Here is a 57,671-nt window from a genome sequence, read left to right as displayed (position 1 = left end):
TCTTATCGGTTATTGTCGCAGCAATTACAGTGTATTTAGTGTATGCATTATTAAATCCAGAGAAGTTTTAATTAGGGGGAATCATTCATTATGATTTGGGTTGCAGTCATTATTACAATGCTCTTGTTTATTTTAGTAGCAAAGCCAACGGGGATTTATTTAGAAAAAGCTTTTCAAGGTAGCAAAACGTTAGATAAAGTATTCGGGCCTTTTGAAAAACTTATTTTTAAAATTACGGGTGTAAAAGCATACAATCAAACGTGGAAACAGTACGCATTATCATTAGTTTTATTAAATGGATTTATGATCGTTGTCGTATACTTCATTTTCAGATTACAAGGTGTGCTGCCACTAAATCCAGCGCATATTGAAGGGATGGAGTCTACGCTCGCTTTTAATACAGCAATTAGTTTTATGGCTGATACAAACTTACAGCATTATAGCGGTGAAAATGGTTTATCTTATTTATCACAATTAATCGGAATTACATTTTTAATGTTTGCGGCACCAGCAACGACATTAGCGCTCGTTATGGCTTTTATAAGAGGACTTGCTGGAAAAGAACTTGGTAACTTTTTCGTTGATTTTACGAGAGCGTTAACGAGAGTGTTTCTTCCTATCGCATTTATTGCGGCACTAGTTTTTGTCGCGCTTGGCGTACCACAAACGTTAGATGGGGCGGTTACAGCACAAACGATTGATGGGGCAAAGCAAAGTATTTTACGTGGACCTGTTGCATCATTCGTTTCCATTAAGGAACTTGGAAATAACGGCGGTGGATTTTTCGGAGCAAACTCTACGCACCCTTTCGAAAATCCAGGACAAATGAGTAATATTTTGCAAATGATGCTTATGATGTTATTACCAACAGCACTTCCATTTACGTACGGAAGAATGGTCGGAAATAAAAAACAAGGCCGCATCCTTTTCGTGTCACTTTTTATGGTATTTTTACTAGGATTTATAACGATTACGACATCTGAACTAAACGGGAATCCGGCATTAAATGGAATGGGTATCGAACATGTACAAGGAAGTACAGAAGGGAAAGAAGTACGATTTGGAACAGTATTTTCTTCACTATACGCAACGGTAACGACAGCTGCTGAAACAGGCGCTGTTAATACGATGCATGATACGTTAACACCAATTGGTGGTCTAGTTCCTCTCGTAAATATGATGTTAAATACAGTGTATGGCGGAGTTGGAGCAGGCTTTGTAAACATCATTATGTATGCAATTATCGCGGTGTTTATATCTGGGTTAATGGTTGGACGGACACCAGAGTTTTTAGGTAAAAAGATTGAAGGTAAGGAAATGAAATTAATCGCAGTCACGATTTTATTTCATCCATTGCTCATTTTAGGATTTTCGGCATTAGCTCTTTCAACAAATTTAGGAACGGATGCTATTTCTCATTCCGGTTTCCACGGTTTAACACAAGTTGTATATGAATATACATCGTCAGCTGCGAATAATGGATCTGGATTTGAAGGATTAGGAGATAATACACCGTTTTGGAATATTACGACTGGTTTAGTTATGTTTTTAGGACGTTACTTCAGTTTAATTACGATGCTAGCTGTGGCAGCTTCGTTGAAAGAAAAAACGGTAGTGCCAGAAACAGTCGGAACGTTCCGCACAGATAATAGTTTATTTGGTGGTATCTTCATCGGAACAATTGTAATTGTCGGTGCATTAACATTCTTCCCGATGTTAGTACTCGGACCAATTGCAGAATTTCTTACATTGAAGTAATGGAGGGTAAATGATGAGACCGGTAGTAGTAAAAGAAAAACAAGTAAATGAGACACAAATACATGCTGTAGAAGATGAAGTTAGACAAGCGAAAACGATGGATCGTGATATCGTAACACATGCGATGAAACAATCCGTTGCGAAATTGAATCCGAAAGTCATGATAAAGAATCCGATTATGTTCGTTGTGGAAATTGGGTTTATCATTACGTTCATTTTATCTTTTCTTCCAAGCAGTTCTAGTAGTATACCAGGATGGTTTAATATAACAGTTTCTCTTATTCTATTATTTACAGTTTTATTTGCGAATTTTGCAGAAGCATTAGCAGAAGGTCGCGGTAAAGCGCAAGCCGATTCTTTAAAACAGTCGAAGAAAGATGTGTTTGCAAATGTTGTAAAAGAAAATGGAGACATTGTCCAAGTTTCAGCAACTGATCTTAGAAAAGGTGATGTTGTTATCGTAAAACAAGGAGAAATGATTCCGAATGATGGTGAAGTAATCAAAGGATTAGCGTCTGTAGATGAATCTGCAATTACAGGAGAATCAGCTCCTGTAATAAAAGAAGCGGGTGGTGATTTTTGTTCCGTAACAGGTGGAACGATGGTGGTAAGTGATGAAATTACAATTGTTATTACGAGTAATCCTGGTGAATCATTTATCGACAAAATGATTTCTTTAGTAGAAGGAGCTGCTCGTCAAAAAACGCCGAATGAGATTGCTTTAAATACAGTATTAACGAGCTTAACTCTTATCTTCTTGATCGTCGTTGTGACGTTGCCGATTTTTACAAATTATTTAGGTTTTCAAATTGATACAGCTGTACTCGTAGCATTGTTAGTATGTTTAATTCCAACGACAATTGGTGGTTTGCTATCAGCGATTGGTATTGCTGGGATGGACCGGGTGACAAAATTTAACGTGCTAGCGATGTCAGGGAAAGCAGTAGAAGCTGCGGGCGATATTAATACAATTATTTTAGATAAAACAGGTACGATTACTTTTGGAAACCGGATGGCTCATACATTATTGCCTGTAGGAAATGAAACGATTGAGCAAGTTGGAAAGTGGGCTGCTATTAGTTCTGTTTTAGATGAAACGCCAGAAGGTCGATCTGTTATCGAGTATGTGCAGGGAAAATCTATATCATATAATAGAGAACTTGCAGAACAAGGGGAGTTTGTTCCGTTTAAAGCAGAAACGAGAATGAGTGGTGTGGATTTACAAGACGGAACGAAAGTGAGAAAAGGTGCTGTCGGTGCCGTTATTGAATGGGTTGGGTCACAAGGTGGAACAATTCCGAAAGATGTAAATCAAAAAGCAGACTTAATTTCAAAAGAGGGCGGAACACCACTTGTAGTTGCAGTAGATAATCGTATTTATGGTTTAATTTATTTAAAGGATACAGTAAAACCGGGTATGCGTGAGCGTTTTGAACAGTTGCGCCAAATGGGGATTAAAACGGTTATGTGTACAGGTGATAATCCGTTAACAGCAGCAACGATTGCAAAAGAAGCAGGAGTAGATGAATTCGTTGCCGAGTGTAAACCAGAAGATAAAATTGCGGTTATTAAAGCAGAGCAAGATAAAGGGAAACTTGTAGCGATGACAGGTGATGGTACAAATGATGCTCCGGCATTAGCACAGGCTGACGTTGGATTAGCGATGAATAGTGGTACGACAGCTGCGAAAGAAGCAGCGAATATGATTGATTTAGACTCGAATCCAACGAAAATTATTGAGGTTGTAGGAATTGGTAAGCAATTGTTAATGACACGTGGTGCGTTAACGACGTTTAGTATTGCAAATGATATAGCGAAATACTTTGCGATTATTCCAGCGATGTTTACACTTGCAATTCCGCAAATGGAAGCATTGAACATTATGAAATTAACATCACCACTGTCAGCGATTTTATCAGCATTAATATTTAACGCTGTTATTATTCCATTACTCATTCCGTTAGCGATGAAAGGTATCGCATATAAACCGATGAGTTCTAATGCATTGCTTAGCCGAAACTTACTTATTTATGGGCTTGGTGGAGTTATCGTTCCGTTCATTGGAATTAAAGTAATTGATATAATTGTCGGCTTGTTCATATAAGGAAGAGGGGAAAAAGATGGAGAAGAAACAAAGTATACTATCACCAATTATCCGTATTACTTTTACATTTCTAGTGTTGTGCGGACTTGTATACCCGCTTATTGTTACTGGTATTGCACAAGCCGTGATGAAGGATAATGCGGATGGAAGTCTAATATATAATGATAAAAATGAAGTGATTGGTTCTAAATTAATCGGGCAAAACTTCACGGATCCACGTTATTTTCAAGGGCGTGTTTCTAGTATTGAATATAAGGCAGAAGCATCTGGTTCAAATAACTATGCACCATCTAATCCAGATTTAGAGAAACGAGTAGAGAAAAGTATTGAAGAGTGGAAGAAACAAAATCCGAGCGTTCCAGTTACAGAAGTACCGATTGATTTAGTGACAAATTCAGGTTCAGGGCTTGATCCTGACATTAGTCCGAAGGCAGCTTCTGTGCAGGTGGATCGCATATCGAAAATAACGAATATTCCGAAAGAAAAACTTAATCAATTGATTAAAGATCAAACAGAAGGTGCTGCGCTTGGTTTATTTGGAGAAGATCGAGTGAACGTCTTAAAGCTAAATTTGGCATTACAGGAATTAATGAAATAGTAACAACGCTACCTCAATCTAACGGATTGAGGTAGCGTTGTTTCGAATGAAAGGTAGTGTTTATTTTGTATGCAGATGATTATGAACCGAAGTTTCAAAGGCGAACGCCAGAGGAATATTTAGAATATATTCGTCAGCAAAATCGCGGAAAGTTAAAGCTATATGTAGGAGCAGCTCCAGGCGTAGGAAAAAGTTATAAAATGCTCTTTGATGCAAGGGAAATGAAAAAAGATGGAATTGATATTGTAATTGGTTTAATTGAAACGCATGGAAGAAAAGAGACGGAAGAAGCAATTGCTGATTTAGAAAAAGTTCCTTTGAAAGAAATACAGTATAAAGGAAAGGTATTTTATGAGCTTGATGTGGAAGGAATAAAAAAACGCGCGCCGCAAGTAGTCGTAGTGGATGAACTTGCGCATAGTAATGTTCCTGGTTCTAAGCATAAAAAACGTTATATGGATGTGCAGGAATTGTTAGAGGCTGGTATATCGGTATTATCAGCTTTTAATATTCAACATTTAGAAAGTGTTCATGATATTGTAGCTCAAATTACGAATGTAAAAGTAAGAGAACGAATTCCAGATTTTATTTTACAAAAAGCAAATGAAATTCAGCTCGTTGATGCAACGCCCGAGGTATTAAGGAAGAGACTAATAGACGGAAAGATATATAAAGAAGAAAAAATTCAGCAAAGTTTACAAAATTTCTTTACGCTTAATAATTTAGGGGCACTTAGGGAATTATCACTTCGCGAGGTTGCCGATGATATGGACGAGAAAATTAGCCAAACAGTAATAGAACCAATTGGCGTAAAAGAAAAAATTCTTGTTTGTGTACAATACAGTTCAACAGCGGAGAAATTAATAAGACGGGGATGGCGCATGGCAGATCGGTTAAACGCTGAATTGTACGTATTAAACGTTGAGAGGGAAAATATAGATTCTATTTCAGCTGGAAAAAAGCAGACGATTGAAGAGTGGAAGTTGCTAACGAATCAATTTGATGCAAGTTTTGTATTAGAAGAAGCAAAGGGAAGAAAGCCAGCAGATGTTATTATTGAAGTGGCAAAAAGATTACAGGTGACGCAAATTTTACTTGGACAATCGGCTAGAACAAGGTGGGAAGAAATACGAAAAGGCTCTATTGTAAATGAAATTATGAGACAAACAAAGTATATTGATATTCATATTGTTGCGGATCAAAGAGGATAAATAGAGCCGACCTTTTTGGGGGCTCTATTTTGCTTTTTGTACAGAATGAAAACTTAGCATTTTCATTGCATATAAGATTACAAGTAAAAACATAATTGCGCCTAGGAAGAAAATCCAAAAGTAATTTTGGTTAAATAAAAGAAATCCACCTATAAGTGGCCCTGTGCCCATACCAAGATAGCGGATGAAGTTGTACATACCGATAGCTGTTGCACGTTCTTGCACGAATTCTTCTGTTAATAAAGTAGTGTGAGTTGGCATAGAAAGTCCCATACTAAAACCGTACAAAGATGTAACGATAATGATGAATGGGATATTGATGTTATATATGAAAGAGAATAAAAAGACACATATAATATTGAAGTAACTCGTAATAAATAAAGTTTGCTTTGTTGTGAGGCGTTTTTGCAAAAACTTGTAGCAAAAACTTCCTAGCATGATAGAAAGAGACATTGGTACAAACATAAGACCAATTTCACTTGCAGCTAGATGAAATGAATTTGCTAAAATGCTCGGTAAAAAAACGAGAAAGCAAAAGTAAATACAAAATTGAATGAAGCCAATAAGAGTAATAGAAAATCCAGTTTTATTTTTTAAGATAAGAGAGTAATTCTTTTGTGCTTTAGACTGCTTAATTACATTTGGCTTTGTTTCTGGAAGTAGTGAAATGTTTATAATTAATAAGATAATGCCAAGTGTAGATAAAAAGAGAAATACAGATAAGTGACCATTTATACTGCCAAGAAATCCACCTATGAGAGGAGCCATTGCAGGTGCGAGGGCAAGTAACATTTGGTATAGGCTCATCGCTTCTCCGCGTTCTTTTCCTTCAAATAAATCGCCGATAATCGTTGCTGAAACTACAGGTATAGCCGCTATTCCTATAGCTTGAACAGCTCTAAAAAAGAGAAATAAATAAATGTTTGCCGAAAAAGCACATCCGATTGAACCAATTGTACTAATGACTAAACTAGGGATAAGGACAGATTTTCTCCCTTTTGTATCAATTAAAGGTCCATATACGAGCTGCATAATTGCAAGAATGAATGTGAAAAGTGAAACTGTTACATTTACAAGATAAAGAGAAGTGTGAAAAGAATTTTGAATCATCGGTAAGATAGGTGTGTAAATATTTTGAGCGAAGGAACCGAGTAAGGCACTAATACAGACAACATATAAAATGAAAGTTAGTTTAGATTTTTTCATCTTGTTAACCTCCTTGTATTTTTGGTTTCCGTGGAAACTAAATTTATTTTAACATGATTTTCTCACTTGTAAAGATGAAAAAATAATTTTAAAATGGTATATAGTTAAATTGTTTCTTCGGAAACTTAGGAGGCGAACGGATTGAAGCATGCAACGAAGCAAATGGAAATACTGTCGGACATTCGTACACTTTTGCATAAAAAAGAAGAACATTTAAAACGACAAAACGAGAAGTTTCTTTATGAGACAGGTGTAAGTAGTATGTCTTTATCTGAGTTACATGTAATCGAATGTATCGGAAAAAATGGTTTGATGAATGTAACGGCAATTACGACAGAAATGGGCATGACGAAGGGAGCAATCTCTAAAATTTGTACGAAGTTGTTTCAAAAGCAATTCGTTGAGAAGATGCAAATGTTAGATAATCAAAAAGAAATCTTCTTCAGCTTAACGGAAAGCGGCAATGAAATATATAAAGCTCATGAAAAATTGCATAAGCAAGCTGAAGAAAAGTGGTTGTTACTTTTAGATGGATATACGAAAGAAGAGCAAGACTTTATTCAAAGGTTTATAAAGGATGTCTCCGATCATTTGGAAATATAATTGGAAGAAAAAACTCCTTGTTCTCAAGTCTTTTAAATATAATTTCTGAAAGAACTCATATATAATAGAAAAAGATACTTAACATGGTGAATAGTTAAAGAGTCAATATATATAGAGGAGAGAGTAACATGCTTGAAAATACGGGGTTAGTATTAGAAGGCGGCGGTATGCGTGGTGTATATACGGGGGGGATATTAGAATACTTTATGGAACAAGATTTATATTTTCCATATGTAATCGGTGTATCAGCTGGTGCTTGTCATGCAGCGTCGTATCTTTCCAGACAAAGAAATAGAAATAAAACGGTCAATATTGATTATGCATCACATCCGAAATATTTGTCGTATAAAAACTTATGGAGAAAACGTCAGCTATTTGATATGGATTTCATTTTTCATGAAATTCCAGAAAAGCATGTTCCGTTTGATTTTGAAACATACTTTAATAGCCCAGAACGTTTCCTTGTAGGAACGACGGATTGTGAAACAGGACAATCTGTTTATTTTGAGAAAGAAGGAACGAATGATGATGCACTAAATTTATTACAAGCGTCTAGTTCATTGCCTTTCATTGCACCAGTAGTAAATTATCGTGGTAAGCAGTTATTAGATGGCGGGATTTCTGATCCAATTCCAGTTCGTAAGGCACAGGAAGATGGATTTAAAAAATCAGTCGTTATTTTAACGAGAAATCATGGTTACGCGAAGAAAAAATCAAAATTCGGATGGATTGCAGGAAAAGCTTATAAAAAATATCCAAATCTTGTTAACACGATGTTGAATCGTTATGAAGTGTATAATGAAACACTTCACTATATTGAAAAAGAAGAGCAAGCTGGTAATTTATTTGTTATTCGCCCAGAAGTGCCGCTTCAAGTAGATCGTATGGAAAAAGATACAGCAAAACTACAAAATTTATACGAGCAAGGCTATGAAGATGCAAAGAGACAATTTGCAGATTTGCAGGCGTTTTTGCAAAAATAAATATTAGGCTGTGGAGATGGAGTTCTCTGCAGTCTTTTTATTATTGGTTTCAATACCGAATGTTGGTTATACACGTTTTTAGATTATGGTATAATATGGATAAAAGTATGTGGAGAGGTGATACATATGGAAAATGTATATAAAGGGCTTAGACATACTGGATTTATCATGATGCTTATTTTTGGGGGTGTATTTTTACTTCGCTGGTTTATTCATGATGAAATGTTATTAGATCAACTTATTGGTTTTAGTGTGGGCATAGTAATGGTTATTTCATCAGTGTTCATTCAAAAGTATAGTAAAGAATTACAGGTAGAAGAGAAGTATTAAAAGGTTATAAGCTCCTTCATATTTTGGAGGTGCCTTTATAGTTTGAATGATTGTTATAAAAGAAAAGTAGAGCATCGGATTTCGATGCTCTACTTTTTTAATGTGGTAAGAATATCAATTGATAAGCAAACAAAATTCCAAATACATATACAAGTGGGTGAACAGCACGGAATTTACCTTTTGCCACTTTCATAAGTGGGTATGAAATAAATCCAAGTGCGATACCTGTTGCGATACTTGATGTAAGCGGCATGCTTAAGATTACTAAGAATGCTGGGAATGCTTCATCAAATGAGTCCCAATCGATGTGGCGAACTGAACCCATCATAAGACTACCAACAATAATTAATGATGGTGCAGTAATAGCTGATACACCAGAAACAGCACTTACTAATGGTCCGAAGAATGCTGCTAGTGCGAACAGAACAGCTACTGTAACAGTTGTTAAACCAGTACGACCACCAGCTGCAACACCAGCAGATGATTCAATGTAAGCTGTTGATGGTGTTGTTCCGAACATAGAACCGATTGTTGCTGAAAATGAGTCAGATAGAAGAGCTCGTCCAGCTTTCGGGAGTTTTCCGTCTTTCATAAATCCACCTTGTTGAGCTACCCCAAGTAATGTACCTGTTGTATCAAATAATGTAACAAGGAAGAATGAAAATACAACGCCGTACAATCCGTAGTTAATTACATCAGATACAGCAGTAATTGGATTTGAAACGATAATTCCTTCTGGTAATCCAGGCATTGATGTAACACCGTTTGAGAATGTTAACTGTCCTGTGAAGAAAGCGATAATACCAGTTAATAGCATACCAATAAATAGTGCGCCATTTACATTTAAAGACATAAGAACAATAGTAATTCCAAGCCCAGCCAATGCTAGTAGAACTGGAGCAGAGTGAAGATCACCAAGTCCAACTAAGTTTGCATCATTTTTTGTAACGATACCTGTTAAACGTAAACCGATAAAGGCGATGAAAAGACCGATACCAGCAGTAATTGCATGTTTTAAGTTTTCAGGAATTGCTTCCATTAATTTTGTACGGAAAGATGTGAATGATAACAAAATTAAAATCATACCTGCTACGAATACAGCAGAGAATGCAATTGCGAAAGTCATGCCTTCATGCGCTTTTACAACAGAGTAAGAGAAGTAAGCATTTAATCCCATACCTGGCGCGATTGCGATTGGTAAGTTTGTAAAGATTGCCATAAATAATGTTCCGACAACAGCAGCGATAATTGTTGCTGTAAATGCTTGTTCAAATGGAACACCTGCATCCCCAAGGATGACTGGGTTTACGACAATGATATATGCCATTGTTAAGAAGGTAATAATACCTGCCATAATTTCAGTTTTAATAGAAGTTTTATGTTTTGAAAGGTTAAACATATAAACATCCTTTCTGTTTACGAATAATTTTCACAACAGTTATATATAATATTCGTTTTTTAACTATTTTGCAATAGTTTTGTATAAAAAGTTTACAACAATTCATATTTTGTGTCTTAAATTCGAATATTAATCGTAACTTGATGTGTGAATTTCAGTTTTTATTATGCACATTATAAGGAAAAGGAGTTGAAAGAAGCTATGCCACAGCAAAAAAACTTTGTAACAATGCCAGCGCAACATCAAAATAAACAGCCTGGTATTGAATCATTAATGAATCCACTTCCGCAGTTTGAAGATTCAAATTATAAAGGTAGCGAAAAGTTAAAAGGAAAGAATGTATTAATTACAGGGGGAGATAGTGGGATTGGACGAGCTGTTTCCATCGCTTTTGCGAAAGAGGGAGCAAATATTGCGATTGCTTATTTAGATGAGGAAGAAGATGCTAATGAGACGAAGCAATATGTTGAGAAAGAAGGTGTAAAGTGTGTATTGTTGCCGGGTGATTTAAGTGATGAACAGCATTGTAAAGAGGTTGTTCAAGAGACCGTCCAGCAGCTAGGTAGTTTACAGGTTTTAGTAAATAATGTCGCGCAGCAATATCCGCAGCAAGGGCTAGAGTATATTACAGCAGAACAGCTAGAAAAAACATTTCGTATTAATATTTTTTCTTATTTTCACGTTACGAAAGCAGCCCTTTCTCATTTGAAGAAAGGGGATGTCATTATAAATACGGCATCTATCGTTGCATATGAAGGAAATGAAACGTTAATTGATTATTCCGCAACGAAAGGAGCAATCGTAGCTTTTACAAGATCACTTTCTCAATCGTTAGTCCAAAAAGGGATTCGGGTAAATGGTGTTGCACCAGGACCGATTTGGACACCGCTTATTCCATCGAGCTTTGATGAGAAGAAAGTCTCTCAGTTTGGGAGCAATGTCCCGATGCAACGGCCTGGTCAACCATATGAGTTAGCGCCGGCATACGTATATTTAGCGTCTGGTGATTCTTCTTATGTTACTGGACAAATGATACATGTAAATGGGGGCGTTATTGTAAATGGATAGTTTTCATTTATAAGAGCAAAGTAAAGCTAATTACAATTATTATGGTGAGCGCTAGGGGGGATATAGGTGAAAAGGGTATGTTTCGTTTTACTATTATTTTTCTTCCTACCGGTTAGTGCTTTTGCTGATACAGATCATTTAATATTAGTGAATCTTACGACAAACCAGTTGTCTTTTTTTGAGAATGGAAATTACACAAAAACATTTCCAGTAACGACTGGAAGAGATCGTACACCTACGCCTGAAGGTAATTTTTGTATTATAACGAAATTTAAAAATAAAGAATACCATCGAAAAAAAATAGCTGGGGGTGCACCGAATAACCCTCTCGGTACGAGGTGGCTTGGACTAGATAAGAATGAATATGCGATTCACGGGACGAACCGGGAATGGACGATTGGAAGTAGGGAATCAAATGGCTGTATTCGTATGCATGACAGGGATATACAATGGTTATATGACCGAGTACAATTACAAACAAAAGTAATCATTTCTCGTTTTCATACGAGCCCCGAATATGAAGCGAATAAGCTTGGTTATCGCGTTGTGAGCTGGAATGGTCGGAAAATAGAAAAAGAACAAATTGGAATACTTACGTTAGTAGACCGCGCGGATATATATTGGCAAGAACCAAATGGACAGTTAACAAAGGTAAAAACTGTATTGCCAAATGAAAGATATCCAGTGTACTCAAAACGAAAAGATGGAATATATTATATAGGAAACAATTCGTATATTATAGATGAAACAGGAGAGAAAATTCGTTACGAGCAAATTCCTTCTTCGATTTTAAGTAATATATATAAACGGAAATACAATGTTCCGTAATGGCTACCGTATTATAGACGGTAGCTTATTTATACTTGGAGTTTAACTGCAACTATTGTATTTTGCTGAATATAATACAGTACAGATAGGGGGCGGTTATATTATGAAAAGTGAATTTGCGTTTAAAGTTTTCTTAGTAACGACCTGTTTATTTATCGTGTATTTATATGCGTTTCTCGTCTTTTCTTTTTATATTCCATATGTTGATTTAATATTGTTCTTCGGATTTATTTGGGCGTTTGTGAAAGCGAGGGAAGGAGAGAAGAGTATATATCGGCGCATTACCTTATGCGGGACGGCCGTTCTCGTTATTTTGTACTTTTTTATTATGCATGATTTTTGGAGAGGAATGTAAAAAAGCATACGATTAATCGTATGCTTTTATATCTGTTAATGATGGAAGAGAGGCAATTGCACCGTAATTTGTACATGTGATAGCGCCTACTTTATTTGCAAAGGAGATAAACGCTGTTAAGTCTTTGAAATGATACGAAAGTGTATGTTCACTTTGGGCAATCTGATATAACATTGCTCCAACGAAAGCATCACCAGCACCAGTTGTATCGACTTGTTGAATGGAAATAGAAGAGACAATGGTTTGACCTTCATTTGTCGCAAGAAGGGTACCGTCTTTTCCAAGTGTAATAGCTACTACTTTTGCGCCATAATTTAATAATTTGAGTGCCGCTTGTTGTAAATCACTCTCTTTAGAGAGCATAGTAGCTTCCTCTTGACTTACTTTTACGAAGTGTGCATGTTTTATAAAGGTTAGACAATCTTGAGAGAATTGTTCTGTATTTGTAATGAGTGCACTTCGATAATTTGGATCAAAAGAAATAAAATGGCCGTTATCTTTCGCATATTGTAACAACTGAAAATACGTTTCTTTTAATGGGCTTGATAGTAAAGCTGTCGCTGAACCGAAATGTATTAAATCATTCGTTTGTATTTTTGATAAATCAATGCTATTGAATTGATATTCACCATCTGCACCACGCATAAAAGTAAAATCACGTTCGCCATCTTGATCGATGGATACGAATGCAAGTGTTGTTTGTTTATCTTTTATGAGCATGGATGTATCGACTTGCGCACGCTGTAAAGTTTGTTCAAGAAACTCACCAAATGGGTCGTTTCCTACTTGCCCCATAAATGTAGCGTGTCCACCTAATTTTGTAATCGCAGCAGCAACGTTAGCGGGTGCTCCACCAGCTTTTTTTTCGAAATCTGAACCGTTTACTAAAGAAACGTTAGTATTTCGGCACACAAAATCAATTAATAGTTCACCTATACAAAAGACATTTCGCATACAATCCCTCTTTTCAGCTTATATTGTGTGATGGTAAAGTTTAGTTTTGCATCTGAAAAGATTGCGATATGATGTTTCATGTCTTTTCGAGGAAAAACTCGGGACGTAAAGACTGTTGAACCATCGTATAAGAAAATTTCCACGATGCTTTTATCTACAAATATTTGTAGTTCTATCGTATCTTGAATATCGATTTTTTTACAGCGTTCAAATCCATATTCTCCGCCAAATTGATGGTAGAAGTTGCCCCTGTCTATAGAAATAGTACCTTGTTCCCGATTAAATGTAATGGGGAAACATTCCTCCTCATTGTGGAAGAGAGAAAGACCAAAACGCTTTGCATCTTCTGTTTTAAGTGTAACAATTAATTCATAGGAGTCTTCATCATCAAGCGTTGATAATACATTTAATCCAGCTGTTATATCTCCTGAAATGTGTTTTTTTGTTGTTCGTAGTTTTGTTAATTCTGAAACTGGTTTTTGTTTTAAAATGTTATCTTCTAATGTTAATTCACGTGGAAGTGTTAGGCAATGAGCCCACATATAATCATCAGAAGGATATGTGATTTCACTTGATCCTGCCCAAGCAAACAATAGGCGACGACTAGTAGAGTCTTCTAAAGTTTGAGGGGCATAAAAATCGAATCCTTTATCAGCTTCGTAATAGGAATCAACATGGAAATATAAATTTTTAATATCGAAATGGCCTATAGCATAAACGACATTGTATACATTGTGAAAGTTTTCTCCGTCTTTTTCAATTCCTTGCGGTGAAAAGAGAAGTACATCTTTCCCTGATAATTGGAAGTAATCGGGGCATTCCCACATAAATCCGAATTCTTTTAAATTTGTTGTAATTTCGCCTTGGAAATGCCAATTGTATAGGTCTTGTGATTTGTATAGTAATAGAGTTCCTGTTTTATTTTCACGTTGGGCACCGAGTAACATATAGTACATATCATTATGTTTCCAGACTTTTGGATCACGTACATGTTTTGTATATCCGTCAGGAATTATATCAATAACAGGATTATTACTATATTTCGTCATCGTATATTGTGAATCCATTGTTGCCATACATTGTTTTGCATCACGGGAATCATCAGGATTTTTTATATTCCCTGTATAAATTAAATGAAGAAGGCCATCTTTTACGATAGCACTACCAGAATATGCACCGTGTGATTCATAGCTTTCAGTAGGGATGATGGCTACAGGCATACGCTCCCAGTTAATAAGGTCTTTTGACTTCACATGCCCCCAATGCTTCATTCCATGAATGGGACCAAATGGATACCACTGATAAAAAACGTGATATTCATCATTGTAGTATGATACACCGTTAGGATCATTCATTAATCCAAATGTTGGGTGAATATGATAAATTGGTTTCCATGAATCTTGGTTTGCAATTTCATATAAAGAATGTAATTCGTCTTTATTAGATTGCAGTATTGTTTTATATTTTGACATAGGTTTTCACCCCGTTATTATTTACTTTCTTTATATAAAATGAATGTGGCAACAAAAGCAGTGATAACTGCAATAGCGAAACCAATTATATAGTGAATCATGTTCATCATGCCAAGAGGTGCAACAATTGTAAGCATCGGAATACCTGTTAAACCGTATGCATTAGCCGCCACTTGCATCCAAACAACGTAAGCGCCTCCAATTGCGCCGCCAATAGCTGCTGCAATAAATGGTTTACCAAGTTTTAAATTGACACCAAAAATAGCTGGTTCTGTAATTCCTAAAAATGCTGAAGCTGCTGCTGGAATTGCAATTTCTTTCGTTTTTTTGTTTTTTGTTTTGAAATAGACAGCTAAAGTAGCACCGCCCTGTGCAACGTTCGCCATTGACCAAATAGGGAGTAAGAAATTGACACCGATATCTTTATTTGCGAGTAAGCCCGCTTCAATAGCGTGGAAGCTATGATGTAAGCCAGTAAGAACGATTGTTGAATACAATCCACCGAATATAAGTCCAGCTACTGGTCCTGCAAATTGATAAATTGTATTTAAAAGGTACGTAATGCCGTCACCGATTTTATATCCAATTGGTCCGATAATAATAAGTGATAAAAAGCCAGTTATAATAATTGTTAAGAATGGTGTAACTAATAAATCTAAAGAGTTCGGAACACGTTTTCGAAGTTCTTTTTCAATTGTACTCATAACATACACACATAATAAAATAGGTAAAACAGTACCTTGATAGCCAATCATATCAATATCCATACCAAGGAAATGTAAAACAGTGGGTTTTGCATTTGAAAGAGTCCAAGGATTTGTTAAGTTTGGGTGAGTTAATATACCACCAACAACTGCACCTAAGAAAATGTTTCCACCAAATTCTTTAGCGGCACTAACTCCAATTAAAATAGGTAAAATGATGAAAGCTGCACTTGAGAACATATCAAGTAATTGGATAAGTGAGTGATCTCCAGGAACTAATTTAAACGCTTTCAACATTCCGAGTAGACCCATAAGTAAACCGCTTGCGACGATAGCTGGAATAATTGGAACAAAAATATTAGATAGTGTCTTTGCTAGGCGGGCGATAGGATTCATTTTTTTCTTAGGTATATCGTTTGATGTTGTAGAATCTAGTTCGGCTATTCCAATTAGTTTTGAGAATTCATCATATACTTTGTTTACTATGCCAGTTCCAAAAATAATTTGATATTGCTCGGTCGTTGCAAAAGCACCTTTTACTCCATTGATGTTTTCGATTTCTGCAGAGTTTATTTTCGTATCATCCTTTAATATAAGACGAAGGCGAGTCGCACAATGTGTGGCACGAACAATGTTTTCCTTTCCACCAATGTTCTGTATTACTTGAGTTGCAATTTGCTTCATATCCATAAAAATTCCCCCTTACTATAAATTTTCTTTTTATGGAACCGGTTCCGTAATAAGTTAAAATAAAAAACAGGGAAATGATGTTGAAAATCCTGTTTTTAAAATGTGGAACCGGTTTTAATTTTATTATAGAGCGCCTTTATATTTTGTCAACGCTTTCTTGGATTTTTAATGTATAACGAGAGTGTAATATTTTTGGTATAGTTTTGTTTTCAACAAGCTGTGAAAGAGAAGTGGCAGCAAGCTTTCCAGCATACTCATAGTCAAACGCAATTGTCGTTAAACTAGGGTGTACCATTTCTGAAATATCATATCCACCGAATCCTGTTACAGAAATATCACCTGGTACAGAAAGGGAGTGGGAGTGAATGACTTTCATTGCGCCAAGAGCGATGTTATCTGTAGCACATACGATAAGAGTTGGGCGATTATTATCTAAAATATGTTGTACTTGTTTCATGGCATCTTCTATGCGGAAAGTTGTTTCGTAATATGAAACGTTGCAAGTCGGTTCTAAATTTTCAATTGCTTTTTGAAAACCATTTTTTCGATTTATTCCAACAGAAATATCAGATTTTTCTATCCCTAAATAGGCAATATGTCGATGGCCTTGCGATAAAACGTATGCCCCTAACTCATAAGCTGCATCATAATCATCGTGAACGAGGCAATATTGATCTTTATATTCTTGCCCGACGAATAAAATAGGGATGTTTGAATTAGCCATAATTTTTTGATGTTCATTCGTTAATGTTTTTGTTAATAAAATAATGCCAGCTACCTTTTGTTTTATAAAGTTTTCAATTGCTTGTATTTCAGTTTCGGTTGTTTGATTTGCATTTGCTACAAGCATTTGATAGTTATTTTCCTGTAATGTTTTATCGATCCCGATAAGTGTTTTCATTGTAGCAAAGGAGTCTAATCGGGGGATGATGACACCAATTAAATTTGTTGTTTTTGCTTTTAAACTTTGAGCAAATGTATTGGGAGAGAAATTTGTTTCCTGAATAATACCTTCGATTTTAAGTTTTGTTTTATCGCTTACATATCCGCCGTTTAAGTAACGAGAGACTGTGCTTTTTGCAACTCCAGCCAATTTGGCGATATCTGCAATTGTTTTAGCCATAGTATTTCACCTTCGTATTCATAAAAATGTTAACTTTATTATAGGGAGAATTAGAGATGACGTAAACAAGAAGAGAGAAAGAAAAAACCACCTCACGTATATGAGGTGGAATAATTGTTAATATCTAGGCTTAAATGTATGACAACAAGTCTCTACACTTGTTGCTACAGAACTTTCTAGCGTCTCGTTTGTTAAAACAGCAGCTGTATATGAATCATTTTCAGTTTGACCAGTTTCATCTGCATCAGGCTGAACGATGATCGCACTTGCTTGACAAAAGTTACCTTGCCCCCAAAAAGAACAGTTGGAAACAGAACATCTTACTTCTGGCATAAAACCCCCTCCTTATACATTAGTGTGGGATTTTACGCCCATTTCATGTGTAGAAGGAGTTTCCTTTTCTCGTTACTTTTTCGTTTGTTCAAGCCATTCTTTTAATTTGTCTTTCGGCTGTTCACCACTAATACGGCTCACTTCTTTGCCATCTTTAAAATGAATGATTGTTGGTGTACCTTGAATTTTATATTCATCCCAAGGAGCATCTAATTTTTCAATATCCATAACTTTCATATCAACGTTCAAGTCTTTAGCCATTGGCACTACGACAGGAGATAATTTTTGGCAATGAACGCAAGATGTTTGATAAAAGTATACTGTTTCTTCTTTTTTCTCTTTTAAATTCTTTTGAAGATCTGAAAGAGAGATTTTATTTGTGTAGTAGTCAGGACCATCTGTTTGACTACCAGTAGCATTATCAATTTTTTGGCTAGTTGAAGCTTTTTTTTCTTCCATTTGTGTTACAGCGAAAATTGCCGCAAACAAGGCGATAATAATACCACCAAATATAAGCATTTTTTTCATTCTTTCATCTCCTTATTTGTTTTTGATGACAATAAAGCTACAAACAGCGATTGTAATAAAGCCGATAAGTGCTAAAAACGGGATTGTCACAAAGCCGAACCAGTTTATGTATTCTCCCGTACATGGTACACGTCCACAAGCTGCCCCAGCAGCTGAAAATGCTGCGACTTTTTGAATTGCATAGTGATATAAAGAAATACAAGCACCAATAGTTGCGATTGGTAAAGAATAATTTGCGATGCGATAGTCTTTCTTTGCCACAGCGATACCGAGCCATAAAACGAATGGATACATAAAAATACGTTGATACCAACAAAGAACACAAGGCTCAAATTTCATGATTTCGGAAAAGTACAGACTTCCTAGTGTAGCGATAAAAGAAGCTCCCCATGCGGTAAGTAAAGCATATTCTTGCTTTTTTTCTCGTCCCATATTTTATACCTCTCTTATAATAGTTACATACTAAATTATAGTATGAAGTGGTATGGAAAAGAAAGAAAAAATATGTTTATCAATAAAAGTTTTATAAGGAGAAACTTTTATTGATATAAACATTTAAAAAAAGCGCCATTCTCCGGAAGAGAATAGCGCTATATTTTACATTTGAATTTGTTCTACTTCTTCTACATGCGACTTTTGGGATGCATGGTCAATATATTGAAATAGGAGCTGCAATTGTTTATCAACTTCTGGTAGTTCCTTGCTGTATTGATAAGCGTGTAAAAAATGCTCAATACGCTTAGAAAATAATTGATCGTTCGTTTGAACCATGAGAACGAGTAATTTATCCCAATTACAGCAATACGTGTAATAGAGAGCTTTATCATAGTCGTTATATGTTTGCACTGTGTACCCTCCTTACCGAGAGTTATATATAGTGTGTGATAAGTAAGGGGAAATACACTTGAAAGAATTTGTTAAGAAAAAAAGTGAATGAAAAGAAAAAACGAGGAGTTTCCTCGTTTTTTAAGCTTTTGGCATTGGCGTAGGTGTTGGTTTGCCATAGCCTTCTTTATATTTATTATCGATATAGTTACGAATTTCTAGCGTTGATTTTCCTTTTTGTTTCATGGAAGCAGATTCAACTGCGATTTCTAGGCAATTGACGCAAGTCGTTGCGTGGGAATCCCAAACAACTTCACCATTCTTTTTAATTTCACGGATAAAGCAGTTTTTATTATTTTTATGTCCTACACTTTCACCGCAACCACAATAGCATGGAATCCAATCTAATAGCTCTGCATTTTGTCCAGCGACGGTGTAGATATCTTTCATTTGTGGATCAAGCTTATCTAGGAAGGTCGGAAGTGTGTCGACTCCTTTTGTTTTCTCTTGAATGTCAGCTTGCTGAGTGTGCGATGCGTGGTCATGTTCTTCTTTTTTTGATTCAGAAGATTTTTGGTCATTTGTACCAGTACTTCCGCATCCAGCAAGAATTAAGCTCAGTACTGCAAGTAAAGAAAATACATACTTTTTCATTCGCTTGTCCCCTTTACAAATGTATTAATCAAATTGTATCAGAGATTACGGTGTATCGGTTGAAGATTTTTTTGACTGATTTTTGAAGCGCCATCTTAGCGAATGGAATAGAAATAAAAGTGGGATATAAGCGTATACAATATACAATCCCGCTTGAGATAGTACAGTATTTAATGCGTTGATACTTTCCCGATTTTTAAAAAATAAAGAAGCTGTAAAAACGATGAAAATAAAAAATGGTAGTGTAAATTTAAATGAAATATGAAAGGAACGCTTCATCGTTTGACATGATGACCAAATAGTTAAACAAAGATTCGGCAAAATTATTAAAAACCAAACAAAAATAATAATATATTCGAACCGCTGAATAAAAGGAACTTTAATTATTTTTAACATCGTTAAAGTAGGCCAAATAGTGTGATTCAATTGTCCTTCACTATAATACATAAATGATACAATAGCTAAAACTACATAAATTAGAGTGCTAAAAACAATCCCTGCGTGAGCCCATCTTTTTAAAGATTTTCCTTTTTCAATAAAGGGATAGAAGATAAGAATTGTTTCAAATCCGAGAAATTCTAATGCAGATTGTTTTGCTGACACAAGTATGTCGAAAGGGGAATGTGTAAAAATAGGTAAAATATTACGAAAATGTGCATACTTCATCGGATAGACTAAAAAGAATACAACGAACATAGGAAGAACAATACCCCAAAAACATATCCCTGTCACAGAACGGAAGCCACCTTTTATAATGTAGTAAGTGACTAACAAAAACATAAGCGTAAGTTTCCATAACTTAATGGTAGGAAAGATCCAAACTTGTATTACTTCCATATATGTACGAAGAACAGTAAGGCAAAATAATAAGCAATAAAGAGTGAAAATTACAGAAAATATAGAGCCAATCCATTTTCCAAAGGTTGTTGTATGAATGCTAATTAAATCTCCGTCTTTTTCAAGCATTTTTAACATACAAAACAGTACAATATGAGTTGCAATACCTGCAATAATAAGAGAAATCCAAGCATCATAACCTGCATTTTTCAAAATTACACGTTGATATCCGAGAATTCCTATTCCGATTTGGAGAGAATGCAATAAAATAAATGCAAAATATGGAGAGACAGTTTTTGTTTTATTCATTGTATTCATTGCTCATTTCACCTCACTATTCCCCGATTCCAGATTGTACAATATTAAGATCTAAATTTATATCCACCGCTACGTTTTGATACATATTTCGAATTTGTTTTATATTCCATTTTCTCGTATGGCTTCTAATTTCATCTCGTATTCCTAAAGGATCAATTTTCTTTTCTTGAAATTGTTTTATTAAATCTTCACAGTCTTTTTCAACATTTCGTTCAATTTGTTTTTTTATATAGTTGATATTTGTTTTTTTTCTTAGATCAATCCAATTTGGAGAGTTTTTAATTAATCCATTTAATTTTAAATGGATTTTTACTTTTGGTATGTCGCCAGTTTGATCTATATCATACTTATTTTCCCCAGCTAAGTTTTGTATAACAACCATACCTTTATGTTTATCCTTTGTTATCGCTGCTTCGTAACGTCCATTTTTCGTAGGGTTAATAAGTAATTTTGCTAAAACAGAATGTCTTTTATCCGTATACATAACGACTTTATCGCCTTTTAAAAAAGCAAGTCCTTTGACAGCGACGGAATGATTATCGTCCATTTTAAGATAAGGGACATAGGCATCACATACAGAAGAGTAGTAATTATATAAAAAAATGTCTAATGCGGTTTGTGGAATATTCTCATTTCGGATATTTTGTTCAAGTAAATCAGCAATGTATAAAGATCCATTTTTTTTTCCGTAATTTAAAAGTTCCTCAGCTGATCCATCTACAATTGCTAGTTGTACATCGCGCCCGATATTTGGGTCACGTTGTAAGTTAGTAATAATCTCTCCCATTCCACGTTCTCCTAGAGCCTTTCCAAATAGGACGACACGCATTTGACCTACAACGACATTGTGAGGTGATTTTGCATTTAATCGTGAAGCGATTGTCTCAAGTGAACGGGCAGATGTTGATTGAGTTTCTGGTTTAGACTTTACACCATGTGTGTACTCTGGGAAGAGAATAGTTCCTTGGAATCTTTTGTTTTTTGTGATGTCAAATCCAGCGACATGAATAATACGCTGCGTATCCACTATATACGTTTGTGTACAGCCAGTTTGTAAAATGAAGAAGATAATGATAATAAGGTGCAATAAAATTTTCTTCATTCATTCTCACCATCACGTTTTTGCTTCGATTTGTTTGGATTATATCGCCATTTTGATTTTGGTCTAAGAAAAGAAGGTCTTTGTGCCGTTTGACTAAATGGTAATCGAAGAAAACCTTCTGCTGTACCTAAACCACGAAATGGATATAAAGGTAACAAATAAGGTGATCCAAGCGATTTTAATTTAATTAAATGAGCTAAAATAAATACAAATCCGACAGCGAGGCCTAATCCTCCGAATGCACCGGCTAAAAGAATAAGCGGAAAGCGTAACAACCGGATAGTAGAAGACATCTTTACTGTTGGTGTTGTGAAAGATGCAAGAGCGGATAAAGCAACTGCAATTAATAAAATTGTACTTGTCAAAGCCGCTTCAACAGATGCTTGGCCAATTACAATCCCCCCAACAATCCCGATTGTTTGTCCGACTTTTGTCGGTAAACGCGCTCCAGCTTCACGGAGCAATTCAATTGTAATTTCTAAAAAGAGTGCTTCTAGAATAGGAGGGAAAGGTACGTTAGCTCTCGAGAAAATAATAGGACCTAGTAAATCGGCAGGGATCATTTGATAATGATATGTTAAAGCCGCTGTATAAATAGCGGAGGAAAAAAGAGAAAATATAGCTCCGAAAAAACGAATAATACGAAAGAACGATCCAATCATCCACGGTAAATAATAATCTTCTGGTGAAATGAAAAAATCCAGTAACGTTGTTGGTCCTGATAAAGCATATGGAGAGCCATCTGTTAAGATTAAAACTTCCCCATTAATTAATGCAAATACAGCTCGATCTAATCGTTCTGTAGGTAATAGAACAGGAAAAGGTGAATTGCTATTATCACTAATAAATTGCTCAATCATAGTTGAATCAAATGGGACATCAAAGTCAATGTCTTCTAGCCGTTGAATTGCGGTGTTGACAAATTGTTCATTTGTAATTCCTTCTATATAAGCAACTGCTACTTTCGTTTTTGATATAAATCCGACGGTAACTTCTTTAAAAATGAGTTGCTCTGTTACGATATTTCGGCGCAATAAGTGGATATTTGTATCAAGATTTTCAACGAAACCGATTTTAGGCCCGATTACACTATACTCATTTTCTGTATCGTTATATAATCGTTTTCCTAAAACAGTACTTTCGGCACGAATTAAAGCATATTGATCAGGATTCGCATTGTTTTTTAATCGTATTAAAATATATCCACCTAATAATTTTTCACGAATATCATCAATAGAAGGGGAGGTAATAATGTCTTCAATAGAGATGATATTACATAAATCAGAGATGTTTTGAATTTGTTCCGATTCCTTTTTTATAGGAGTTAAAATGAATTGTTTAATAATAAGTGCTTCCACGACAGATTTATAATAAAACAAGCACAACGTTTCATCTTTAAGTATGTTATAAGAGACAAAATCGCTTGATTCTTTCATGGTTTGTATAAATTCTGGAATAGAACAAAGTGTTTTTGTATTAGTCTTTTTTGATTTCTTAGATGATAAACCGAACATTTTCTCACCCCTAACATACGTCATTTACTTGTGTTAGTTTTTGGGAAAGACGGAAATTTATACTTCAAAGTTGAAAGTTTATAAAGAAAAGGAAGAGTAGTGAATACCTCTTCCTTTTTAGCGTGTTAATTTGTTTTCTTTTCTTTAATAGACTTCACTAATTTCAACATTTCCGCTCGTATATCTTCTCTTTTTACATTTAATTTTTCGGCAATTTGTTTAATGTCCATTCCATCTTTTTTCATTTTTAATACATCATCAAGAGGGGTATTGCTTTTTTGAGAGATGATTGTTAACACAGTAAGATGACGCAATTTGATGTTATATTCTTTCATTTTTTGTTTTAGCTGATCCGGTGTGGATTTTTGCATAGTTGCTAACTGTTGTAGCAGTGCTTGCTTTGTTTCTTTACTCATATGATGCTTTTTCAGCTTACTTGGATCTACACCGAAATGCTCGGCTGTTTTCTCCCAAGATTTATTTTGCTTATAGTAAGATAAAACACCTTTTATTTCTTGTCTACTGATTCTTGCAATATGAGCAGCTTTCCAAATTTCATGTTTGTTATAGCCGAGTTTTTCTAGCGACTGCATTTCTTCTTCTGAAATTGGTTTATGGTGATGCATTGTTACTTCTTTTGGTGTGGCAGCGGACGTAGGGAAGGTGGATATCCCACATAATAATGCTGCCATAGTCATACTTACCGCGATTTTTTTGTACATGTAAACTCCTCCTAGATGGATAGTGTGGAAAACTGTACACATATCATTTCCATAAAATGTGAAATACTTGTGAACAAGTTAAGTTTTTTTATTCACAGCATGGAATGACGTTTTTAGAAGTTTTCCAACATAAAACATTGATTAATAGTAAAAAACTAAGGTATAATCGAAATTGAAAATCAATATCAATACTGACGATAAACTTATACATATAGATAAAAATAAGGGAGAGATAAATATGACTACATATACTTCCATCGCTAATGTGATTAAAGAAAGGCGCTCTGTTCGTACATTTACAGACAAAGCAGTAGAAAAAGATTTATTAATTGAACTATTAAATGATGCAACATGGGCACCAAATCATAAGCACCGTGAACCATGGAATTGTAAACTATACATCGGAGAAGGCCGCAAGAAATTAGTAGATGCAGTATTAAACTCTTTCACAGAAGAAGAAAGAGCGAAACGCGGTAAAATTTTATCAGATCGTTTTTTAAGCACGCCTGCACAAATCGTTGTATATATAAATGAAGATCCGCGTCAAATTCAACGTGATGAAGATTATGCTGCAACATGTGCATTCATGCAAAACTTCCAACTTCTTGCTTGGGAACGCGGATTAGGTTGCGTTTGGAAATCAGGCGGATTAAACTACAATCCATTATTTATAGAAGGAATCGGTTTAACAAGAGGCCAACGTATCGTTGGAATTCTTCATATCGGCTATTTCGATAAAGCACCAGAAGGAAAAGCTCGTACTCCAATTATGGAGAAGATGGAGATTATTGAAGGTTAATAGATGAGACATTCTCGTTTTTACGAGGGTGTCTTTTTATTATGCAATCAATCCTCATGAAAGCTTGTTCTTCATCATACACTTTCTTAAGGGAAAGTGTAAGGAGGGAAAATAATGAGAGCAAGTGACGATAAAGCACTGCAATATGCGATTGCGGAAATTACGGAAATTGCGACTGGATTTGGGCTTGATTTTTATCCGATGCGTTATGAAATATGTCCAGCGGAAATTATTTATACATTTGGTGCATATGGGATGCCGACAAGGTTTTCACATTGGAGTTTTGGAAAACAATTTTTCAGAATGAAATTACAATACGATTTAGGACTTAGTAAAATATACGAACTCGTTATTAACTCTGATCCATGTTACGCCTTTTTATTAGATACGAACTCTTTAATTCAAAACAAATTAATTGTAGCGCACGTTTTAGCGCACTGTGATTTCTTTAAAAATAATATTCGTTTTTCAAATACGAAGCGAGATATGGTAGAAAGTATGTCAGCGACAGCTGAACGGGTGAAAGCATATGAGCATAAGTACGGAAAAGAAGAAGTAGAAACATTTTTAGATGCCGTACTTGCCATTCAAGAGCACATTGACCCGTCGCTCATGCGTCCCAAACTTGCGTGGAGTATTGATGATTTAGAAGAAGTAGAAAAGAAAAAGGTATCACAATACGATGATCTATGGAATTTAGATGATCGAAACAAAAAGAGAGAACGATCCAATATACGCAAAAAGAAGAAGATCCCACCGCAACCAGAGAAAGACTTGCTCCTCTTTATTGAAGAATATAGCCGTGAACTAGAAGATTGGCAGCGTGATATATTAACGATGATGCGCGAAGAAATGTTATATTTTTGGCCGCAGCTTGAAACGAAAATCATGAACGAAGGCTGGGCGTCCTACTGGCATCAACGCATACTTCGTGAAATGGACTTAACATCTGATGAAGCAATTGAATTTGCGAAATTAAATGCAGGTGTTGTACAGCCATCAAAAACAAGCATCAATCCATATTACCTCGGTATTAAAATGTTTGAAGATATTGAAGAACGGTACAACAATCCGACTGAAGAAATGAAGCGACGAGGCGTAAAACCAGGATCTGGCCGTGATAAAATGTTTGAAGTACGCGAAATTGAATGGGACGTATCGTTCCTAAGAAACTACTTAAATAAAGATCTTGTTATGCGAGAAGATATGTACTTATTCCAGCGCCAAGGAAAAGAATATAAAGTAATAGATAAAGAATGGGAAAATGTGCGTGATCAACTCGTAAATATGCGGACAAATGGTGGGTTCCCGTATTTAGTAGTAGAAGATGGAGACTACTTAAAGAACGGAGAATTATACATTAAACATAGTTACGAAGGAATCGAGCTCGATTTAAAATACTTAGAAAAAGTATTGCCATATCTTCATCAGCTATGGGGAAGAACGGTGCATATGGAGTCCATCGTGGAGAGTAAGGGCGTTGTGTTTTCTTATGATGGGAAGATGGTGCATCGGAAGTATGTGTGAGGGGAAGAACGGACATAGGATACTGTGTCCGTTCTTTTTATTTGGAACCAAGTTAAATATGCTATTCTTGAAAAAAGGGAGTTACATAGAGAAATGGAGCGATTAAAATGAGCAAAGTAGGGGTATGTAAGGTTGATATTACGCCGCCTGTAGGTATTGATTTTGTCGGATATCATAGAGAGACAGGAATAAATAATATTGAAGAGCGTATTTATGGGACAGTTTTTGTATTTGAAAAAGATGAACTGAAAACTGTGTTTATAAGTATTGATAATATTGGGATGTTAGTAGAAGATACGAATATGATTCGTGAGCGAGTAGCAAGTAGGCTTCATGTGCCATTTGAGCGAATAACTGTTGTTTATACACATACACACTCTGGGCTGGAAACAGTCGGTGATCATCCTTTAGTAAAGTCGTATAAAACGATTTTAGTAAATAATGTAGTGCATGGTGCTGTTACTGCTAATAAAAACTTGAAGCGATGTGAAGTTGGCTGGAGTGTTACGACAGGTGATATTGGGGTTAATCGAAGAGAGAGAACATCTGATGGAAAAGCGAAGATGGGAACAAATATAGATGGTGTTGTAGATAAACGAATTGGTATGTTAGCAATAAGAGATGCTGAAACGAAGGAGTTATCTGGGGTTTTAGTATTTTGTACTGCGCATCCGAATGTTTTAAAAGGTGATAGTGATGAATTATCAGCGGATTATCCTGGAATGACGAGAGAGATTCTAGAGCAGATAGTGAACGGCCCTGTTATTATCGTTCAAGGTGCCGCTGGAAATGTGTATGCGAAATATCGCGGTTCAAGGGAAGCGTTAAAACAAATGGCTTACATACTTAGTGGACATGTATTAACGATGTTACCAACAGTTACATATAGTCCAATTGTAAAACTAAGGACAGTTTCGAGTATGATGCAAATGAAGTTGAAGGATATTTCTGAATTTGATGAGATACGAAGCATGGCTCGATTAGCCGAGAAGCAGTGGGGCGTGAATACGGACGAATGGCTTACTATCGTATTAGAGAAATATAGGCAAGGTATTCGGCGGTTAAGTATTGATTTAGAAGTGCAATTGTTTCAAGTTAATGATGGTATGTTTTCAGGTTTACCGATGGAACCTTTTTCGGAAACGGCATTAGAAGTGAAAGAGAATCTTCAAAATGAATTAGCTTTCTTTGGTGGATATACGAATGGATATATTGGTTATTTACCAACGAAGGAAGAATTCTCATATGGTGGGTATGAAGTGGAATTAAGCCCTGTTGTGTATGGACCGGTTACGAATTTATTGATGCCACCGGAGGAGAATACTGCGGAGTTGGTTGTGAAGAGAGTTATGGAATTATATAACGTGTAAAAAATATAGTCAGTAGAATAAAATTTAAAGAAATTCATGATTTTTAATACACCTATAGAAAAACGAATCCATTTTGAAAAATATGAATCAAAGTGGATTCGTTTTTTGTTTACCAGACAGGTCGTATATTTGATGATAATTTCTCTGTATTTTCTTTAGTAACGAATGTTGTTAAATCCTCTTTCAGCATTTGCATTCGTTCTGCACCTATGTTTTCAATCCATCGCTGTTCTATTTCAGCTACTATTTCTTCTTTAGCTTTCATTACTGACAAACCACGTTCGGTTAAAACGATGATTTTACCTCTTTTATCAGTAGGATGTGTTTTGCGTGTAACGTAGCCATTACTCTCAAGAGAATCCACCATTTTACTTACAGCTTGTTTGGAAATCCCTAAATACTCAGCTAGCTCTATACCAGTTGCCCCATTAGGGAGGATGCGTTTGAACATAAAACCATGTGCTGGCCTAATATCTTCAAATCCTAATTCACTTAATTTGTCATGTAGCTCAGTGATTAATGTGCTAAATGATAATGATAAAAGCGATGTAAGATCTAACTCGTTAAATGTTTGATCCATGTATATAACCTCCGCACTTGTAGTCAATCAAATTGACTATATTATGTTGGTAGAACAAATAATGATTTATATAATATAGAATCAATGGAGGTTTCACATGGTTAATATCGTGAAAATTAGAGGGAGTGTATTTGCACCGTATGCATCGCTGGAACCTATTAAGGACCCTGCAACAGGAAGAGTGTTTGAATATGCTGGAGATGCACGTGAGTTTACACCACAAGCTGTGAACACAAAGCGTTCAAGGTTAGAACAAGAAGTAAATATTGATTTTTATAAAAGAGAAATTTTCACATATGCAGATGCTTGTATCGTCACCGTGAAGATTACAAATCCAGATGGCTCAATTGAGTATCAAAAGGGAGAAACAAGTACAGAAAACATTGTATGTACAAATATTGTATGGAGTGAAGATGAAGTTTCATTTGAAATGAGAGCAAGTGCAAGTAATCCTTTAAACGCAGCAGCACCTGCAGCTGATTATTTTTTGACTATACGAGCTAATGAAAGTGGTACTGTGAATATTGAAGGTGTACATGATGGTTTCCCTTGCTATGAATTTTATAAACAAGTAGATTTTGGTTCGTTTGAATTGATATACAAACATGATTTCAGAAAAACGGATGATACCCCAGCAGCACTAGCTGGAGAGATGGAATATAGCTTTAAAACGATAATCTAGCTGTAAATATAGCGCTATTTTTCAGAAGGAAGTAGCAAGCGTAAAAGAGAAAGCTATTTATTATGATAGCGAGATTGTGGGCTGTTTTACTCAAGATTATGCCGTATCTAAAATAAAATTATAGAGGTGTTTCTTATGACTAATATCGTGAAAATTAGAGCCAGTGTATTTATTCCAATGTCTTGGACTGAGGCTAAGAAGGATATGGAAACAGGAAAAGTAATTCAATTCGAAGGTGATTCACGTGAATTCACACCGTATGCGGTAAATGCGATGCGCTCTAGAGTTGAGCAAGAGGTAGTAGTGGATTTTTATAAAGAAGAAGTGTTTTCATATGCGAACACGGGTATTACGACAGAGAAGGTTACGAATCCAGATGGTTCTGTGAATAAAAGAACAGGAAAAGCGAGTACTGAAAATATTGTGTGCAAGAATATCGTATGGAATCCTGGTGGTGTGCAATTTAAAATGAGTGCGAGTGCAAGTAATCCATTAAATATATATGCACCTCCTGTAGATTATTTATTACATGTATGTGTGAAAAAGGATGGTAGTATTGATATTCAAGGAGAGCATGATGGATTCCCTTGTTTTGAATTTTATAAGCAAGTAGATTTCGATTCATTTGAAAAAATATATACACATGATTTTAGAGAAACTGGTGATACAGCTGCAGCACTAGGCGGGAACATGGAGTATAGTTTTACAAAGAGATTATAGGAAGTATGAAAATGGAACGATGGATTGCTTCATTCGTAAAGAACTTGGAGATATCTAAGTTCTTTTTTATTTGTTTCAAATTTGTGAAAGAAAGACATATTGATTGAAATTAAATTTTTTATACTCTATCATATACCCATACAGGTATAGGTTTTTGTGGTACATGAGAAAATTAAATAATATGGAGGTTTAAAATATGTCCAGAAAAATAGTTGTAGTAGGCGGAGTTGCCGGCGGGGCATCAGTAGCTGCAAGGCTTCGTCGTTTAAGTGATGAAGATGAAATTATTATGGTTGAACGCGGTGAATACATTTCATTTGCAAACTGTGGATTGCCATATTATATTGGCGGTGTCATTACAGAAAGACAAAAATTATTAGTACAAACTATTGAAAGGATGTCAAAGCGTTTTAATTTAGATATACGTGTATTGAGTGAAGTGGTAAAGATTAATAAAGAAGAGAAAACAATTACTATAAAGAATGTAACTACAGGTAAAACATATAACGAGGAATATGATGTTTTGATTCTTTCACCAGGGGCGAAACCAATTGTTCCACCTATTCCGGGCATTGAAGAAGCAAAGGCGTTGTTTACGGTACGAAATGTACCTGATACAGATCGTATAAAAGCGTATATTGATGAGAAGAAACCACGTCATGCGACGGTTATTGGTGGTGGATTTATTGGAGTGGAAATGGTTGAGAATTTAAGAGAACGTGGGATTGAAGTTACTCTTGTAGAGATGGCGAATCAAGTGATGCCACCAATCGATTATGAAATGGCAGTATATGTACATGAGCATATGAAGGTGCACAATGTTGAGCTTGTTTTTGAAGATGGTGTAGATGCGTTAGAAGAGAATGGGACTGTTGTACGTTTAAAAAGTGGCTCACTTATAAAAACAGATATGATTATTTTAGCAATTGGTGTACAACCAGAGAGTAGTTTAGCGAAAGATGCAGGACTAGCATTAGGAGTTAGAGGAACGATAAAGGTAAATGAGAAATTTCAAACATCTGACCCATATGTATATGCAATTGGTGATGCGATTGAAGTGAAAGATTTTGTTACAGAAACCGAAACGATGATTCCTTTAGCGTGGCCAGCTAATCGTCAAGGTCGCATGTTAGCAGATATTATTCATGGTCATACGGAGTCTTTATATAAAGGTACGATGGGAACTTCTGTGGCTAAAGTTTTTGATTTAACAGTTGCTTCGACTGGAGTAAATGAGAAAATATTAAAACGATTAAATATACCCTATGAGGTAGTACATGTACAGGCAAATTCTCATGCGGGATACTATCCGAATGCTACGCCAGTGCTAATAAAATTAATCTTTAATAAAGAAAGCGGAAAAATTTACGGAGCACAGGCTTTAGGGCGTGATGGAGTAGAGAAGCGTATCGATGTTATTGCAACGGCAATGAAGGCAAATTTAACTGTAATCGATTTACCAGATTTAGAATTATCATATGCCCCGCCGTATTCTTCTGCAAAAGATCCAGTAAACATGGTGGGGTATGCTGCAAGTAATATAGTAGATGGTTTTGTGGACACAGTGCAATGGCATGAAATAGATCACATTGTTGAAAATGGTGGGTACCTTATTGATGTTCGAGAACCTAATGAACTAAAACAGGGAATGATTAAAGGTTCTATTAATATTCCGTTAGATGAATTACGTGATCGATTGGATGAAGTACCAATGGACAAAGAAATATATATCACTTGCCAACTTGGTATGAGAGGGTATGTTGCAGCGCGTATGTTAATGGAAAAGGGATATAAGGTAAAGAATGTAGATGGTGGTTTTAAGTTGTATGGGACAGTATTGCCAGAACGTGTTGTATATTGATATTTTTCATCTTCTACTTCAAGATTTAGTGGAAGATGAAAATCTATAGATTAAGGTTTTATTTTTTGGTTTGCGAACATATAAGACAAAAATTAAAAATAGGGGTTTACAAAATACCCTACAGGGTATAATATGTTGTCATAGGTTATAAATGGTGACATAATGGTAATGAGGTGATTATAGAATGGAATATAATCAAGATATGAAAAATAGATTGAAACGTATTGAAGGTCAAGTTCGTGGTGTGCTTCGTATGATGGAAGAAGGAAAAGATTGCCGAGAAGTTATTACACAGTTAACAGCATCTCGTTCTGCACTTGATCGTACAATTGGACTCGTTGTTGGAACGAATTTAGAGCAATGTTTGCGTGAACAGTTTGAAAGTGGTAATGGTTCAAATGAAGAGTTAATTAAAGAAGCTGTTCAATTACTTGTAAAAAGCCGATAATCTGTCAAACATAATTGTTGACAGATTTTCAAAAACGTTTTAATATACCCCTGCAGGTATATGTATATGGATTGTGGAGGAATCGATTATGAGTATAAAAGTGGATATGAGTTTAGATTGTAAAGGTTTGGCTTGTCCGATGCCTATTGTGAAAACGAAGAAGGCGATAGAAGGATTGGCACCAGGGCAAGTGATTGAAGTTAAGGCAACAGATAAAGGATCTACGGTAGATATAAAAAGTTGGGCGAGTAAAGTAGGACATCAATATATCGGGACGAAACAAGAGGGGGATGTATTGGTGCATTATGTTAGGAAAGCAAACGAGCATGAAGTGAATGAAGTTGTGAAATATCCTCATACAATTACGAATGCAGAATTACAGTCTATATTGTCTCATGGAGAAGAGAGCATTGTATTAGATGTTCGCGAAGCAGCGGAATTTGCTTTTGGCCATATTCCATCCGCCATTTCGGTACCATTAGGTGAATTAGACAGCGCAGTGTTAGATGAGACGAAGCAAATTTATGTTATTTGCCGAACTGGTAATCGCAGTGATATAGCTTGCCAAATGTTGAATGAGAAAGGTTATTTAAATGTGAAAAATGTCATTCCAGGTATGGTAGAGTGGCAAGGGAATATAGAGAAGTAAATTTTTTTGAACGAAAATATACCTATGGGGGTAATTAAATGAATGTTAAACCGTTACAAGCAAAAGATGTGGCAGAGAAAGTTTTATTCGGAGAGTTATTTATTTTAGATGTTCGCAATGAGACGGATTATGAAGATTGGAAAATTGAAGGGAAACAAGTTTCTTCTATTAATAGACCTTACTTTGATTTGTTAGATGGTGTAGATCATATTGTAAGTGAATTACCTAAAGATAAAGATGTTTTAGTAGTATGTGCAAAAGAAGGGTCTTCTATATTTGTAGCAGAGCAATTAACAGAGGCGGGATTACAAAATATTTATTATTTAGCTGGTGGTATGAAAGCTTGGAGTGAATATGTGAAGCCGTTAAAAGTAGGGGATGTACAGGGCGGAGGAAGTATATATCAATTTAATCGTCTTGGAAAAGGCTGTTTATCTTATATGGTTGTTTCTAACGGTGAAGCAGCAGTTATTGATGCAGTAAGAACGGTTGAAGCATATGAGGAGTTTGCGAAAGAGCATGGCGTTACGATTACGAATGTAATGGATACACATTTACATGCAGACCATATTTCCGGAGGACGTAAGTTAGCTGAAAAGGTAGGTGGTACGTATTGGTTACCGCCAAAAGATGCCGAGGAAGTCGTTTTCTCATATGAACCACTTGTAGAAGGATCTGTTATTACGGTGGGGGGTACAAAAATTGAAATTGACGCGTTATACTCACCAGGGCATACGATTGGAAGTACGTCATTCATTGTAGATGATTCTTATTTATTATCAGGTGATATTTTATTTGTAGATTCAATTGGGCGTCCTGACCTTGCTGGTAAGGCTGAAGATTGGGTGAGTGATTTACGAAATACGTTATATACGCTGTATAAGGAACTGTCTCAAGATTTAATTGTTTTACCAGCTCATTATTCAAAAATAAGTGAAATGGATGAAAGAGGCATTGTGAGTGCGAGCTTACAAGAGCTATTTAAAGAGAATGTAGGGTTAAATATTGTTGATGAAATAGAGTTTCGTAAAACTGTGACAGAGAACTTACCGCCACAACCAAATGCATATGAAGAAATTCGTCAAACGAATATGGGGAAAATTCATCCGAGTGTGGAAGAAGAGCGTGAAATGGAGATTGGCCCAAATCGTTGTGCAGTGCATGAGTCATTATAAAAATAACAAATTGGAGGAATTGATGATGAATATAAAACAAGTATTAGATGCGAAAGGTTTAGCATGTCCAATGCCGATTGTAAGAACAAAGAGAGCAATGGATACTCTACAAACTGGAGAAGTGTTAGAAATACACGTAACGGATAAAGGGTCAGTTAAGGATATTCCAGCGTGGGCAAATAAAAGTGGTCATGACATCGTAAAGCATGTAGAAGAAGCTGATGTGCTGAAGTTTTGGATTAAGAAGGCGTAGGAAAAAAATATTGTTATAAATGCAGAGAGGTTGGTTATATGAACACAATATTAAGTACGCTTTTCATTGTACTTGCTGCATGGTTTGTTATTTCACGATTTTTACCAGTGAAAGGTGTGCAAAATATCAGTGGAAAAGAATTAAAGAATATAGTGGAAAAAAAGGGGAAACAACGTATCGATGTTCGTACAGTAGGTGAATATAGAGGAAATCATATGAAAGGATTTCAGAATATCCCGTTAAATGAGTTAGCTAGTAGAGCAAGTCAGTTAGATAAAAATAAGGAAGTAATCGTTATTTGCCAAAGTGGAATGAGAAGTAAGCAAGCTGCAAAGATGTTGAAAAAACTAGGGTTTCAGCAAGTAATAAACGTTTCGGGTGGTATGAATGCTTTGTGAGGAGGGACTTTAAAATGAAAGAAATGACAGCAAAAGAATTAGAAGAAAAATTGTTACGTAAAGAAGCAGTAAATATCGTAGATGTCCGTGAAGTAGAAGAAGTAGCAGAAGGGAGAATTCCAGAAGCATGTAATATTCCGCTAAGGCTATTAGAGTTTCGAATGCATGAGTTGGATAAAAAGAAAGAGTATATTATCGTTTGTCGCTCTGGCGGAAGAAGTGGAAGAGCAGTTCAGTTTCTAGAGAGCTACGGTTTTCAAGCAATCAATATGGTAGGTGGTATGTTAGCGTGGGAAGGTAAAGTCATATAGTGAAGTAAGTGATTTGGGCCTTTTTATAAATAAATAAATACCCCTATAGGTAATTGGAGGGAGAACAATATGGAACAACAGAAGAAAACAACAATCGTTTTATTTAGCGGGGATTACGATAAAGCAATGGCTGCTTATATTATTGCAAATGGCGCAGCGGCGTATGATCAAGAGGTAACTATTTTTCATACTTTCTGGGGATTAAATGCTTTAAGGAAAGATGAACATGTGAATGTAAAGAAAACATTTATAGAAAAAGTATTTGGAAAAATGATGCCACGCGGTGCTGATAAGATGGGATTATCCAAAATGAATTTTGCTGGCATGGGGCCGAAGATGATTAAAGGCATTATGAAAAAACATAACGCAATGCCTTTGCCAGATTTAATTGATTTGGCGAAAGAACAAGGAATTAAACTTGTAGCTTGTCAAATGACAGTAGATTTATTAGGGTTAAAAGAGGAAGAGATTATGGAAGGGGTAGAGTTTGCAGGTGTAGGGGCATATTTAGCAGATGCTTCGGATGGGAATGTAAACTTATTCATTTAAATCACCTTCTTTTTAGAAGGCGGGGGATGTAAGATGAGCTTAGTCGTATTACTTTTTATAATTGGGTTTATAGGATCGTTTATATCAGGAATGGTTGGGATTGGTGGCGCGATTATTAATTATCCGATGATCTTATACATTCCAGTATTGCTAGGATTTACTGGCTATACGTCACATGAAGTGAGCGGTATTACAGCGGTACAAGTATTCTTTGCAACTTTTGCAGGCGCGTGGGCATACCGGAAAAGTAATGACATGAATAAAACGTTAGTTATGTATATGGGAGCTAGTATATTAATAGGAAGCTTCATAGGGAGTTTCGGTGCTAACATATTAGAGGAACATACAGTCAATGTTGTTTATGCAGCATTAGCTACAATTGCAGCTATTATGATGTTTGTACCGAAACAAAATAATAGTGGAGATGTGAAGTCTAATAAATGGTTAGCAAGCTTGTTAGCGTTCGTTGTAGGGGGAGCTTCAGGCATTATAGGAGCTGGAGGTTCGTTCCTTTTAGTTCCCATTATGCTAGTTATTTTAAAATTACCACTGCGCATGACGATCGCGACATCTATCGCTATTACGTTTATTTCCTCAATAGGGATTACTACAGGAAAAGTGATTACTGGGCAAGTAGTTATCATTCCAGCTCTAATTATTGCGGTTGCCAGTATATTTGCTGCGCCACTTGGAGCACGAGTCGGGAAGAGGTTAAATCAAAAAGTACTGCAATATGTATTGTCCACTTTAATTGTAGGCACTGCTGTTAAAATGTGGATCGATATGATATCAAAATAAAAGGATGGTGCTGCTTACAGCCCATCCTTTTATTTATTGTCCGTAAACCTAACGGATTATAGTTTTACTTTATGCCCAAATAACTTTCATTAAGTTTTTATATTCGTCATTTGCTAATTTATATAGCATTCTCGTATGTTCAAAGACAAGTGCTGGATTAAAGTTTGGTTCTGAGAATGCAAGAGATGCTGAAATATCAATTGCATTTTGCTTGTTTAATGTGAATTTTGCAAAGCGATAAGATGTGTTTAATTCATTAATAACATGTAAAATATCATTTGTTGATGTTGCATCAGGCACGTGAGCAACATTGAAGCAGTATATATCCACCGTAGGATGTTCGTTTTGGAAAGCAGCGATAAGTTGAATTTTTGCGCCAGCTTCTGTCTCTAATCCTACTGAAAAATGAACAGAGCCATCATTTTCATCTATATTTTCTTCCATGTATATATCGTTGGATTTTAAGTAGTCTTTAAAATCTGAGATGTTATGTTTTACTGCAGCTTTCATATGTATGAGCCCCCTGATAATTGGAATAGATTGCTACTATTTATTATAATTTAAAAATATTAAAAAAGATAGTTAGAAAGTTCTGATTTTTGATTCTGAAGAAATAAAAAGAAGCAGTACTCTACCTCCATAGAGTACTGCTTCTTTACTATTCATTGTCGTTAGACGATGTTTCTGTATCTTCACTGCTATTTTTGTTCTTATTTTTCACTTCATTGTTACTTGATTCGCGTTCACTTGAATTTTCAGACTTAGATTCTTTTGTCTTTTTCGAATCAGAGTCTGAGTCAGACTTTGTATATGCAGGTAGCCCAAGATGAGTACGAAGTTCATTTGTAACATTAGCTAATTCTTTTTTATCTGGATTGTAGTAGTAAGTTCGACCACCACCAGCAGATTTGCTACATGTATCGTCACCTTTTGCCATATAGCAATCATCACCTTGGATTTGTAATTTCTCAATTTCCGAATCCGATCCATATTTATAGAATGAAAGCATATCATCAAATGTTAAGTTTGTAACGAATTGTCCGTTAATATCATCAATGATGTTGCCAACTTTTGTTACAGAACCAACACTTGTTAGTTTCTTTAAAATAGCCTCGATAACGAGTTGTTGACGTTGTCCACGCATTGCATCACTATCGATGTGTCTTGTTCTAGCAAGAGCAAGAGCTTCTTCGCCATTTAACTTTTGAACACCTTTTTCTAGGTGAATTGCCTCAGCATTATCATTGCTATCTTGCTCAGTAAATTCAACTGGTACATCAACTTCAACACCGCCCAAGTCATCGACGATTTTTATAAATGATTTAAAGTTGAATTTTACAAAATAATCGACAGGAACATTCATTAATTTTTCAACTGCATCAATGCTTGCTTGTGGTCCACCATTTTTTCCGTTTTTAGCAGAACCGAATGCATGAGCGTGTGTAATTTTATCTTTTTTCTTTTCTATTGGAATATAAGTATATGTGTCACGTGGGATACTTAATAGTTTAACAGTTTTGCTATCTTTATTAAATGTTGCAAGTAAAAGCGCGTCTGTTCTTATAGCTTCACCATATTCTTTTCCACGGACATCGCTTTCATCAACACCCATTATTAAAACAGAGACATTGTTTGTAATAGGTTTTACAGCCTTATCACGTAAATCAGATTTATCACCGCGTGCTAAATCGTGTGCGGCATTTCGAACAGCAGAAGATGCTTTATTTACTAAAAACCAAGTATAACCGCCGCCTATTAATAAAACGAATAGTATAGCGCTTATAATAATTTTTATTTTTTTCTTATTTTTTTTCGGTTTACTGCGTGTATTTTCTTGCAAAGATGGGTTTTGCTCCATTTCTTGTACTCCTTCATTTGGATTGAAATACGACACTCATATCCACTTATTATAATGAAATTTAGCGAAAAAAAACATTACAAATCATTTACATTTCGTAAAAATTCAATTTATTTATAAAAAGTCAGATTTTCTATATATTATTTTGTAGATGTAGAATAAGTATAAGGGCTATTAGTAGAAATGAAAATATATATTATGAGAAAGCGATAGGGAAGTAAGATTTGTTGAAATATAGCCAAGAAGAAATGAGTAAGCTTACTTATTTCTTCTATATAATAAAGAAGAATTTGACGGATAAAGGAGAGAGCATAATGAATCATACATCATTCCGAGCAATTGTTGTGAACGAAACGGAAAATCATCAGTTTGTAAGAAAAGTTGTTGAGAGAGAAGTAAGTAGTTTACCTGAGGGAGACGTACTCATACAAGTTCATTATTCTTCATTAAATTATAAAGATGCCCTTTCAGCTACTGGTAATAAAGGTGTTACGAGAACGTATCCTCATACGCCAGGAATTGATGCCGCAGGAGAAGTTGTGAGTAGTGAAGATAACTGCTTTAAGGTAGGAGATCAAGTTATTGTAACGGGATATGACTTAGGTATGAATACCTCTGGTGGTTTCGGAGAATATATTCGCGTGCCATCATCTTGGGTCGTGCCTTTACCAGAAGGAATGTCATTAAAGGAAAGTATGATGTATGGGACAGCAGGTTTTACTGCGGCTTTGTCGGTATATAAGCTTATTGGATCAGGAATCAAGCCTAGTATGGGAGATATTTTAGTAACGGGTGCTACAGGCGGCGTAGGGAGTGTAGCTGTTAGTATATTAAGTAAGTTAGGGTTTAACGTAGTAGGAGCGACAGGGAAAATGGAAGAGGAAGAAATGCTACTACGTCTAGGAGCGAAAAAAGTGATTCATCGCGCGGAATTGAATGATGAATCAGGAAGACCGATGTTAAAAGGGATATACGCGGGAGTTATCGATACTGTAGGTGGACATATGTTAGAAACAGCTTTAAAAACAGTAAAGTATGGTGGTTGTGTAACGACATGCGGTAATGTGGCAGGCCAGGAACTACAAACCACGGTATATCCGTTTATTTTACGAGGTATAAGCCTTTTAGGGATAGATTCCGTGCAATGCCCAGTAGATGTGAGAAGAGATGTCTGGACGCTTTTAGCGAAAGAATGGGGAAATAAAGAATTACTATCTTATACAGAAGAATGTACATTAGAAGAATTAGAGAAGAAGTTTGCACTTATATTGCAAGGAAAGTTAAAAGGAAGAACAGTTGTTAAAATATAATGAAAAAAGAGACGCTTAAGTTAGCGTCTCTTTCTTATTATAATGATTGTTTTAAATTGATTTTTCCTTGTTCGCCTAAAACACCGTCAGCGATATTTACAGCGTGATCGCCAATGCGCTCTAAGTTACTTACCATATCGACGAAGATGATACTTGCATCACCTGAACAGCTGCGTTCGTTTAGACGTAATACGTGACGTTTACGAAGAACACGTTCCATTTGATCGATTTTGCGTTCTTTTGCAATAACAGTTTGAGCTAGTTCAGTATCGAAGTTTGTTAAAGCTTCAACTGCGTCTTGCAGTGTTGAAATCGTTAATTCTAGCATTTCGTTTAATTCAGCTAATGCTTCATCTGATAGTGAAACACGGTTTGAAATTTGGAAATCTACAAGTTCTACAAGGTTTTCTACATGATCACCGACACGTTCAATATCTCCAACAACACCTGCTAAAACAGAATGTTTTTCAGAATCCGTAGGTGAAAGTGGCTTTTCTGATAGTAAAACTAAATACTCGGTAATTTTTTTATCTAAATTGTTAATAGCTCCTTCTAATTGAGTAGCCATGTTTGCGTGTTTTTTGTCTTGTGTATTTAAAAATTGATTTGCTTCTTTTAATCCATGTAATGAGAACTCCGCCATACGGATAATCTCTTTTTGAGCTTCAGTTAAAGCGATGGCTGGAGATTGTTCAATAAAGATTGGATTTAAATGTTGCGGTTTGAAATTAATAGCAGAATCTTCGCCGCGAATAATTTTTGTTACAATCCATGCTAATACTGCAATGAATGGGAACTGAATGATTGTATTTGTTACGTTAAATGTTCCGTGTGCAAATGCAATGGTCATTTCTGGATTCAAGTTTAATGATGTTTGGAAATATTGAATTAAACTTGTAAATGGTACTAATAAAATTGTAAAGATAATGGTACCGATAATATTAAAGATAACGTGAACTAATGCTGCACGTCTTGCTGCAATTGAAGTACCGATTGCTGCTAATACTGCTGTAATTGTCGTACCGATGTTATCACCGAATAATACAGGAAGAGATGCTTGTAAATCGATTGCACCTTGACCGAATAGTTCTTGTAAAATACCGATTGTTGCACTTGAGCTCTGTACAATTAAAGTGAAGACTGTACCGACAACAATTCCTAAAATTGGATTATCACTCATGCTAATCATTAAATCTTGGAATGACTCTAAAGAACGAAGAGGTTTCATACCTGCGCTCATTAATTCTAAACCGAAGAATAGCATACCAAAACCGAATACAACTTGACCTACAGAATGTACTTTTTTATTTTTAAAGAAGAATAGTAAGATTGCTCCAACTGCCATAACTGGGAGAGCATATTCTCCGATTTTAATTCCGATAATAAATGCAGTAACTGTCGTACCGATGTTTGCACCCATAATAACACCGATTGCTTGTCTTAATGTCATAAATCCGGCACTTACAAGTCCGACTGTTAAAGCGGTTGTTCCTGAACTAGATTGGATTAATACAGTAACTAACATACCAGCTAGTACACCCATTAGTGGGTTTGTTGTAAAACGATCTAGAATATCGCGAAGACGATCTCCAGCTGCTTGTTGCAGTCCATCGCCCATGTATTTAATCCCGAATAAGAAAATACCTAATCCACCAATGAATTGGAAGATCATTTCTTGAACATTATATTCCACGCATTCCACTCCTTAAATTTCATGTACGCTGTAATTATTAACTGAACCTTGAGTCACTGTAAACGGTTTGCTAGTAAAATTTACACTAAATTTACAAAGAGATGAAAAGTTTACAATTCTTTAAAGAAACAGCTGTATTTTATTGGTTTTTGTATTTCGTAAATAGTGTTTTTGTAAATAAATCACACTTTTTAGAATAGTATTATTCAATTGTATATCAAGGGAATTGTCTACAAGTTCATTGTATATTTTTTGAGGAAAGTTAAAAAAATATGTAGGGAAATGCATGTAGTTTTATAACGTCAACATAAGGTTTAATATTTATTAAGTAGTCTTTTTTGCAAGAAAAAAAGCCGCTAAATTATCCAGCAGCTTTTTCTGTATTTTTATCTCCGTGCTTTTGTTTTCTTATACTTGTAATGTAAATGAAGAGAAAAGCAATAAGTAATAGCGAAGAATAACGATATACAGTTGCATAGTTTGTAAAATGAGCAATAAATCCAAATATAATAGCTCCAGCGCCGATTCCAAGGTCAAATGCGGAGAAGAATGTAGCCGTTGCTACGCCACGTCGATGCGGTGCTACGCGGTCAATCATCCATGCTTGTAGTGCGGGTTGGATCGCCCCAAAACCACTTCCGTAACATGCTGCAGCAATAATTAAGCTCGGAATTGTCGTCGTATACGACAATAAAATAATACCTGTAAACGTTATAATAACTCCCGGAATGATGACGAATGTATGACCTTTCGCATCATATAGCTTCCCAGAGAATGGACGAGTTACAGCGATTGCTAGTGCGTTACATAAAAAGAAGAGACTAATATCAGCTATGCCGACTTCTGTAGCAAATAGTGTGATAAAACTTCCGATTCCTCCGTACATTAATGTAATACATAATATTAATAATGAAGGAAGTAAAGCTTTACGCTCAATAAATCCATCGAGAAAAGTACTAGATGATTGTTGTGGAGGCTGTTTCGTTTTTTGGATTTGAAGTAGTTTCGTTAATATTAATGAAACAATTGTGCACGATAATGCACATAAAAAAAGAATTGTGAAGTTATATGTTTGCATAAGCCATAGTCCGATAAGTGGACCGAGGGCCATTGCAATTGTTCCAGAAAGGCCAAAATATCCCATGCCTTCTCCGCGGCGAGCTGAGGGAATTAAATCAGAAACGACAGTTCCATATGTAGTCGTTGTAATACCGAAACCAGCTCCGTGTAAAATACGAACAGCAAGCAAGAGAAAGATTGTTGAGGCGAAAAGGTAACTGCCCATAGCGAGTAAACAAATAGCAGTACCGATCATTAAAATGATTTTTTTATTGAATTTTTGCAAGGCATTCCCAGTTAGCGGTCTAACAAAAAGTGCCGCAACGGTAAACATGCCAACAACCAATCCGATATTGGAACTTGTGCCACCAATTTCTTTCACATAAACAGGTAAGGTTGGAATTAACATTTGAAACCCTAAAAACATACATAAGTTTGCAAAAATTAAAGCAACAAACTCTTTTGTCCATAACGGTTCTCGTTTTACGAGTATTGCTTCTCCCATATATTCATCCCCTATATAAAATTTTCTCTTTTCTTTCGAGTATATGTATTGGCCAATGAAACAGTCAAGGAAGGTGTCTTGAAAACGGATAACAATTTTTAAGATGAAAAACTGACAAATTTGTGTAAAAGCTACACAACTATGAAAAAAAGATGTAAAGTATAGATGTATAGACTTGTAGGTGTTAAGAATGATAGAAATTGTTTTTTCTTTAAAGAAAGCGGATTCAAAAGGGTAGTGAACAAGAAGGGGATATATACTTTTTCACTACATATATTTGAAAAGGTTTACAATATGATGAAGAAAGAGGCGTGTACATATGAGACGATTAGGTATTTCTATTTATCCAGAACATTCAACAGTAGAGAAAGATAAGGAGTATTTAACATTAGCAAGTAAATATGGATTTACACGTGTGTTCACATGTTTATTATCTGTGGATGGAGAAAAAGAGAAAATTATAGAAGAATTTAAAGAAACGATCTCTCATGCGAATGCATTAGGGTTCCAAGTATTAGTTGATATTAGTCCATCTGTTTTTGAACAATTAGGTATTTCGTATAATGATTTATCATTCTTCCATGAATTAGGTGCGTACGGTATTCGTTTAGATGTTGGTTTCTCAGGATTAGAAGAATCAATTATGACTTATAATCCGTATGGTTTGAAAATTGAGATTAATATGAGTAATGGTACGAAGTATGTAGATAACATTATGAGTCATAGACCAAATCGTGAAAATTTAATTGGTTGTCATAATTTTTATCCGCATCGTTATTCAGGGTTATCATACGATCATTTCATTAAATGCTCGAAACAATTTAAAGATTACGGTATGAGAACGGCTGCTTTTATTTCATCATTTGATGCAACATACGGACCTTGGCCAGTAACAGAAGGGTTATGTACATTAGAGCAGCATCGTGAATTACCGATGACAACACAGGCGAAGCATTTATTCGCGACGGAATTAATTGATGATGTTATTATTGCAAACGCATATGCGTCAGAAGAAGAATTACAAGCACTAGGTGCATTAAATAAAGAGAAACAAACATTTGATATAGAACTATATGATACAACGACAGAATTAGAAAGAATTATCGTATTAGACGAACCACATTTTTATCGCGGAGATGTATCTGAATATATGATTCGTTCTACACAAAGTCGTGTGAAATATAAAAAAGAAGAGTTTAAACCTCATAATACGCGTGAAATTAAGCGTGGAGATTTATTAATTGATAATGAACAATATGGCCAGTATAAAGGCGAATTACAAATTGCATTAAAAGATATGGTGAATACAGGAAAAACAAATGTAGTTGGTCGAATTATAGAAGAAGAAATTTTCTTATTAGATTATTTACAAGCATGGGATAAATTCGGGTTCACATTAAAGAAATAGAGAGAATATAAAGGGGAAAAACTACTGATTTCAGCAGCTTTTCCCCCTTTATATATAAAGAGCGAGAGGAAGAGCTATGACAAAGGTGCATCAGCGATTAATTTCTATTTTAGAGGAGTTTTTAGAAGAGAAATCGATGTTAAATCGAGCTTTTTTAGCGGGCCGTTTACATGTATCAACGAAGACGATTCAAAAGGATATAAAATTATTAAATGATATATTGGAAGAAAACGGAGCGAAAATCGAATCGCAAAGAGGGACTGGGTACGAATTAGAAATTATACAAACGAAGAAATTTGAAGAATTTTGTGTGAGTCTATTTCAAAAACAGACGGAAAAGATCCCAACTTCTTATGAAGAAAGAATAGCGTATATTCTGCAGCGTGTTTTAACGACAGAGGGATATGTGAAGCTTTCAGAATTAGCAGAAGAGATTTATGTGAGCAAATCAACGGTCAATTTAATTATGAAAGATGTTACAGATATATGTGGCCGCTATAAATTACAAATTGAGAAGAGACCGTATTATGGTATACGTATTGTTGGAGGGGAATTTAATATTCGTTCTTGTTTATCACAATATGGTTTACCGCGTTATGACCATACTCCGTTTCATGAGCAATTTGAGCAGACGGAGACATATTTATCGCTACCTCATATATCACTCATTCGTTCAATTATATTAAAGTATATTGAAGGCGGAACAATATATTTATCTGATATAGAAATTGATAATTTAGTCATTCATATTGCAATCGCATTAAAGCGTTGTCAAAGTCAACATTATATGAAAGAACTGCATGCGGAGCAATCAGAACTTATAATAAAGAAAGAATATACAATTGCGAAGCAGATTTTAGGAGATTTAGAGAAAGAGTTAAAATTTTTATTTCCAGAAGAAGAAGTATTATATGTGACGATGCATTTATTAAGTACTGCTGTTACAACGAGAGATCGCTATGAAAATGTAGAAGAGCTATTAGGAAAAGATATATATGCATTTATGCAACATATTCTTTTTAAAGTAGCGGAAGAACGGAATCTTATTTTTTATTATGATGAAGAATTATTATTTGGATTTGGTATTCATTTAAAAACGTTATTAAATCGTTTGAAGTATAAGTTAAATACGAGAAATCCTCTTTTGGCAGAAGTGAAAAAGAATTATCCGTATGCTTTTGAAATTGCGGTTCTTGTTGGAGATATCATTGGTGAATATACGGGTGAATCGATCCCTGAAAGTGAAATTGGTTATATAGCAATTCACTTCGGCGGAGCGATGAGCCGTTTGCAGGAGCAGAATCAAAAGAAAAGATGCTTATTAGTTTGTGCGACTGGTCAAGGAAGTGCACAACTATTAAAATATAAAATTTTATCACAGTTCCGAGATAAATTAGAGATTGTAGGTATTACAGGCTATTATCAATTGAAAGTAGAAGATCTTTATAAAGAAAAAATAGATTGTATTATTAGTACGATTCATATACCGAGTGGCTTGCCTGTTCCAGTTATAAAAGTGAATTCAATATTTGATGATAAAGAGATTAAATCGATTGGTCAGCGGTTGTTTACGCATGTGAATAATAGTGTGCAGCAATATATTAAGGAAGATTTAATCTTTTTAAATCATAGTGCTTCTACGAAAGAGGATGTTATTCAGTTTTTATGTGAGAAAGCTGCTGAGAAACGCTATGTACCAGAACACTTTTATGCTTCTGTTATGGAAAGAGAAAATACGTCTCCGACAGCGGTTGGGAATTCAGTTGCAATCCCGCATCCGATGCAATTATTAAGTGAGGAAACTTTCTTGATGTTTTGCACACTTGAAAAGGCTGTTGATTGGGGAGATAAAAAAGTACAAGTAATTATTTTATTTAGTGTAAAGCGCAATAATAATGAAGATTTGCAAAGGCTTTATGATTTTTTATATGATATTATGTCTAGTCAAACTACGATAGAGAAACTTACTCAGACCGAGGTAATTGAAGATTTTCAAGAGATTTTATTATCATTTTGAAAAAGTATATAAAAACTTCCGTTACATAACGGAAGTTTTTTATGTTTAATTGTATGCGTTTTCATAATAAGATAAAAATATAGAAAACATATAGCTTGGGGGAATTTAAAATGGCTGATATGCAAACTCCATTTGCATTAATTTTACATGGTGGCAATGCGAGAAGTGCGGCGCTTGAAGCAATCGCTTTTGCAAGACAAGGAGATTTTGAGAATGCGGGTGAAAAGATGAAACTTGCTAGTGAGGAAATTTCAGCAGCGCATCGTATTCAAACGGATTTAATTCAAGAAGAGGCAAGAGGAAATCATGCAGAAATCAGTTTACTGTTAGTGCACGCACAAGACCATTTAATGAATGCAATTACAGTGAAAGAACTAGCTAAAGAATTTATTACTCTTCATAAACGCGTGGAAGAGAAAGTGACAGTATAAGATGTATATTTTATTATGTTGTGCAGCAGGTATGTCAACGAGTATGGTCGTAAGAAAAATGCAAGAAGAGGCAAAGAAACAGGGGAAGAATTATAAAATTAAGGCGGTTGATTCAGAACTTGTGAAACTTGAAATTAAGGAAGCTGATGTCGTTTTAATTGGTCCACAAGTGAAATATTTATTTCCAGCTGTAGAGTTTCTTGCAAACTCATACAACATACCAGTTGCAATTATAGACCAACGAGATTATGGCATGTGTGATGGTTTGAAAGTGCTTAGGCAAGCAGAACAATTAGTTTTAGCATAATTATATTTTTTTAAATATAAACATTATAATGTTATAAAGTTTATTTCATTCTTTTATAGTAGAGAGAAAGAGGAGGGCTATTGATGAATGGGTTTATGAATTTTATGGAACAAAAGATTATGCCAACAACGCAAAAGATTGCAGGACAACGACATTTATTGGCAATACGAAATGGGGTTATTTCTACATTACCGTTAACGATCGTCGGGTCATTTTTCGTTATCTTTTTAAATTTACCAATTGATGCATATATGGAATGGATTGCACCGTTTCGCCATATTTTAGATATTCCATTCCGATTTACAGTAGGACTAATGGCATTATACGCAGCGTTTGGTGTAGGAGCTTCGCTCGCGAACTTTTATCAGCTCAATCAATTAAGTGCAGGGCTACTATCTGTACTCGCCTTTTTACTAGCATCAGTTGAACCAATTCAAATTACGAAAGCTGTACCAGGTGTTATTGATGCAGGTCGATATATTTCAGTAGGAACATTAAGTGCAACGTCTTTATTCGGCGCAATTGTTACAGCATTAATTGCAGTAGAAATTTATCATTTTATGATTAAGCATAATATCTCAATAAAATTACCAGACAGTGTACCACCAGCAGTTTCAAATTCGTTTGCAGCATTAATTCCAACATTAGTAGTTATTCTTTTATTCTGGGGCATTCGCTACGGTTTGAAATTCGATGTAAATACAACAATTACATACTTAATCGCACCATTAAAATCAGTACTAGTAGGAAATAACTTATTCGGTGGTTTATTAACAGTATTCTTAATCGTGTTCTTCTGGTCATTTGGTATACATGGACCGGCGATTTTAGGACCAATTATTCGTCCGATGTGGGATTCAGCAATTCTTGAAAATATGGAAGTGTTCACGGCTACAGGAAATGCACATCAGTTACCAAACTTATTTACAGAGCAATTCATTCAATGGTTCGTATGGATTGGCGGATCAGGCTCAACGTTAGCTTTAGTAATTATGTTTATGTTCTCTAAATCTAAGTTCCTAAAAGAGTTAGGTAGATTATCATTCGTACCAGGTTTATTCAATATTAACGAGCCAATTATTTTCGGAGCTCCGATTGTAATGAACCCAATCTTAATTATTCCGTTCGTTATTACGCCGCTAGTGACAACGACAGTATCATATTTCGCAGTTGTTTCAGGTATGATTCCACTCATGATGGCGAAACTGCCATTTACGATGTTAGCACCAATTGCAGCGATTATTAGCACGGACTGGACAATTATGGCTGGTGTACTTGTACTTGTTAACTTTGCGATCTCATTCGTTATTTACTATCCATTCTTCAAAATGTATGAGAAACAACAATTAGCAGGAGAGGAGAAAACAGAATGCTCGGAGCAATTATCATCTTAATTACATTCGTGGTCGGACAGTGTATTGCCCATTATTCGAAATGGGTACAAAGTAAATCTTTATTAGTGTTACTACTAGTATCAGTTTTATTTATCGGTTGTTCAATGGGTGCATATGTAATGTTAGGTCTACACTCACCGTACGTAATTATTGTACCGACAATTTTATGTGCAACATGTTTATCTGCAAAATATAGATTTACGAGCATGGCATTAATACAACGTGTGAAGGAGATGCAAAAGCATGGAGCGTAAATTAGGAATTTCACTTTATCCAGAACATTCAACGAAAGAAAAAGATATGGCTTATATTTCCGCAGCGGCACGACACGGTTTTTCAAGAATATTTACTTGTTTGTTATCTGTGAATCGTCCGAAAGAAGAAATTGTAGCTGAATTTAAAGAGATTATTAATCACGCAAAAGATAACAATATGGAAGTTATTCTAGATGTAGCTCCAGCTGTGTTTGATCAGCTTGGTATTAGCTATAGTGATCTATCATTTTTCGCAGAGTTAGGTGCAGATGGTATTCGATTAGATGTAGGATTTGATGGATTAACGGAAGCGAAAATGACGAATAATCCGTACGGTTTAAAAATTGAGTTAAATGTAAGTAACGATATTGCGTACTTAGAAAATATTCTTTCGCATCAAGCGAATAAATCAGCTTTAATTGGTTGTCATAATTTTTATCCGCAAAAATTCACTGGTCTTCCGTACGATTATTTCATTCGCTGTAGTGAACGCTTTAAAAAGCATGGTATTCGCAGTGCAGCATTTATTACATCACATGCCGCAAACATTGGTCCATGGGATATTAACGACGGATTATGTACGTTAGAAGAGCATCGTAATTTACCAATTGAAGTGCAAGCGAAGCATTTATGGGCGACAGGGCTAATTGATGATGTCATTATCGGAAATGCTTATGCGAGTGAGGAAGAGTTAGAGAAACTAGGAAACTTAAATCGATACATGTTACAGTTAAAAGTACAATTTGTAGACGAAGCGACTGAAGTAGAGAAGAGAGCGACACTGCAAGAATTACACGTAAGACGCGGCGACATAACAGAGTATATGGTACGTTCTACAGAAGTACGTAAAAAATATAAAGACTATGATTTCCCGGTGCGCGAAAGCGTACTACAGGAAAGAGGGCAAGTTGTAATTGGTAACAATTCATTTGGTAAGTATAAAGGTGAACTGCAAATCATTCTAAAAGAAATGCCGATAGATGAACGGAAAAATATTGTCGGTATAATTGCGGAAGAGGAGTTATTCTTACTAGATTACGTAGGGGCTTGGACACAGTTTACTTGTGTGGAATAGGGAAGATAGGGGGCGGTCCAAATTTTGGAACGCCTTTTTAATATTAAAGTACTTTTAATGTCAAAATTTGTCGGTAAATCGATATCTCTTGTCGAATCGTTGATATATTGTAGGTTACGATAGATATATTTGAAAAATCGTTGATATATTGTAGGTTACGATAGATATATTTGAAAAATCGTTGATATATTGTAGGTTACGATAGATATATTTGAAAAATCGTTGATATAATTTCATTTACTATGTCATTTTTCAGTAGTTTAATAGAGTAAAAAAAGGAGCCAGCCTCAACGATGAGACTGACTCTTTTTTTTAACTAGTTTAATACTTTAACTGTAACTGTTTTACGTCCCCAGCTACTTGATGTGCCTTTATCTGGCATTAAAACGTCGATTTTATTACCTTTAATAGCTCCACCAGTATCACCAGCGATTGCTACTCCGTAACCTTCAACCCATACTTTTGAACCTAATGGAATGACACTTGGATCAACTGCAATTAGTTTCATGTTTGGATTAGCTGTTAAGTTGTGGCCTAAAGCTGATTTTACTTGGTCGCCTGCTTTATAACCATTTTCAAGTGGATCTGCTGTATAAGCTGTTGCTACAACACGTAACTCACGAGAAGATGATGGTGCACTTGTTTCAGTTTCTTTTGCAACAGGTTGTTGTGTAGCTGGTTTTTGAGCTTTAGCTGCTTCTTTAGCTTTAGCCGCTTCACGAGCTTCAGCTGCTTCTTGAGCCTTAGCCGCTTGAGCTTCAGCATCTGCTTGAGCTTTAGCCGCTTCACGAGCTTTAGCTGCTTCTTGAGCCTTAGCCGCTGCTTGAGCTTCAGCATCTGCTTGAGCTTTAGCTGCTTCACGAGCTTTAGCCGCCTCTTGAGCTTTAGCTTCTGCTTGAGCTTCAGCTTCTGCCTGAGCTTTAGCTGCTTCTTGAGCCTTAGCTGCTTCACGAGCTTTAGCCGCTTCTTGAGCTTTAACTTCTGCTTGAGCTTCAGCTGCTTCGCGAGCTTTAGTTGCTTCCACTGCTTTAGCTTTTGCTTGAGTTTCAGCTACTTCCTGAGCTTTAACAGCTTCACGAACTTTAGCTGTATCTTGAACTGTAGTTGTTTTTTCAGCTTTAACTACTGGTTGAACTTTAACTGGTGCTTTACCTGTTAAGTAAGGAACATGAACATAAGCTGTTTTTCCGTTATATTCAAATTGAATCCAATCATTTTGTACTTGGTGTGTTGTTTCGATTACATCATCTTTTTTCAACTTACCAAGAATCTCTGAATCTGTGTTTGCACTAGCACGTACATTTAATACGTTTGCTGTTACGTAGTAAGTGTCTTTTGTATAGTCAGCGCTTATGAAAGCTTCTTTACCGCTATTCAATTGAACTTTTGACCAACCATTTTCTGTATGTAAAACATTTACTTTATATCCATCTAATAATTTTCCTACAACTTTTGATTCAGTAGTTGGGTTTTCTCGTACGTTTAGTACGTCAGTCGTTACGATCGTTTCTGCTTTAGCAGATGTTGTGAAAATCCCAAGACCAAAAACCGCTGCTGTTGCTATACCCATAAATTTTTTCATAATAGCCTCCATTGCATTTGTTTTCGTTGACCTCATTATAGCAACCATTATTTTCTTATTTGCGAAAAACATAAAATTACAAAGCTTTCGTAACGGGGCATTAATATTCTGTAACAATTCCATAAATATCCTGATAGCGCTTCCTTGTTGTTTTTTGGCGTATTAGGGCATGTAAAACACAAAATGAGTAGCATTTCAATTACCGTAACATTAATAATGTTACGGTAATATTTCTTGTGGATATCTATAGTGTTACAAAAACAGCGTATTTTACTGTCTGAATGAAAAGATAGTTATGGAATGATAACCTTTTTAGATGTAAAAAGATATAAATGAGGTGAAATTTAATGAAATATCGATATAATTGTTACAAAATCAGTCGAAGCATGGAAAAAATTACGCCTTGATTTTCGTCTGTTACATAATATTTTTGCAATAATAGGATTAGATAATAGCCTTAGTACCTATAAATAATGAAGAGTATTAGAGTGATAGTTGTAACGTGAAATATATATAATAGAAGAAACTCGATTTAATAGGTAAATAAAAAACGCAGGAGTGTAAACTCCTACGTTTTTGTTTATTCATATCGTAAACATTCAATTGGATCAAGTTTTGCAGCTTTGTTGGCTGGTAGTAGTCCGAATGCAATACCGATTAGCATTGAAATACCTACGGCAAGAAGTCCAAGTTCTTTTGAGACAACGAGTGGCCATCCAGCAAAGATTGAGACGATCCAAGCGAAGAAAATACCAAGCATGAATCCGATGAAACCACCAAGTCCTGTTAAAATACAAGATTCGATTAAGAATTGTGTTAATACTTTACCACGTGTTGCACCAAGTGCTTTACGAATACCAATCTCGCGTGTACGTTCTGTTACAGATACGAGCATGATGTTCATTACACCGATACCACCAACAAGTAAGGAGATAGCAGCAATACCACCGAATACCATTTTCATCATACCGATTGATTCGTCTAGTTGTTTCGTAAATTCACCTAAATCTTGTGCTTCGAATTTGTGCTCAAATTTAGGAGCTTTCATTTCGTTTAAGACAGAAACAGCTTGTTTTTCTACACTTTTACGTTCTGTCGGAGAGGTCATTGTTAATCTTACAGAGTCATACTCATTTACTCCTGAAATGACAGGCGCGTTTTCAAGTGATGTATAACCTTCAGGCATAGGCATTCCGAAGTCGTTTTTCGTTTCGTATACACCGACTATTTTATAAGGCTTTCCTTTTATATCTGTATATTGGTTTGATTCCCAACCACTAAATAATTTGTTGAAAGCTTCTTCATTTAATATAACAGCAGGGATTGCTTGGTTTAGTTCACTGTCATTTAATTCACGACCGTGAACTAATTTTATTTTCGAATCTTTCATAAAGGCGCCTGTTCCACCTTTTAAATCAAGATTTACATCTTTTGAACCAGCAGATGCTTTTACTTTCATACTTACGTCTGGATATACATCTTTAACGCCTGGTACAGTTTGCAGACGGTTTAGCATATCAGGTGTGATTTTGGCACTATCTGTTCCGTAATCAGGGTTGTTGTAGTAAATCGTTACTTCATTATCTTTTCCTTGGCCTAATTCTTTTTTAAACTTTGCGTTTGTACCATCACCCATTGAGATGATAGTAATAATGGCACTAATACCGATAATAATACCTAACATTGTTAAGATAGAACGCATCTTATGAGCAAAGATAGAGGAAAGGGCCATGCGTATATTTTCACTCGTATTCAAAATTAACCTCTCCAATCTTGGACGATATTTCCGTCACGAATTACAATTTGACGTGCTGCAGCTTCCCCGATTTCACGATCATGGGTAATCATAATAATTGTTGAGCCTTGTTTATTTAATTCGTAAAAGAGGTCCATAATTTGTGTGCTTGTTTTCGTATCAAGTGCTCCCGTCGGTTCATCGGCTAAAATGAATTTTGGGTTATTTACGATTGCACGTGCAACAGCGACACGCTGCTTTTGCCCACCGGACAATTCGTTCGGTAAGTGAGTAGCGCGATCAGCTAAGCCTACTTTTGTTAAAGCAGCTAACGAGCGCTCACGTCTTTCTTTTTTATCGACTCCAGCGTAAATAAGAGGTAGCTCTATATTTTGAAGTGCTGTAAGTCTAGGTAATAACATGAAGTTTTGGAATACGAATCCGATTTCTTTATTACGTACGTGTGCAAGTTCTGTTTCAGACATGTTTGAAATGTTTTGACCAGCTAGTTCGTACGTACCTGTCGTCGGTTTATCTAAGCAACCGATAATGTTCATTAATGTTGATTTACCAGAACCAGAAGGTCCCATAATCGAAGTGAATTCTCCTTGGTTCAGTGTTACATCAATTCCGTGTAATATTTGAACGGACTCTGCACCATTTTGGAAGGATTTCGTGATGCCTTTTAAGTTAATCACTGGGCGACAACCTCCATACCATCTTTTAAGTCTTTTTCAGGCTTAGAGATAATTTCCTCTCCTTTTTTCACTCCAGAAACTTTTGCTTCGCTATCAGTCTCGAATTCAACAGTAACTGCTTGTTCTTTCGCTTTACCGTCTTTTACAACGAAGACAACATTTTTGTCACCTTTTTTCACGATACTGCTTTTCGGAATAATTGTACCAGTTGCTTCGCCAGATTTACTTGTTACGTAAACGTGGAAGCCGTTTTGTAGTTCGTCACTATTATCTAATGTGACAGTGAATTGGTAATTAGAAACAGTTTTATTTTCATCCATGCTCTTTAATGGTGTAGAACCGATTTCTGTTACTTTTCCTGCCCAAGTCTTACCAGCGACAGTTTTTGATGAAACAGTTACTTCTTGCCCAACTTTCATACTAGCAAGCTCATATTCAGAAAGTTGACCTTTTACTTTAAATTGACCAGCGTGACGAAGAGTAACTCCGCTCATACCTGTTTTTTCGTCAGCAGTTTTCACGATATCATCAATTACGCCATCAGCAGGACTTGTTACAGAAAGAGTGTTTACTTTCTCTTTTGCTGTTTTAATCATTTCATCAGCTTTTTCAACTTCAAACTTTTTCATTTCAAGTTGTGATTCTAATTGCCCAACTTCAGCTTCTGATGCTTTTAATGCTTCAGCAGGAAGGCCTGAATTTTTATCTTTTTGTAATTTTTGTTTCGCCGCATCAATTTGTTTTTGGAACAACGTTACTTCTTTTTGTGCGATTTTCTTTTGCATTTCTGCTTCTGTTACCCCTTGTTTAGCAGTCGGGTCATTGTATTTAAATAGAAGCTGACCTTTTTTCACTTCATCGCCTTTTTTTACAGCTAATTCATATGTTCCTTTTGTTGGATCGAATGAAATAGTTTCAATTCCATTTGGAATAACTTCGCCACCAAATTTTTGCGCGTTTTGGATTTGTTTTTCGGTTACTTTATATCCGCTATATGCCATTGCTACATCTGAACCGCCCCCAGCAAATGCAAAGTATGATCCAGCTGCAATTCCGATTGCTACTACACTAGTAATTAACACTTTATTTTTCTTTTTCATCTATTTATCACCTTTTCGTTCGTTTTAGTATCTACATTAAGTATAGAAGAGGTGAAGAATCTGACAAATCGTTTTAGCTTACAATAACCTTACAGTTTTGTAAGGTATGAATATGTAAATGTAAGGTAGAGGTTGTCCTAGTGTAAGCAAATGAATTGACTCGTCGTTTCTTTCTTACAATAATATTGTATGGAGGAAAGGAGGAAGGAAGATGGAAGCTTATTTTAGCGCACACCCATTAAAACCATTTATTCCATACTCAAGGCAACATGCCCTTATATTATTTATTATGTTGGTGGGGATATTTTTTCTGTATCAATACCAAGATGTATTACGTCAAAGTGAGTGGAATATAACGGTTCGATATGCAATTGCATTTTTATTTATAGGTAGTGAAATTGGGCTTCATATGTGGGAGTGGAAAGCGGGGATTTTTGAGCTAGCTACTTCATTACCGTTTGAATTATGTACGATTAGTTTATTATTAGCGTCGATTATGATCGTAACGAAAAGTTACCGCATATATGAGATTGTATTTTTCACGGGAATTATTGGTGCATCACAAGCTATTTTAACGCCAAACTTGCAGTATGCTTTTCCGCATTTTCGTTTCATTGAATATTTTATCGCGCATATATTGCTCATTTGGGCACCACTCTTTATGACTTGGGTGGAAGGATATCGTCCGACAGTACAATCTATTAAACGCACAATGATATTTTTAAACATATTGATTCCAATTGTTTCGTTTGTAAATTACAAAACAGGTGGTAATTATATGTTTTTAGCTCATAAGCCAGAAACAGCTTCATTACTTGATATGTTAGGGCCGCATCCTTACTATATTATTTCATTAGAAATAGCTGCGCTTATTGGATGTTTGGTTTTGTATATGCCGTTTGCGAAAAGAGAAAGGCATGCGCATAAGGAATCACTAGGATCATAGCCTAGTGATTTTTTGTTCTTAAAATATTTACAATTCAGAAAATTAAGAATAAAATTAAGGGGTAAATTATAGAGAGAGAAGGGCGAAAATGGTCAAAAAGGTATTTTTGAATGGAATGGAAGTGACGATTCAATTTCTTATTTCGATTTTGGGGATTATTATTTTAGGGGCTTTGCCGAAATTATTTTATGGATTTAAGGTGGATGTATCAAAGTACATACAGAGTTTAAAAGAAGTGTTTGTGAACTTAATGGATATTTCCAATTTGCAATATGTGAGAGGTAAATTTTTATTTCCACAGTTGTTCGTCCATTATAAAGAAACGATTATTATTTTTTTGGCTGCTTTTTTCATTTCATTATTTGTAGCATTTTGTATCGTTTATGTAATTATGAGTAGTTCACCGCGTATACAACATCGAATTAAATCATTTCTTATCTTCCTAGAATCCATTCCAGATATTCTTCTTATTTTAGTATCACAAATTTTAGTTGTATGGTTTTTTAAACAAACAGGTTTTTTACCTTTTCAAATTGCTTCAATTGGAGGCGAGTCGATTAGAGGATTGCCGATACTTTGTTTGAGCATCCCAACTACGATTATGTTTGTAAAAATGGTAGTGCTTCGTTTTGAAAATGAATTAGAAAAAGATTATGTACTATTTGCTAAGGCGAAAGGTTTGGGGCGTTTTCATATTTTAAATCGTCATATTTTACGAAATGTGTTGCTTAGTACACTTTTCTTTGCGAAAACGAATATCTTTTTTATGTTATCTAATTTATATATTATAGAATGGATTTTTAATACGGGTGGTATTTTCATGTTTTTAAAATCGTACGAAGGTATTAGGGTGGAGGTTTTCATCGTTAGTGTACTGCTTATTTATATTCCGATTTTTATTTTATTTAAATTGTTTCATTATCTCATTCCGGCTGCGATGAAGGAGAGATTATAATATGTGGACGTATATAAAACGTGATAAAAGATTTTGGATAAGCATTGGGTTTCTTCTCATATTAGTTCTTTTGAGCATCGGAAATACGTTATGGAATGATGGACACATTAGGCAAGTTACATTGCAATATGATGCGGATGAAAATCCACAAGTGCCACCGTTTTCACCTTCATTCCAATTTTTACTCGGGACAGATCGGAAAGGATACGACCTTTTACATTTAGTTATTGAAGGCGCGAAGTGGACGATTGGTATATCTATTTTAATTGCGGCACTTAGAATGGTAATAGGTGTGTTCTTTGGTGTTGTACTTGGAACATATGTAAGAAGAGGTTTTTCAAAGATTGAGGCTTTTTTTGATAGTTTCACAGTTATTCCAACAGTTATGATTGCGTATTTTTTTCTTCAATTTGCAAATCTATTTGGAAGCGGGGAGGAAACAACAAGCTTTTTTGAAAGGGCTTCGTTTCAAGTTGTATTACTTGTAATGCTTGTGATGCCAGTTATTGCACTGTATGTCGCGAAGGAAGTTCGTAAATTACAAACGGAAGAATTTGTTGATGCTGCGCGCATATTAGGCGGATCGAGGAGACGTATTGTTATAAAACATCTTTTTCCGCATCTCTATATGACTTTTATACTCGTATTTCTTCAACAGTTTACGCAGACTCTTACTATTTTACTGCACTTAGGATTACTAGAAATATTCTTTGGTGGAACGGTTAATTTTTTAGGGCCGATAGAAGAAATAGAATCTTATACACATGAATGGTCAGGTTTAATTGGAGTCTATTTTAGATCATTAACAGTGCATCCATGGATTCCTCTCGTCCCAATTACATTTTTCGGGCTTACTATTTTTTCAGGAAATATGATTGTGAAAAGTATAGAAGAGGCGATGTTGAAAGTAAGATTAGGAGGAGAGATAAAGAAGGACGTTGTAGAAGAGGAACAATCTGTTGTGCAGTCGAAAGAAGAGTTATTTACTTTTAAGCATACGATGTG

The 57,671-nt window shown here is 35.5% G+C and carries 60 protein-coding genes (2 of these 60 only partly in view); 36 read left to right on the top strand and 24 right to left on the bottom strand.

Going from position 1 to position 57,671, the window contains the following annotated elements:
- The 5 genes in view from kdpF to kdpDN are tightly spaced (at most 56 nt apart) and all read left to right on the top strand, a layout consistent with a single transcriptional unit that may run on beyond the window.
- On the top strand, positions 1-71 hold the 3' portion of the coding sequence (gene kdpF / locus H6481_RS06940) for a K(+)-transporting ATPase subunit F (RefSeq protein WP_000973728.1). The gene continues 10 nt to the left of window position 1, outside the view; 71 of the gene's 81 nt are visible here — the last part of the coding sequence; its start codon lies beyond the left edge, outside the window; the stop codon is at positions 69-71.
- Positions 72-90: 19 nt separating this feature from the next.
- A complete protein-coding gene (kdpA, locus tag H6481_RS06935) occupies positions 91-1,758 on the top strand; it encodes a potassium-transporting ATPase subunit KdpA (protein WP_071731149.1) in 1,668 nt (555 codons plus the stop codon).
- Between the two features lie 13 nt (positions 1,759-1,771).
- On the top strand, positions 1,772-3,862 hold the full coding sequence (kdpB, locus tag H6481_RS06930) for a potassium-transporting ATPase subunit KdpB (RefSeq protein WP_043924621.1): 2,091 nt from the start codon (positions 1,772-1,774) through the stop codon (positions 3,860-3,862).
- A gap of 16 nt (positions 3,863-3,878) precedes the next feature.
- Positions 3,879-4,460: a K(+)-transporting ATPase subunit C gene (kdpC, locus tag H6481_RS06925; protein ID WP_182811278.1), complete on the top strand. Its 582-nt coding sequence runs from the start codon at positions 3,879-3,881 to the stop codon at positions 4,458-4,460.
- A gap of 56 nt (positions 4,461-4,516) precedes the next feature.
- On the top strand, positions 4,517-5,671 hold the full coding sequence (gene kdpDN / locus H6481_RS06920) for a KdpD-like non-kinase potassium sensor (RefSeq protein WP_003269552.1): 1,155 nt from the start codon (positions 4,517-4,519) through the stop codon (positions 5,669-5,671).
- 24 nt (positions 5,672-5,695) lie between these two features.
- Here the strand turns inward: kdpDN and H6481_RS06915 are convergent, their stop codons facing one another.
- Positions 5,696-6,877: an MFS transporter gene (locus H6481_RS06915; RefSeq protein ID WP_065482263.1), complete on the bottom strand. Its 1,182-nt coding sequence runs from the start codon at positions 6,875-6,877 to the stop codon at positions 5,696-5,698.
- Between the two features lie 141 nt (positions 6,878-7,018).
- On the opposite strand from H6481_RS06915, the gene H6481_RS06910 reads away from it, so the two are divergent.
- From H6481_RS06910 to H6481_RS06900, 3 genes are all read left to right on the top strand, one after another.
- Positions 7,019-7,480, top strand: coding sequence for a MarR family transcriptional regulator (locus H6481_RS06910; RefSeq protein ID WP_000679682.1), 462 nt, complete (start codon positions 7,019-7,021; stop codon positions 7,478-7,480).
- Between the two features lie 128 nt (positions 7,481-7,608).
- Positions 7,609-8,463: a patatin family protein gene (locus H6481_RS06905; RefSeq protein ID WP_000892676.1), complete on the top strand. Its 855-nt coding sequence runs from the start codon at positions 7,609-7,611 to the stop codon at positions 8,461-8,463.
- Positions 8,464-8,589: 126 nt separating this feature from the next.
- Positions 8,590-8,793, top strand: coding sequence for a hypothetical protein (locus H6481_RS06900; protein ID WP_000432810.1), 204 nt, complete (start codon positions 8,590-8,592; stop codon positions 8,791-8,793).
- A 97-nt stretch (positions 8,794-8,890) separates the two neighbouring features.
- Here H6481_RS06900 and H6481_RS06895 read toward each other — a convergent pair whose 3' ends face one another.
- Positions 8,891-10,192 carry an NCS2 family permease gene (locus tag H6481_RS06895; protein ID WP_000482716.1) on the bottom strand — a complete coding sequence of 434 codons (1,302 nt, stop codon included), beginning with the start codon at positions 10,190-10,192 and terminating at the stop codon, positions 8,891-8,893.
- Between the two features lie 201 nt (positions 10,193-10,393).
- Between H6481_RS06895 and H6481_RS06890 the strand changes: the two genes are divergently transcribed.
- From H6481_RS06890 to H6481_RS06880, 3 genes are all read left to right on the top strand, one after another.
- Positions 10,394-11,260 (top strand): SDR family oxidoreductase, encoded by an 867-nt coding sequence (locus H6481_RS06890; protein WP_001136292.1) that lies wholly within the window; start codon positions 10,394-10,396, stop codon positions 11,258-11,260.
- A gap of 66 nt (positions 11,261-11,326) precedes the next feature.
- Complete coding sequence (locus H6481_RS06885) at positions 11,327-12,088, top strand: L,D-transpeptidase (protein WP_000831960.1); 762 nt, start codon at positions 11,327-11,329, stop codon at positions 12,086-12,088.
- A 103-nt stretch (positions 12,089-12,191) separates the two neighbouring features.
- Complete coding sequence (locus H6481_RS06880) at positions 12,192-12,443, top strand: hypothetical protein (protein WP_078994558.1); 252 nt, start codon at positions 12,192-12,194, stop codon at positions 12,441-12,443.
- Positions 12,444-12,455: 12 nt separating this feature from the next.
- On the opposite strand, the gene H6481_RS06875 is transcribed toward H6481_RS06880, so the two are convergent.
- The 13 genes from H6481_RS06875 to H6481_RS06815 all read right to left on the bottom strand — a co-directional run bounded on the left by H6481_RS06875 (position 12,456) and on the right by H6481_RS06815 (position 24,219).
- Positions 12,456-13,397, bottom strand: a complete 942-nt coding sequence (locus H6481_RS06875) for a carbohydrate kinase (RefSeq protein WP_001246642.1) — start codon at positions 13,395-13,397, stop codon at positions 12,456-12,458.
- A complete protein-coding gene (scrB, locus tag H6481_RS06870; RefSeq protein ID WP_000049753.1) occupies positions 13,376-14,869 on the bottom strand; it encodes a beta-fructofuranosidase in 1,494 nt (497 codons plus the stop codon). Before scrB ends, H6481_RS06875 begins: the two co-directional genes overlap by 22 nt.
- Positions 14,870-14,886: 17 nt before the next feature.
- On the bottom strand, positions 14,887-16,263 hold the full coding sequence (locus H6481_RS06865) for a sucrose-specific PTS transporter subunit IIBC (protein WP_000367322.1): 1,377 nt from the start codon (positions 16,261-16,263) through the stop codon (positions 14,887-14,889).
- A gap of 136 nt (positions 16,264-16,399) precedes the next feature.
- A complete protein-coding gene (locus H6481_RS06860) occupies positions 16,400-17,386 on the bottom strand; it encodes a LacI family DNA-binding transcriptional regulator (protein ID WP_001140397.1) in 987 nt (328 codons plus the stop codon).
- 117 nt (positions 17,387-17,503) lie between these two features.
- The gene (locus H6481_RS06855; protein WP_001115482.1) at positions 17,504-17,719 is read right to left on the bottom strand and encodes a DUF1540 domain-containing protein; all 216 of its coding nucleotides are present in this window, start codon (positions 17,717-17,719) and stop codon (positions 17,504-17,506) included.
- 72 nt (positions 17,720-17,791) lie between these two features.
- Complete coding sequence (locus tag H6481_RS06850) at positions 17,792-18,247, bottom strand: thioredoxin family protein (RefSeq protein WP_016082775.1); 456 nt, start codon at positions 18,245-18,247, stop codon at positions 17,792-17,794.
- A 12-nt stretch (positions 18,248-18,259) separates the two neighbouring features.
- Positions 18,260-18,679: a disulfide oxidoreductase gene (locus tag H6481_RS06845; RefSeq protein WP_000532261.1), complete on the bottom strand. Its 420-nt coding sequence runs from the start codon at positions 18,677-18,679 to the stop codon at positions 18,260-18,262.
- A 165-nt stretch (positions 18,680-18,844) separates the two neighbouring features.
- Positions 18,845-19,093, bottom strand: coding sequence for a YhdB family protein (locus tag H6481_RS06840; protein ID WP_001195459.1), 249 nt, complete (start codon positions 19,091-19,093; stop codon positions 18,845-18,847).
- A gap of 120 nt (positions 19,094-19,213) precedes the next feature.
- Positions 19,214-19,726 (bottom strand): PCYCGC domain-containing protein, encoded by a 513-nt coding sequence (locus H6481_RS06835; RefSeq protein ID WP_000761026.1) that lies wholly within the window; start codon positions 19,724-19,726, stop codon positions 19,214-19,216.
- A gap of 45 nt (positions 19,727-19,771) precedes the next feature.
- On the bottom strand, positions 19,772-20,881 hold the full coding sequence (locus tag H6481_RS06830; RefSeq protein ID WP_001095035.1) for a GerAB/ArcD/ProY family transporter: 1,110 nt from the start codon (positions 20,879-20,881) through the stop codon (positions 19,772-19,774).
- Between the two features lie 16 nt (positions 20,882-20,897).
- Positions 20,898-21,983: a Ger(x)C family spore germination protein gene (locus H6481_RS06825; RefSeq protein WP_000722252.1), complete on the bottom strand. Its 1,086-nt coding sequence runs from the start codon at positions 21,981-21,983 to the stop codon at positions 20,898-20,900.
- A complete protein-coding gene (locus H6481_RS06820; RefSeq protein ID WP_071731152.1) occupies positions 21,980-23,497 on the bottom strand; it encodes a spore germination protein in 1,518 nt (505 codons plus the stop codon). Before H6481_RS06820 ends, H6481_RS06825 begins: the two co-directional genes overlap by 4 nt.
- A gap of 125 nt (positions 23,498-23,622) precedes the next feature.
- Positions 23,623-24,219: a hypothetical protein gene (locus H6481_RS06815; protein ID WP_071731153.1), complete on the bottom strand. Its 597-nt coding sequence runs from the start codon at positions 24,217-24,219 to the stop codon at positions 23,623-23,625.
- Between the two features lie 238 nt (positions 24,220-24,457).
- On the opposite strand from H6481_RS06815, the gene H6481_RS06810 reads away from it, so the two are divergent.
- The 3 genes from H6481_RS06810 to H6481_RS06800 all read left to right on the top strand — a co-directional run bounded on the left by H6481_RS06810 (position 24,458) and on the right by H6481_RS06800 (position 27,915).
- Entirely contained in the window at positions 24,458-25,018 is a 561-nt protein-coding gene (locus tag H6481_RS06810) for a nitroreductase (protein WP_000214818.1), read from the top strand.
- Positions 25,019-25,132: 114 nt separating this feature from the next.
- Positions 25,133-26,545, top strand: coding sequence for a stage V sporulation protein SpoVR (gene spoVR, locus H6481_RS06805; RefSeq protein WP_001202719.1), 1,413 nt, complete (start codon positions 25,133-25,135; stop codon positions 26,543-26,545).
- Positions 26,546-26,652: 107 nt separating this feature from the next.
- Positions 26,653-27,915, top strand: coding sequence for a neutral/alkaline non-lysosomal ceramidase N-terminal domain-containing protein (locus tag H6481_RS06800; RefSeq protein WP_182811275.1), 1,263 nt, complete (start codon positions 26,653-26,655; stop codon positions 27,913-27,915).
- A 109-nt stretch (positions 27,916-28,024) separates the two neighbouring features.
- Here H6481_RS06800 and H6481_RS06795 read toward each other — a convergent pair whose 3' ends face one another.
- Entirely contained in the window at positions 28,025-28,495 is a 471-nt protein-coding gene (locus H6481_RS06795; RefSeq protein WP_063535698.1) for a MarR family transcriptional regulator, read from the bottom strand.
- 97 nt (positions 28,496-28,592) lie between these two features.
- Here H6481_RS06795 and H6481_RS06790 point away from each other — a divergent pair, with 97 nt between their 5' ends.
- The 11 genes from H6481_RS06790 (at position 28,593) to H6481_RS06740 (ending at position 36,339) form a co-directional block, all read left to right on the top strand.
- Entirely contained in the window at positions 28,593-29,177 is a 585-nt protein-coding gene (locus tag H6481_RS06790; RefSeq protein WP_000247262.1) for a DUF3238 domain-containing protein, read from the top strand.
- Positions 29,178-29,312: 135 nt separating this feature from the next.
- Positions 29,313-29,897, top strand: a complete 585-nt coding sequence (locus H6481_RS06785) for a DUF3238 domain-containing protein (protein ID WP_071731155.1) — start codon at positions 29,313-29,315, stop codon at positions 29,895-29,897.
- A gap of 196 nt (positions 29,898-30,093) precedes the next feature.
- Positions 30,094-31,758 carry a CoA-disulfide reductase gene (gene cdr / locus H6481_RS06780; RefSeq protein WP_182811272.1) on the top strand — a complete coding sequence of 555 codons (1,665 nt, stop codon included), beginning with the start codon at positions 30,094-30,096 and terminating at the stop codon, positions 31,756-31,758.
- A 184-nt stretch (positions 31,759-31,942) separates the two neighbouring features.
- Complete coding sequence (locus H6481_RS06775; protein ID WP_000456206.1) at positions 31,943-32,206, top strand: metal-sensitive transcriptional regulator; 264 nt, start codon at positions 31,943-31,945, stop codon at positions 32,204-32,206.
- A gap of 88 nt (positions 32,207-32,294) precedes the next feature.
- Positions 32,295-32,855 carry a sulfurtransferase TusA family protein gene (locus H6481_RS06770; protein ID WP_000023953.1) on the top strand — a complete coding sequence of 187 codons (561 nt, stop codon included), beginning with the start codon at positions 32,295-32,297 and terminating at the stop codon, positions 32,853-32,855.
- A gap of 38 nt (positions 32,856-32,893) precedes the next feature.
- Positions 32,894-34,030 (top strand): MBL fold metallo-hydrolase, encoded by a 1,137-nt coding sequence (locus H6481_RS06765; RefSeq protein WP_001101341.1) that lies wholly within the window; start codon positions 32,894-32,896, stop codon positions 34,028-34,030.
- Between the two features lie 22 nt (positions 34,031-34,052).
- The gene (locus tag H6481_RS06760; protein ID WP_014481958.1) at positions 34,053-34,283 is read left to right on the top strand and encodes a sulfurtransferase TusA family protein; all 231 of its coding nucleotides are present in this window, start codon (positions 34,053-34,055) and stop codon (positions 34,281-34,283) included.
- A gap of 38 nt (positions 34,284-34,321) precedes the next feature.
- Positions 34,322-34,681 carry a rhodanese-like domain-containing protein gene (locus H6481_RS06755; RefSeq protein ID WP_063546510.1) on the top strand — a complete coding sequence of 120 codons (360 nt, stop codon included), beginning with the start codon at positions 34,322-34,324 and terminating at the stop codon, positions 34,679-34,681.
- Positions 34,682-34,695: 14 nt separating this feature from the next.
- Complete coding sequence (locus H6481_RS06750) at positions 34,696-34,992, top strand: rhodanese-like domain-containing protein (protein WP_000661802.1); 297 nt, start codon at positions 34,696-34,698, stop codon at positions 34,990-34,992.
- Positions 34,993-35,061: 69 nt separating this feature from the next.
- Positions 35,062-35,541 carry a DsrE/DsrF/DrsH-like family protein gene (locus tag H6481_RS06745; protein WP_000437741.1) on the top strand — a complete coding sequence of 160 codons (480 nt, stop codon included), beginning with the start codon at positions 35,062-35,064 and terminating at the stop codon, positions 35,539-35,541.
- Between the two features lie 33 nt (positions 35,542-35,574).
- Positions 35,575-36,339 (top strand): sulfite exporter TauE/SafE family protein, encoded by a 765-nt coding sequence (locus H6481_RS06740; RefSeq protein ID WP_182811269.1) that lies wholly within the window; start codon positions 35,575-35,577, stop codon positions 36,337-36,339.
- Positions 36,340-36,408: 69 nt separating this feature from the next.
- On the opposite strand, the gene H6481_RS06735 is transcribed toward H6481_RS06740, so the two are convergent.
- Both H6481_RS06735 and H6481_RS06730 read right to left on the bottom strand, forming a co-directional pair.
- On the bottom strand, positions 36,409-36,849 hold the full coding sequence (locus tag H6481_RS06735) for a hypothetical protein (RefSeq protein WP_000642361.1): 441 nt from the start codon (positions 36,847-36,849) through the stop codon (positions 36,409-36,411).
- Positions 36,850-36,997: 148 nt separating this feature from the next.
- Positions 36,998-38,197: an LCP family protein gene (locus H6481_RS06730; RefSeq protein ID WP_000437406.1), complete on the bottom strand. Its 1,200-nt coding sequence runs from the start codon at positions 38,195-38,197 to the stop codon at positions 36,998-37,000.
- 314 nt (positions 38,198-38,511) lie between these two features.
- On the opposite strand from H6481_RS06730, the gene H6481_RS06725 reads away from it, so the two are divergent.
- The gene (locus H6481_RS06725) at positions 38,512-39,507 is read left to right on the top strand and encodes a YhdH/YhfP family quinone oxidoreductase (protein WP_182811266.1); all 996 of its coding nucleotides are present in this window, start codon (positions 38,512-38,514) and stop codon (positions 39,505-39,507) included.
- Positions 39,508-39,544: 37 nt separating this feature from the next.
- Here the strand turns inward: H6481_RS06725 and H6481_RS06720 are convergent, their stop codons facing one another.
- Together H6481_RS06720 and H6481_RS06715 are read right to left on the bottom strand one after the other, a co-directional pair.
- Positions 39,545-41,200 carry a Na/Pi cotransporter family protein gene (locus H6481_RS06720; protein WP_023521221.1) on the bottom strand — a complete coding sequence of 552 codons (1,656 nt, stop codon included), beginning with the start codon at positions 41,198-41,200 and terminating at the stop codon, positions 39,545-39,547.
- A 361-nt stretch (positions 41,201-41,561) separates the two neighbouring features.
- The gene (locus H6481_RS06715) at positions 41,562-42,764 is read right to left on the bottom strand and encodes an MFS transporter (protein WP_000503254.1); all 1,203 of its coding nucleotides are present in this window, start codon (positions 42,762-42,764) and stop codon (positions 41,562-41,564) included.
- 319 nt (positions 42,765-43,083) lie between these two features.
- Here H6481_RS06715 and H6481_RS06710 point away from each other — a divergent pair, with 319 nt between their 5' ends.
- The 7 genes from H6481_RS06710 to H6481_RS06680 all read left to right on the top strand — a co-directional run bounded on the left by H6481_RS06710 (position 43,084) and on the right by H6481_RS06680 (position 49,650).
- The gene (locus tag H6481_RS06710) at positions 43,084-44,172 is read left to right on the top strand and encodes a DUF871 domain-containing protein (RefSeq protein WP_001253350.1); all 1,089 of its coding nucleotides are present in this window, start codon (positions 43,084-43,086) and stop codon (positions 44,170-44,172) included.
- A gap of 76 nt (positions 44,173-44,248) precedes the next feature.
- On the top strand, positions 44,249-46,189 hold the full coding sequence (locus H6481_RS06705; protein WP_000169804.1) for a BglG family transcription antiterminator: 1,941 nt from the start codon (positions 44,249-44,251) through the stop codon (positions 46,187-46,189).
- Positions 46,190-46,299: 110 nt separating this feature from the next.
- The gene (locus tag H6481_RS06700) at positions 46,300-46,620 is read left to right on the top strand and encodes a PTS lactose/cellobiose transporter subunit IIA (RefSeq protein ID WP_000774624.1); all 321 of its coding nucleotides are present in this window, start codon (positions 46,300-46,302) and stop codon (positions 46,618-46,620) included.
- 1 nt (position 46,621) lies between these two features.
- On the top strand, positions 46,622-46,927 hold the full coding sequence (locus tag H6481_RS06695; protein ID WP_000275645.1) for a PTS sugar transporter subunit IIB: 306 nt from the start codon (positions 46,622-46,624) through the stop codon (positions 46,925-46,927).
- Positions 46,928-47,010: 83 nt separating this feature from the next.
- Positions 47,011-48,321: a PTS sugar transporter subunit IIC gene (locus H6481_RS06690; protein ID WP_001013042.1), complete on the top strand. Its 1,311-nt coding sequence runs from the start codon at positions 47,011-47,013 to the stop codon at positions 48,319-48,321.
- On the top strand, positions 48,297-48,575 hold the full coding sequence (locus H6481_RS06685; RefSeq protein WP_000900046.1) for a hypothetical protein: 279 nt from the start codon (positions 48,297-48,299) through the stop codon (positions 48,573-48,575). Before H6481_RS06690 ends, H6481_RS06685 begins: the two co-directional genes overlap by 25 nt.
- Positions 48,565-49,650, top strand: coding sequence for a MupG family TIM beta-alpha barrel fold protein (locus tag H6481_RS06680; RefSeq protein ID WP_071731160.1), 1,086 nt, complete (start codon positions 48,565-48,567; stop codon positions 49,648-49,650). Before H6481_RS06685 ends, H6481_RS06680 begins: the two co-directional genes overlap by 11 nt.
- Before the next feature lie 316 nt (positions 49,651-49,966).
- Here the strand turns inward: H6481_RS06680 and entC are convergent, their stop codons facing one another.
- The 4 genes from entC to H6481_RS06660 form a co-directional block, all read right to left on the bottom strand.
- The gene (entC, locus tag H6481_RS06675; protein WP_071731161.1) at positions 49,967-51,355 is read right to left on the bottom strand and encodes a cell wall-binding protein EntC; all 1,389 of its coding nucleotides are present in this window, start codon (positions 51,353-51,355) and stop codon (positions 49,967-49,969) included.
- A 457-nt stretch (positions 51,356-51,812) separates the two neighbouring features.
- Positions 51,813-52,988, bottom strand: a complete 1,176-nt coding sequence (locus H6481_RS06670) for an ABC transporter permease (RefSeq protein WP_001097716.1) — start codon at positions 52,986-52,988, stop codon at positions 51,813-51,815.
- Between the two features lie 2 nt (positions 52,989-52,990).
- Positions 52,991-53,665, bottom strand: coding sequence for an ABC transporter ATP-binding protein (locus H6481_RS06665; protein ID WP_182811263.1), 675 nt, complete (start codon positions 53,663-53,665; stop codon positions 52,991-52,993).
- Positions 53,662-54,765, bottom strand: coding sequence for an efflux RND transporter periplasmic adaptor subunit (locus H6481_RS06660; protein WP_071731162.1), 1,104 nt, complete (start codon positions 54,763-54,765; stop codon positions 53,662-53,664). Before H6481_RS06660 ends, H6481_RS06665 begins: the two co-directional genes overlap by 4 nt.
- Positions 54,766-54,976: 211 nt before the next feature.
- Here H6481_RS06660 and H6481_RS06655 point away from each other — a divergent pair, with 211 nt between their 5' ends.
- From H6481_RS06655 to H6481_RS06645, 3 genes are all read left to right on the top strand, one after another.
- On the top strand, positions 54,977-55,711 hold the full coding sequence (locus H6481_RS06655) for a TIGR02206 family membrane protein (protein ID WP_000388700.1): 735 nt from the start codon (positions 54,977-54,979) through the stop codon (positions 55,709-55,711).
- An 88-nt stretch (positions 55,712-55,799) separates the two neighbouring features.
- Positions 55,800-56,666: an ABC transporter permease subunit gene (locus tag H6481_RS06650; protein WP_000239687.1), complete on the top strand. Its 867-nt coding sequence runs from the start codon at positions 55,800-55,802 to the stop codon at positions 56,664-56,666.
- A gap of 1 nt (position 56,667) precedes the next feature.
- Positions 56,668-57,671: the 5' portion of an ABC transporter permease subunit gene (locus H6481_RS06645; protein ID WP_071731164.1), read on the top strand. It continues 1 nt past the right edge of the window; the window shows 1,004 of its 1,005 coding nt (coding positions 1-1,004); its start codon is at positions 56,668-56,670; the stop codon is cut by the window's right edge — 2 of its three bases fall inside, at positions 57,670-57,671.

The sequence above is a fragment of the Bacillus sp. ME78 genome, assembly GCF_903970865.1.
In the GTDB taxonomy this organism is placed as follows: Bacteria; Bacillota; Bacilli; order Bacillales; family Bacillaceae_G; genus Bacillus_A; species Bacillus_A cereus.
This window is presented reverse-complemented; position numbering and strand designations above follow the sequence as displayed.

Excerpts from the sequence above, each read along its gene's own strand:
- kdpA (WP_071731149.1), top strand. The coding sequence starts at position 91 with ATGATTTGGGTTGCAGTCATTATTACAATGCTCTTGTTTATTTTAGTA.
- kdpB (WP_043924621.1), top strand. The coding sequence starts at position 1,772 with ATGAGACCGGTAGTAGTAAAAGAAAAACAAGTAAATGAGACACAAATA.
- kdpC (WP_182811278.1), top strand. The coding sequence starts at position 3,879 with ATGGAGAAGAAACAAAGTATACTATCACCAATTATCCGTATTACTTTT.
- H6481_RS06915 (WP_065482263.1), bottom strand. The coding sequence starts at position 6,877 with ATGAAAAAATCTAAACTAACTTTCATTTTATATGTTGTCTGTATTAGT.
- H6481_RS06905 (WP_000892676.1), top strand. The coding sequence starts at position 7,609 with ATGCTTGAAAATACGGGGTTAGTATTAGAAGGCGGCGGTATGCGTGGT.
- H6481_RS06900 (WP_000432810.1), top strand. The coding sequence starts at position 8,590 with ATGGAAAATGTATATAAAGGGCTTAGACATACTGGATTTATCATGATG.
- H6481_RS06895 (WP_000482716.1), bottom strand. The coding sequence starts at position 10,192 with ATGTTTAACCTTTCAAAACATAAAACTTCTATTAAAACTGAAATTATG.
- H6481_RS06890 (WP_001136292.1), top strand. The coding sequence starts at position 10,394 with ATGCCACAGCAAAAAAACTTTGTAACAATGCCAGCGCAACATCAAAAT.
- H6481_RS06880 (WP_078994558.1), top strand. The coding sequence starts at position 12,192 with ATGAAAAGTGAATTTGCGTTTAAAGTTTTCTTAGTAACGACCTGTTTA.
- H6481_RS06875 (WP_001246642.1), bottom strand. The coding sequence starts at position 13,397 with ATGCGAAATGTCTTTTGTATAGGTGAACTATTAATTGATTTTGTGTGC.
- scrB (WP_000049753.1), bottom strand. The coding sequence starts at position 14,869 with ATGTCAAAATATAAAACAATACTGCAATCTAATAAAGACGAATTACAT.
- H6481_RS06865 (WP_000367322.1), bottom strand. The coding sequence starts at position 16,263 with ATGGATATGAAGCAAATTGCAACTCAAGTAATACAGAACATTGGTGGA.
- H6481_RS06860 (WP_001140397.1), bottom strand. The coding sequence starts at position 17,386 with ATGGCTAAAACAATTGCAGATATCGCCAAATTGGCTGGAGTTGCAAAA.
- H6481_RS06855 (WP_001115482.1), bottom strand. The coding sequence starts at position 17,719 with ATGCCAGAAGTAAGATGTTCTGTTTCCAACTGTTCTTTTTGGGGGCAA.
- H6481_RS06850 (WP_016082775.1), bottom strand. The coding sequence starts at position 18,247 with ATGAAAAAAATGCTTATATTTGGTGGTATTATTATCGCCTTGTTTGCG.
- H6481_RS06845 (WP_000532261.1), bottom strand. The coding sequence starts at position 18,679 with ATGGGACGAGAAAAAAAGCAAGAATATGCTTTACTTACCGCATGGGGA.
- H6481_RS06835 (WP_000761026.1), bottom strand. The coding sequence starts at position 19,726 with ATGAAAAAGTATGTATTTTCTTTACTTGCAGTACTGAGCTTAATTCTT.
- H6481_RS06830 (WP_001095035.1), bottom strand. The coding sequence starts at position 20,881 with ATGAATACAATGAATAAAACAAAAACTGTCTCTCCATATTTTGCATTT.
- H6481_RS06825 (WP_000722252.1), bottom strand. The coding sequence starts at position 21,983 with ATGAAGAAAATTTTATTGCACCTTATTATCATTATCTTCTTCATTTTA.
- H6481_RS06820 (WP_071731152.1), bottom strand. The coding sequence starts at position 23,497 with ATGTTCGGTTTATCATCTAAGAAATCAAAAAAGACTAATACAAAAACA.
- H6481_RS06815 (WP_071731153.1), bottom strand. The coding sequence starts at position 24,219 with ATGTACAAAAAAATCGCGGTAAGTATGACTATGGCAGCATTATTATGT.
- H6481_RS06810 (WP_000214818.1), top strand. The coding sequence starts at position 24,458 with ATGACTACATATACTTCCATCGCTAATGTGATTAAAGAAAGGCGCTCT.
- spoVR (WP_001202719.1), top strand. The coding sequence starts at position 25,133 with ATGAGAGCAAGTGACGATAAAGCACTGCAATATGCGATTGCGGAAATT.
- H6481_RS06800 (WP_182811275.1), top strand. The coding sequence starts at position 26,653 with ATGAGCAAAGTAGGGGTATGTAAGGTTGATATTACGCCGCCTGTAGGT.
- H6481_RS06795 (WP_063535698.1), bottom strand. The coding sequence starts at position 28,495 with ATGGATCAAACATTTAACGAGTTAGATCTTACATCGCTTTTATCATTA.
- H6481_RS06790 (WP_000247262.1), top strand. The coding sequence starts at position 28,593 with ATGGTTAATATCGTGAAAATTAGAGGGAGTGTATTTGCACCGTATGCA.
- H6481_RS06785 (WP_071731155.1), top strand. The coding sequence starts at position 29,313 with ATGACTAATATCGTGAAAATTAGAGCCAGTGTATTTATTCCAATGTCT.
- cdr (WP_182811272.1), top strand. The coding sequence starts at position 30,094 with ATGTCCAGAAAAATAGTTGTAGTAGGCGGAGTTGCCGGCGGGGCATCA.
- H6481_RS06775 (WP_000456206.1), top strand. The coding sequence starts at position 31,943 with ATGGAATATAATCAAGATATGAAAAATAGATTGAAACGTATTGAAGGT.
- H6481_RS06770 (WP_000023953.1), top strand. The coding sequence starts at position 32,295 with ATGAGTATAAAAGTGGATATGAGTTTAGATTGTAAAGGTTTGGCTTGT.
- H6481_RS06765 (WP_001101341.1), top strand. The coding sequence starts at position 32,894 with ATGAATGTTAAACCGTTACAAGCAAAAGATGTGGCAGAGAAAGTTTTA.
- H6481_RS06760 (WP_014481958.1), top strand. The coding sequence starts at position 34,053 with ATGATGAATATAAAACAAGTATTAGATGCGAAAGGTTTAGCATGTCCA.
- H6481_RS06755 (WP_063546510.1), top strand. The coding sequence starts at position 34,322 with ATGAACACAATATTAAGTACGCTTTTCATTGTACTTGCTGCATGGTTT.
- H6481_RS06750 (WP_000661802.1), top strand. The coding sequence starts at position 34,696 with ATGAAAGAAATGACAGCAAAAGAATTAGAAGAAAAATTGTTACGTAAA.
- H6481_RS06745 (WP_000437741.1), top strand. The coding sequence starts at position 35,062 with ATGGAACAACAGAAGAAAACAACAATCGTTTTATTTAGCGGGGATTAC.
- H6481_RS06740 (WP_182811269.1), top strand. The coding sequence starts at position 35,575 with ATGAGCTTAGTCGTATTACTTTTTATAATTGGGTTTATAGGATCGTTT.
- H6481_RS06735 (WP_000642361.1), bottom strand. The coding sequence starts at position 36,849 with ATGAAAGCTGCAGTAAAACATAACATCTCAGATTTTAAAGACTACTTA.
- H6481_RS06730 (WP_000437406.1), bottom strand. The coding sequence starts at position 38,197 with ATGGAGCAAAACCCATCTTTGCAAGAAAATACACGCAGTAAACCGAAA.
- H6481_RS06725 (WP_182811266.1), top strand. The coding sequence starts at position 38,512 with ATGAATCATACATCATTCCGAGCAATTGTTGTGAACGAAACGGAAAAT.
- H6481_RS06715 (WP_000503254.1), bottom strand. The coding sequence starts at position 42,764 with ATGGGAGAAGCAATACTCGTAAAACGAGAACCGTTATGGACAAAAGAG.
- H6481_RS06710 (WP_001253350.1), top strand. The coding sequence starts at position 43,084 with ATGAGACGATTAGGTATTTCTATTTATCCAGAACATTCAACAGTAGAG.
- H6481_RS06705 (WP_000169804.1), top strand. The coding sequence starts at position 44,249 with ATGACAAAGGTGCATCAGCGATTAATTTCTATTTTAGAGGAGTTTTTA.
- H6481_RS06700 (WP_000774624.1), top strand. The coding sequence starts at position 46,300 with ATGGCTGATATGCAAACTCCATTTGCATTAATTTTACATGGTGGCAAT.
- H6481_RS06695 (WP_000275645.1), top strand. The coding sequence starts at position 46,622 with ATGTATATTTTATTATGTTGTGCAGCAGGTATGTCAACGAGTATGGTC.
- H6481_RS06690 (WP_001013042.1), top strand. The coding sequence starts at position 47,011 with ATGAATGGGTTTATGAATTTTATGGAACAAAAGATTATGCCAACAACG.
- H6481_RS06685 (WP_000900046.1), top strand. The coding sequence starts at position 48,297 with ATGCTCGGAGCAATTATCATCTTAATTACATTCGTGGTCGGACAGTGT.
- H6481_RS06680 (WP_071731160.1), top strand. The coding sequence starts at position 48,565 with ATGGAGCGTAAATTAGGAATTTCACTTTATCCAGAACATTCAACGAAA.
- entC (WP_071731161.1), bottom strand. The coding sequence starts at position 51,355 with ATGGAATTGTTACAGAATATTAATGCCCCGTTACGAAAGCTTTGTAAT.
- H6481_RS06660 (WP_071731162.1), bottom strand. The coding sequence starts at position 54,765 with ATGAAAAAGAAAAATAAAGTGTTAATTACTAGTGTAGTAGCAATCGGA.
- H6481_RS06655 (WP_000388700.1), top strand. The coding sequence starts at position 54,977 with ATGGAAGCTTATTTTAGCGCACACCCATTAAAACCATTTATTCCATAC.
- H6481_RS06650 (WP_000239687.1), top strand. The coding sequence starts at position 55,800 with ATGGTCAAAAAGGTATTTTTGAATGGAATGGAAGTGACGATTCAATTT.